This is a genomic window from Nostoc sp. DSM 114159, assembly GCF_053470285.1.
In genome coordinates this window covers 6,450,172-6,507,842 of record NZ_JBPFEH010000001.1, presented here as the reverse complement: position 1 = coordinate 6,507,842, position 57,671 = coordinate 6,450,172, and the positions used below count along the sequence as shown (strand labels likewise).

The 57,671-nt window shown below is 40.9% G+C and carries 50 protein-coding genes, 1 tRNA gene and 2 pseudogenes (1 of these 53 running past the window's edge); 23 read left to right on the top strand and 30 right to left on the bottom strand.

All coding sequences use genetic code 11. The annotated features are described in order from the left end of the window. The 3 genes in view from ACR5KR_RS27505 to ACR5KR_RS27495 are tightly spaced (each overlapping or abutting the next) and all read right to left on the bottom strand, a layout consistent with a single transcriptional unit that may run on beyond the window. On the bottom strand, positions 1 to 8 hold the 5' end (the start) of the coding sequence (locus ACR5KR_RS27505; protein WP_448268680.1) for a DUF5615 family PIN-like protein. It extends 352 nt beyond the left edge of the window; the window shows 8 of its 360 coding nt (coding positions 1-8); it begins with the start codon at positions 6 to 8; its stop codon lies beyond the left edge, outside the window. After that, positions 5 to 256 carry a DUF433 domain-containing protein gene (locus ACR5KR_RS27500; protein WP_448268679.1) on the bottom strand — a complete coding sequence of 84 codons (252 nt, stop codon included), beginning with the start codon at positions 254 to 256 and terminating at the stop codon, positions 5 to 7. Before ACR5KR_RS27500 ends, ACR5KR_RS27505 begins: the two co-directional genes overlap by 4 nt. After that, positions 219 to 344: a DUF433 domain-containing protein gene (locus tag ACR5KR_RS27495; RefSeq protein WP_448268678.1), complete on the bottom strand. Its 126-nt coding sequence runs from the start codon at positions 342 to 344 to the stop codon at positions 219 to 221. The genes ACR5KR_RS27500 and ACR5KR_RS27495 overlap by 38 nt, the downstream gene beginning before the upstream one ends. A gap of 209 nt (positions 345 to 553) precedes the next feature. Between ACR5KR_RS27495 and ACR5KR_RS27490 the strand changes: the two genes are divergently transcribed. Both ACR5KR_RS27490 and ACR5KR_RS27485 read left to right on the top strand, forming a co-directional pair. Further along, a complete protein-coding gene (locus ACR5KR_RS27490; protein WP_448268677.1) occupies positions 554 to 1,417 on the top strand; it encodes a helix-turn-helix transcriptional regulator in 864 nt (287 codons plus the stop codon). A gap of 214 nt (positions 1,418 to 1,631) precedes the next feature. Then, a complete protein-coding gene (locus ACR5KR_RS27485) occupies positions 1,632 to 2,924 on the top strand; it encodes a glycosyltransferase (protein ID WP_448268676.1) in 1,293 nt (430 codons plus the stop codon). Positions 2,925 to 3,211: 287 nt separating this feature from the next. Here ACR5KR_RS27485 and glmM read toward each other — a convergent pair whose 3' ends face one another. Continuing rightward, entirely contained in the window at positions 3,212 to 4,684 is a 1,473-nt protein-coding gene (glmM, locus tag ACR5KR_RS27480; RefSeq protein ID WP_448268675.1) for a phosphoglucosamine mutase, read from the bottom strand. 572 nt (positions 4,685 to 5,256) lie between these two features. Between glmM and ACR5KR_RS27475 the strand changes: the two genes are divergently transcribed. The 5 genes from ACR5KR_RS27475 (at position 5,257) to ACR5KR_RS27455 (ending at position 11,640) form a co-directional block, all read left to right on the top strand. Next, complete coding sequence (locus ACR5KR_RS27475) at positions 5,257 to 5,973, top strand: biliverdin-producing heme oxygenase (protein ID WP_445628403.1); 717 nt, start codon at positions 5,257 to 5,259, stop codon at positions 5,971 to 5,973. Positions 5,974 to 6,817: 844 nt separating this feature from the next. Continuing rightward, positions 6,818 to 7,915 (top strand): dimethylsulfone monooxygenase SfnG, encoded by a 1,098-nt coding sequence (gene sfnG / locus ACR5KR_RS27470; protein WP_448268674.1) that lies wholly within the window; start codon positions 6,818 to 6,820, stop codon positions 7,913 to 7,915. A gap of 151 nt (positions 7,916 to 8,066) precedes the next feature. Beyond that, positions 8,067 to 9,275 (top strand): SfnB family sulfur acquisition oxidoreductase, encoded by a 1,209-nt coding sequence (locus ACR5KR_RS27465; RefSeq protein ID WP_448268673.1) that lies wholly within the window; start codon positions 8,067 to 8,069, stop codon positions 9,273 to 9,275. 361 nt (positions 9,276 to 9,636) lie between these two features. After that, positions 9,637 to 10,677: a cobalamin biosynthesis protein CobW gene (gene cobW / locus ACR5KR_RS27460; RefSeq protein ID WP_445628400.1), complete on the top strand. Its 1,041-nt coding sequence runs from the start codon at positions 9,637 to 9,639 to the stop codon at positions 10,675 to 10,677. A gap of 480 nt (positions 10,678 to 11,157) precedes the next feature. Further along, complete coding sequence (locus ACR5KR_RS27455; protein WP_448268672.1) at positions 11,158 to 11,640, top strand: ABA4-like family protein; 483 nt, start codon at positions 11,158 to 11,160, stop codon at positions 11,638 to 11,640. An 85-nt stretch (positions 11,641 to 11,725) separates the two neighbouring features. Here the strand turns inward: ACR5KR_RS27455 and ACR5KR_RS27450 are convergent, their stop codons facing one another. The 4 genes from ACR5KR_RS27450 to moaC all read right to left on the bottom strand — a co-directional run bounded on the left by ACR5KR_RS27450 (position 11,726) and on the right by moaC (position 13,722). After that, positions 11,726 to 11,941 (bottom strand): acetyltransferase, encoded by a 216-nt coding sequence (locus ACR5KR_RS27450; RefSeq protein ID WP_448268671.1) that lies wholly within the window; start codon positions 11,939 to 11,941, stop codon positions 11,726 to 11,728. 279 nt (positions 11,942 to 12,220) lie between these two features. Then, on the bottom strand, positions 12,221 to 12,529 hold the full coding sequence (locus tag ACR5KR_RS27445) for a DUF3181 family protein (protein ID WP_445628397.1): 309 nt from the start codon (positions 12,527 to 12,529) through the stop codon (positions 12,221 to 12,223). Between the two features lie 118 nt (positions 12,530 to 12,647). After that, positions 12,648 to 12,905, bottom strand: a complete 258-nt coding sequence (locus ACR5KR_RS27440; protein ID WP_445628396.1) for a hypothetical protein — start codon at positions 12,903 to 12,905, stop codon at positions 12,648 to 12,650. 310 nt (positions 12,906 to 13,215) lie between these two features. Beyond that, positions 13,216 to 13,722, bottom strand: coding sequence for a cyclic pyranopterin monophosphate synthase MoaC (gene moaC / locus ACR5KR_RS27435; RefSeq protein ID WP_448268670.1), 507 nt, complete (start codon positions 13,720 to 13,722; stop codon positions 13,216 to 13,218). A gap of 34 nt (positions 13,723 to 13,756) precedes the next feature. Here moaC and ACR5KR_RS27430 point away from each other — a divergent pair. Then, positions 13,757 to 13,830, top strand: a tRNA-Arg gene (locus ACR5KR_RS27430). 63 nt (positions 13,831 to 13,893) lie between these two features. Here the strand turns inward: ACR5KR_RS27430 and ACR5KR_RS27425 are convergent. The 3 genes from ACR5KR_RS27425 to ACR5KR_RS27415 all read right to left on the bottom strand — a co-directional run bounded on the left by ACR5KR_RS27425 (position 13,894) and on the right by ACR5KR_RS27415 (position 17,195). Then, complete coding sequence (locus ACR5KR_RS27425; protein ID WP_448268669.1) at positions 13,894 to 15,147, bottom strand: MFS transporter; 1,254 nt, start codon at positions 15,145 to 15,147, stop codon at positions 13,894 to 13,896. Between the two features lie 291 nt (positions 15,148 to 15,438). Continuing rightward, positions 15,439 to 16,452, bottom strand: coding sequence for a glycosyltransferase family 2 protein (locus tag ACR5KR_RS27420; RefSeq protein ID WP_448268668.1), 1,014 nt, complete (start codon positions 16,450 to 16,452; stop codon positions 15,439 to 15,441). 14 nt (positions 16,453 to 16,466) lie between these two features. After that, positions 16,467 to 17,195, bottom strand: a complete 729-nt coding sequence (locus ACR5KR_RS27415) for a C40 family peptidase (protein WP_445628392.1) — start codon at positions 17,193 to 17,195, stop codon at positions 16,467 to 16,469. 9 nt (positions 17,196 to 17,204) lie between these two features. Here ACR5KR_RS27415 and ACR5KR_RS27410 point away from each other — a divergent pair, with 9 nt between their 5' ends. After that, on the top strand, positions 17,205 to 18,137 hold the full coding sequence (locus ACR5KR_RS27410) for a serine hydrolase (RefSeq protein WP_448268666.1): 933 nt from the start codon (positions 17,205 to 17,207) through the stop codon (positions 18,135 to 18,137). 61 nt (positions 18,138 to 18,198) lie between these two features. On the opposite strand, the gene ACR5KR_RS27405 is transcribed toward ACR5KR_RS27410, so the two are convergent. From ACR5KR_RS27405 to ACR5KR_RS27385, 5 genes and pseudogenes are all read right to left on the bottom strand, one after another. Continuing rightward, the gene (locus ACR5KR_RS27405) at positions 18,199 to 18,810 is read right to left on the bottom strand and encodes a hypothetical protein (protein WP_448270442.1); all 612 of its coding nucleotides are present in this window, start codon (positions 18,808 to 18,810) and stop codon (positions 18,199 to 18,201) included. A 177-nt stretch (positions 18,811 to 18,987) separates the two neighbouring features. Further along, positions 18,988 to 19,164 (bottom strand): annotated as a pseudogene (locus tag ACR5KR_RS27400) (HNH endonuclease); the annotation flags it as partial. 195 nt (positions 19,165 to 19,359) lie between these two features. Next, on the bottom strand, positions 19,360 to 19,917 hold the full coding sequence (locus tag ACR5KR_RS27395; protein WP_448268665.1) for an IS630 family transposase: 558 nt from the start codon (positions 19,915 to 19,917) through the stop codon (positions 19,360 to 19,362). 28 nt (positions 19,918 to 19,945) lie between these two features. Continuing rightward, on the bottom strand, positions 19,946 to 20,311 hold the full coding sequence (locus ACR5KR_RS27390) for a helix-turn-helix domain-containing protein (protein ID WP_448265194.1): 366 nt from the start codon (positions 20,309 to 20,311) through the stop codon (positions 19,946 to 19,948). A gap of 137 nt (positions 20,312 to 20,448) precedes the next feature. Continuing rightward, positions 20,449 to 22,095, bottom strand: a complete 1,647-nt coding sequence (locus ACR5KR_RS27385; protein WP_448270351.1) for a metallophosphoesterase — start codon at positions 22,093 to 22,095, stop codon at positions 20,449 to 20,451. Between the two features lie 482 nt (positions 22,096 to 22,577). Between ACR5KR_RS27385 and ACR5KR_RS27380 the strand changes: the two genes are divergently transcribed. The 3 genes from ACR5KR_RS27380 to ACR5KR_RS27370 are packed head-to-tail and all read left to right on the top strand — an operon-like array spanning position 22,578 to position 25,449. Further along, positions 22,578 to 23,330 carry a sterol desaturase family protein gene (locus tag ACR5KR_RS27380; RefSeq protein WP_448268664.1) on the top strand — a complete coding sequence of 251 codons (753 nt, stop codon included), beginning with the start codon at positions 22,578 to 22,580 and terminating at the stop codon, positions 23,328 to 23,330. Next, positions 23,327 to 23,935: an acyl transferase gene (locus tag ACR5KR_RS27375; protein ID WP_448268663.1), complete on the top strand. Its 609-nt coding sequence runs from the start codon at positions 23,327 to 23,329 to the stop codon at positions 23,933 to 23,935. Before ACR5KR_RS27380 ends, ACR5KR_RS27375 begins: the two co-directional genes overlap by 4 nt. Continuing rightward, on the top strand, positions 23,935 to 25,449 hold the full coding sequence (locus ACR5KR_RS27370; RefSeq protein ID WP_448268662.1) for a GH3 family domain-containing protein: 1,515 nt from the start codon (positions 23,935 to 23,937) through the stop codon (positions 25,447 to 25,449). The genes ACR5KR_RS27375 and ACR5KR_RS27370 overlap by 1 nt, the downstream gene beginning before the upstream one ends. Positions 25,450 to 25,658: 209 nt before the next feature. On the opposite strand, the gene ACR5KR_RS27365 is transcribed toward ACR5KR_RS27370, so the two are convergent. The 3 genes from ACR5KR_RS27365 to ACR5KR_RS27355 form a co-directional block, all read right to left on the bottom strand. After that, a complete protein-coding gene (locus tag ACR5KR_RS27365) occupies positions 25,659 to 26,006 on the bottom strand; it encodes a hypothetical protein (protein WP_448268661.1) in 348 nt (115 codons plus the stop codon). Positions 26,007 to 26,086: 80 nt separating this feature from the next. Continuing rightward, positions 26,087 to 27,571, bottom strand: coding sequence for a CIA30 family protein (locus ACR5KR_RS27360; RefSeq protein ID WP_448268660.1), 1,485 nt, complete (start codon positions 27,569 to 27,571; stop codon positions 26,087 to 26,089). Positions 27,572 to 27,897: 326 nt separating this feature from the next. Then, positions 27,898 to 28,365: a GNAT family N-acetyltransferase gene (locus ACR5KR_RS27355; RefSeq protein ID WP_445628382.1), complete on the bottom strand. Its 468-nt coding sequence runs from the start codon at positions 28,363 to 28,365 to the stop codon at positions 27,898 to 27,900. A gap of 186 nt (positions 28,366 to 28,551) precedes the next feature. On the opposite strand from ACR5KR_RS27355, the gene ACR5KR_RS27350 reads away from it, so the two are divergent. Beyond that, entirely contained in the window at positions 28,552 to 29,352 is an 801-nt protein-coding gene (locus tag ACR5KR_RS27350) for an RMD1 family protein (RefSeq protein WP_445628381.1), read from the top strand. A 223-nt stretch (positions 29,353 to 29,575) separates the two neighbouring features. On the opposite strand, the gene ACR5KR_RS27345 is transcribed toward ACR5KR_RS27350, so the two are convergent. Then, positions 29,576 to 35,044: a trifunctional serine/threonine-protein kinase/ATP-binding protein/sensor histidine kinase gene (locus ACR5KR_RS27345; RefSeq protein WP_448268659.1), complete on the bottom strand. Its 5,469-nt coding sequence runs from the start codon at positions 35,042 to 35,044 to the stop codon at positions 29,576 to 29,578. Between the two features lie 644 nt (positions 35,045 to 35,688). Beyond that, positions 35,689 to 37,302, bottom strand: a complete 1,614-nt coding sequence (locus tag ACR5KR_RS27340; protein WP_448268658.1) for a tetratricopeptide repeat protein — start codon at positions 37,300 to 37,302, stop codon at positions 35,689 to 35,691. 295 nt (positions 37,303 to 37,597) lie between these two features. On the opposite strand from ACR5KR_RS27340, the gene ACR5KR_RS27335 reads away from it, so the two are divergent. Together ACR5KR_RS27335 and ACR5KR_RS27330 are read left to right on the top strand one after the other, a co-directional pair. Then, positions 37,598 to 38,056, top strand: a complete 459-nt coding sequence (locus ACR5KR_RS27335; protein ID WP_445628378.1) for an endonuclease domain-containing protein — start codon at positions 37,598 to 37,600, stop codon at positions 38,054 to 38,056. Positions 38,057 to 38,390: 334 nt separating this feature from the next. Next, positions 38,391 to 39,470, top strand: a complete 1,080-nt coding sequence (locus tag ACR5KR_RS27330) for a hypothetical protein (protein ID WP_448268657.1) — start codon at positions 38,391 to 38,393, stop codon at positions 39,468 to 39,470. Between the two features lie 11 nt (positions 39,471 to 39,481). On the opposite strand, the pseudogene ACR5KR_RS27325 reads toward ACR5KR_RS27330, so the two are convergent. Both ACR5KR_RS27325 and ACR5KR_RS27320 read right to left on the bottom strand, forming a co-directional pair. Further along, positions 39,482 to 39,640: pseudogene (locus ACR5KR_RS27325) on the bottom strand (DUF4058 family protein); the annotation flags it as partial. A 79-nt stretch (positions 39,641 to 39,719) separates the two neighbouring features. Continuing rightward, positions 39,720 to 40,262 (bottom strand): SH3 domain-containing protein, encoded by a 543-nt coding sequence (locus ACR5KR_RS27320; RefSeq protein ID WP_448268656.1) that lies wholly within the window; start codon positions 40,260 to 40,262, stop codon positions 39,720 to 39,722. A gap of 331 nt (positions 40,263 to 40,593) precedes the next feature. Here ACR5KR_RS27320 and ACR5KR_RS27315 point away from each other — a divergent pair, with 331 nt between their 5' ends. Further along, positions 40,594 to 41,475 (top strand): TauD/TfdA family dioxygenase, encoded by an 882-nt coding sequence (locus tag ACR5KR_RS27315; RefSeq protein ID WP_448268655.1) that lies wholly within the window; start codon positions 40,594 to 40,596, stop codon positions 41,473 to 41,475. A 233-nt stretch (positions 41,476 to 41,708) separates the two neighbouring features. Here ACR5KR_RS27315 and ACR5KR_RS27310 read toward each other — a convergent pair whose 3' ends face one another. Further along, a complete protein-coding gene (locus ACR5KR_RS27310) occupies positions 41,709 to 43,217 on the bottom strand; it encodes a UbiD family decarboxylase (RefSeq protein WP_448268654.1) in 1,509 nt (502 codons plus the stop codon). A gap of 265 nt (positions 43,218 to 43,482) precedes the next feature. On the opposite strand from ACR5KR_RS27310, the gene ACR5KR_RS27305 reads away from it, so the two are divergent. The 3 genes from ACR5KR_RS27305 (at position 43,483) to ACR5KR_RS27295 (ending at position 48,893) form a co-directional block, all read left to right on the top strand. Beyond that, entirely contained in the window at positions 43,483 to 43,953 is a 471-nt protein-coding gene (locus ACR5KR_RS27305) for an N-glycosidase (protein WP_445628373.1), read from the top strand. Positions 43,954 to 44,617: 664 nt separating this feature from the next. Continuing rightward, positions 44,618 to 47,359 carry a GAF domain-containing sensor histidine kinase gene (locus ACR5KR_RS27300; RefSeq protein ID WP_448268652.1) on the top strand — a complete coding sequence of 914 codons (2,742 nt, stop codon included), beginning with the start codon at positions 44,618 to 44,620 and terminating at the stop codon, positions 47,357 to 47,359. 763 nt (positions 47,360 to 48,122) lie between these two features. Further along, positions 48,123 to 48,893 carry a hypothetical protein gene (locus ACR5KR_RS27295; RefSeq protein ID WP_448268651.1) on the top strand — a complete coding sequence of 257 codons (771 nt, stop codon included), beginning with the start codon at positions 48,123 to 48,125 and terminating at the stop codon, positions 48,891 to 48,893. Positions 48,894 to 48,941: 48 nt separating this feature from the next. On the opposite strand, the gene ACR5KR_RS27290 is transcribed toward ACR5KR_RS27295, so the two are convergent. Then, positions 48,942 to 49,130 carry a hypothetical protein gene (locus tag ACR5KR_RS27290; RefSeq protein ID WP_448268650.1) on the bottom strand — a complete coding sequence of 63 codons (189 nt, stop codon included), beginning with the start codon at positions 49,128 to 49,130 and terminating at the stop codon, positions 48,942 to 48,944. 127 nt (positions 49,131 to 49,257) lie between these two features. Here ACR5KR_RS27290 and ACR5KR_RS27285 point away from each other — a divergent pair, with 127 nt between their 5' ends. Continuing rightward, positions 49,258 to 49,635, top strand: a complete 378-nt coding sequence (locus ACR5KR_RS27285) for a hypothetical protein (RefSeq protein WP_448268649.1) — start codon at positions 49,258 to 49,260, stop codon at positions 49,633 to 49,635. Positions 49,636 to 49,792: 157 nt separating this feature from the next. Here ACR5KR_RS27285 and ACR5KR_RS27280 read toward each other — a convergent pair whose 3' ends face one another. Next, entirely contained in the window at positions 49,793 to 50,653 is an 861-nt protein-coding gene (locus ACR5KR_RS27280; RefSeq protein WP_448268648.1) for a phosphate/phosphite/phosphonate ABC transporter substrate-binding protein, read from the bottom strand. Positions 50,654 to 50,834: 181 nt separating this feature from the next. Between ACR5KR_RS27280 and ACR5KR_RS27275 the strand changes: the two genes are divergently transcribed. Then, on the top strand, positions 50,835 to 51,743 hold the full coding sequence (locus tag ACR5KR_RS27275) for a c-type heme family protein (protein WP_448268647.1): 909 nt from the start codon (positions 50,835 to 50,837) through the stop codon (positions 51,741 to 51,743). A gap of 48 nt (positions 51,744 to 51,791) precedes the next feature. Here ACR5KR_RS27275 and ACR5KR_RS27270 read toward each other — a convergent pair whose 3' ends face one another. Next, a complete protein-coding gene (locus ACR5KR_RS27270; RefSeq protein ID WP_448268646.1) occupies positions 51,792 to 53,252 on the bottom strand; it encodes a protein kinase domain-containing protein in 1,461 nt (486 codons plus the stop codon). 165 nt (positions 53,253 to 53,417) lie between these two features. Next, complete coding sequence (locus tag ACR5KR_RS27265; RefSeq protein ID WP_448268645.1) at positions 53,418 to 53,744, bottom strand: DUF4278 domain-containing protein; 327 nt, start codon at positions 53,742 to 53,744, stop codon at positions 53,418 to 53,420. 428 nt (positions 53,745 to 54,172) lie between these two features. Between ACR5KR_RS27265 and ACR5KR_RS27260 the strand changes: the two genes are divergently transcribed. Together ACR5KR_RS27260 and mltA are read left to right on the top strand one after the other, a co-directional pair. Beyond that, positions 54,173 to 54,427, top strand: coding sequence for a hypothetical protein (locus tag ACR5KR_RS27260; RefSeq protein WP_190728057.1), 255 nt, complete (start codon positions 54,173 to 54,175; stop codon positions 54,425 to 54,427). A 3-nt stretch (positions 54,428 to 54,430) separates the two neighbouring features. Then, the gene (mltA, locus tag ACR5KR_RS27255) at positions 54,431 to 55,690 is read left to right on the top strand and encodes a murein transglycosylase A (protein ID WP_448270350.1); all 1,260 of its coding nucleotides are present in this window, start codon (positions 54,431 to 54,433) and stop codon (positions 55,688 to 55,690) included. A 156-nt stretch (positions 55,691 to 55,846) separates the two neighbouring features. Here the strand turns inward: mltA and ACR5KR_RS27250 are convergent, their stop codons facing one another. Together ACR5KR_RS27250 and ACR5KR_RS27245 are read right to left on the bottom strand one after the other, a co-directional pair. Then, on the bottom strand, positions 55,847 to 56,716 hold the full coding sequence (locus ACR5KR_RS27250; protein ID WP_448268644.1) for a DUF5895 domain-containing protein: 870 nt from the start codon (positions 56,714 to 56,716) through the stop codon (positions 55,847 to 55,849). A gap of 255 nt (positions 56,717 to 56,971) precedes the next feature. Beyond that, positions 56,972 to 57,664 carry a haloacid dehalogenase type II gene (locus ACR5KR_RS27245; protein ID WP_448268643.1) on the bottom strand — a complete coding sequence of 231 codons (693 nt, stop codon included), beginning with the start codon at positions 57,662 to 57,664 and terminating at the stop codon, positions 56,972 to 56,974. Positions 57,665 to 57,671: the final 7 nt, after the last annotated feature.

Sequence of the window (57,671 nt, the reverse complement as noted above, 5' to 3'; positions counted from 1 at the left end):
ATTTTCACCTTGGGGATTCTATGAATAAAGGTTCAACTCGTTCATGACCAACTAACCTTCGTGCATAGATTAAACAGGCTTGTACATCTTCGCGTTCTAACCAGGGGTAAGCTTCTAGCAAAGTTTCAATAGTATCTCCTACTGCTAACATTCCTAAAATATGTTCAACAGCTAGACGACGACCTCGAATAATCGGTTTACCACCAAAGATTTGGGGGTTAAATGTGATTCTTTCTAGTAATGTTTGTTCGTTCATGGTTTATACGATGACCTCTAATACAAGGTTTACCGAAACAAATATTGGAGTCAAGGGAAATTCTGGACAGCAAACGATCATCGGTCATGGTCGTTGACCTCACTAGCTGTTATTTGTGGGAAATAGGAGTAGACGAAACTACCCCCAATAGGTCGAAAATACGATACTCTGGCTTTTTCCGTATTTGCCTAGCGAGTAACATTGTGTTTTTTTTGGTTTTGAAATTATTGATTAACTTGGTATACATATAAAATAACTATTAATACCATCTATGTCAATAGTGTAATTACAAATTTGATGCCAAGAAAAAAAGAAACGATTACACTGTCAATTCCGCCAGGAAGCAAGGAACAACTAGAAGCGATCGCTCGCCGTCTCAATATCAATTGGGGCAAAGAACCCAGTATTTCGGGCTTAATAGTAGCGATCGCACAACAATCTGTAGAGGTTGGAAAGCCCTTTACACTTGACTCTAACCAAGTTAATGCCTTACAGCAGGCAATAAAAGCTTTGAATGATGCAGGTCACATAGGAGAAGCGCAAACTGTACTTGCACTTTTACTAGAACGTGGCAATCTCGAAGCACCTCTTCGTCAATTACTGATGAAACAACTTAGTCAACCTATCCAAGAATGGCGAAATACGATAGAAGAACTAAGTAAAGCTAAACAGCCTTTCTACATTCTCTATTCCAACTCTCAAGGTCAGGAATTAGATTATAAAGTTCGTCATGCTGAAGTACGCTTTTTTGAGAAACGCTTTTATCTCATGATTTGGTGCGAAGAGACAGCAGACGTAGAAAACGATATCCCCGAATTACCCGAACTTTGGCACAATCGTTGTTTAAGTTTTGAACGAATTAAGTCTGTTGTCCCGACAAGTGGAGATTGGCGAGGTGAACTTGATTATGTGAAGGTGCAATTACACTTTCGAGGTTGGCTAGCTAAAGCCTATCAACCCAAAGAAGATGATATTGAGGATGACATGATTAATGATGTGCGTCAGGTGGTGCGGCGAGTAGCTAATCCTTTCTGGCTGATTCGAGAAGTATCGCGGTATTGGGAAGATTGCGTGATTGTATCACCTGAGAGTCTCCGCGATCGCCTTAAACAAAAACTCCTCACCCTCTGCCAGTTATACGATATCGAAACCAAAAGTTAAGTCTTGTGGGATAGGCATCTTGCTTGGCTGGTTGTCGAAGTGTCGAAACACTGCCTCCAGCCTATTCTTTGTAAAAATTCTTTCTGTTGAATAACCCATTGGGGCGGATTCTAGCAGTTGTAGCAGGAGTGAGCGGTTTCCTTTTGGGAGCAGTGACGATGCTATTATTACGTCGCAGGACTAAGCCGCGAACCGAAAGGACATAGTAAATCAAGTGGGAATAAGTACCTATCAACCCAGTAAAAATATTAGCTTTCATCGCCGTTTCAAAGCAACCCTAGTAGTTTTATTAGTCTGGGGTGGCGTGAGTTTGCTGCACTGGCTACCAAAAACACAATGGTTGATGCTGGGATTAACGGCAATCCTGACTGTGCAAACGTTACGGATGCTGTTAGCTAAACCAGCGGCGGCGGTGATGGATAGTGAAATTTATTTACCGCCAGTCTCGATTTTAGTTCCGGCTAAAAATGAAAGTCCAGTCTTGGCTAATCTAGTTTACTGCTTATGCCAACTTAATTATCCCAGCGATTCCCTAGATATCTGGGTTGTTGATGACGGTAGTACCGATGAAACGCCCCAGGTTTTGAAAGAATTACAAACTCAATTTCCAGCTTTACAAGTTCATCGACGGGAATCAAAAGGTGGTAAATCAGGCGCATTGAATGCGGTGTTTCCCTTTACTCAAGGGGAGATTATCCTAATCTGTGATGCGGATGCTCAGTTAAGAGCCAATTTTCTCCAGCAAACAGTACCTCTGTTTCATCAGCAAGCGATCGGTGCAGTGCAAGTACGAAAAGCAATTTCTAATGCTAATACCAATTTCTTAACTTGTTGTCAGCAGATGGAAATGAATTGTGATAGCTTTCTACAAACCCATCGCATTGCTATTGATGGAATGTCTGAACTGCGCGGTAATGGGATGTTAGTTCGTCGGGAATTGTTAGAAAAGTGTCAAGGTTGGAATGAGAACACTGTCACCGATGATTTGGATCTTTGTTTCAAACTCTATTTAGCAGGTACGGAAATTGAGTTTGTTACAGTTGCATCAATTCAGGAAGAAGGTGTAACTACTTGGGAAAAACTTTGGAATCAACGCTGTCGTTGGGCTGAAGGTGGCTATCAGCGTTATCTAGATTATTTTCCGCAAATTCTTACTTTAGGTTGGGCAAAAGAAATTGATTTAATATTATTTTTTATATTGCAATTTCTTCTACCAATTGGATTAATACCCGACTTACTTTGGACAATTTTTTATAGCCATCATCCAGTTCTGTTTCCCTTGCAAACACTACTCAGCATCATTCTGACAAATGCCTTTACTGCTGGACTTTACCAATTTCAAAATTTACGAGGATGGTCTTTGGTTTGGGCAACAATTCAAGGGTCATTATACATGGTGCATTGGATTCCTGTGATGATTGTAGCCACTTCAAAGATGTGTGTGCAGCATGAGCGATCGCGCTGGGTAAAAACTGAACATAGGGGAGGAGTTAATGGAGAGGCTTGAACCCAAGTTGTGAGCGCTCAGTCGAAGGATTTTCATTTTAATCCAAAATCGTTCGACTGAGCGACTTGCCTTGAGTTTCGACTGCGCGGTAATCGAGCGACTTGTACTGAGCGTAGTCGAAGTAAGTCGAGATTCAACTACCGCGAAGTCGAAAGGAGCCGAAGTCTAAAATCTAAAATCTAAAATTGTTCGGTCACAGCTTCTAGACATAACCAAGGGTGGTTAATTCGTAGAAGCTGTGATTAAACTTGGCGTTTTTTTGCAGATGAGATGAGATATTAGCTAATTTAATCCATCAGATGCTGCTGTACTTTGGAAACTAGTTCATTTGTCCAGTAGTTGGCGAGTTCGGCATTGGCTGCTTCCACCATTACTCTGATGACTGGTTCTGTGCCAGAAGCGCGAACCAAAATTCTGCCGGAATCGCCCATTGCCGCTTCAGCAAGAGCGATCGCTTGTTGCACAGGTTGGCAATCTTGCCATCCCAAACGGCGATCGCGATCGACAACGCGCACGTTCCGCAATAATTGGGGATAGGTTTGGAAGCTTCGATCTACTAATTCGCTCAAGGGAACACCCGCCTCTTTCAGCAAAGATGCTATGTGTAATGCGGTTAACAAGCCATCTCCTGTGACAGCATAGTGACGGCAAAGAATATGCCCTGATTGTTCGCCACCTAGCATTCCCCCAGTGCGCTGCATTTCGGCTTGCACGTATTGGTCGCCAACTGCGGTACGAATTAAGTTACCACCAATTTGCTGCCAAGCTTTTTCAAAGCCTAAGTTGGCCATGACTGTAGATACAATCAGGTTGTCTGGCAATTGTTGGTTTTGTTGTAAGTGTCGTCCCCACAGGTAGAGAATGTAATCGCCGTTAACTTGCCTGCCTGTATTGTCTACTGCTAAGACGCGATCGGCATCGCCATCGAAGCCAAAGCCGATATCGGCGTTGTGTTCTTGTACCGTTGCTGCCAAAATGTCTAGGTGGGTGGAACCACAGTTAACATTAATGCGATCGCCATCTGCTTCGTTATGCAAGCAGATTACCTCCGCTCCCATTTGTGTAAATACTGATGGTGCTAACCCAACTGCGGCTCCCCACGCCAAGTCTAAAACAATCTTCATTCCCTGAAGATTTAGGGCACCGTTTAAGGGTTTTTTCAACGCCGAGCTATAATCTTCCACTAACTCGAAACGTGAGTAATGCCGTCCGCAATTACTGACTCTCGCGATCGGTGATATCTTGCCACGCAGTCCTGCTTCTATTTCTGTCTGCAATATTTGCGGCAACTTCCCACCATTGCTACCAAAAACCTTAATCCCATTGTCTTCTGGAGGATTATGGCTGGCAGAAATCATCACTCCACCAATGGCATCAGTGACGCTGGTGAGATAGGCAACGCCAGGAGTGGGACATAATCCCAAATACCAAACCTCTAACCCCGCTGCTGTTAACCCTGCACTCAAAGCCATTGCCAGCATATCGCTGGAGTTTCTAGAGTCCTGTCCGAGAATGACTGGCCCTACTTGAGTTGCATGATTACGTAAAACAATCCCCGTCCAAAAACCAACTTGCAATGCTAAAGGCGCATTCAGTAATTCTCCGACTCGTCCGCGAATCCCATCTGTGCCAAATAAGGGATTTGCTGGTAATGGGATTAAATTCAGTCCAAAACTGCTCTCAATCCCTTTGCCCAATCCCTCAACTTCAGAAGTAGAACCCCCAGAAATGCCCGATGTCCGAGTTATAGATGAAACCATATTTTTAAACACTCCACACAATCACACTGAAAAATAAATAGCACTTAAGACTTTATTCAGCAATTTTGACATGCTTTTTCTCTTTAATAAATTCATTTTAGATCGAACTATCTTTACGTAATAATACTGAATTTTTTCTTCTGAGATTGTAAATCTTTGATAAAGTCAGTATTGGTTTTTACTTTATTAGTAAAGTCTCCACATCTTAGCTAATTATTCCTTTTCTGCCGACAACTTTCGTTTTGATTTTTATCTGTATTAGTTCACACTTTATAATGCTATTACCAGGCAAGTATGTAATAAATATTACTTTTAGTGGCTCGCAAAATTTTTCATCCAAGCTGAGAATGAAAGCAAGATTCACCTAATACAACAAAAAATCAAAATCCTCAAATCTAAAATTCTGTTCTCTTAGCCCGATCGCTGTGTAAAAAGCTACAAAATCATCGTAGCTTAAAAAATTTTAATATAAATTCTCATCAAATAGTTTTAAGGTAACGTTTTAATGGCCTTTTTAGCCGTTAGTGAATTAAAACTCCGGCAGTTAACTTTTTAAAGTTGAGAAATTTAGCATGAGCAGCAATTTAGCAACCAAATTACGTGTAGGCACTAAGAAAGCCCACACAATGGCAGAAAATGTTGGTTTTGTCAAGTGCTTTTTAAAAGGAGTAGTAGAAAAAAACTCTTACCGGAAACTTGTTGCTAACTTCTACTTCGTCTACTCAGCGATGGAAGAGGAGATGGAAAAGCACCGCCAGCACCCAATAGTTTCTAAAATTAACTTTCCTCAGCTAAACCGCAAGCATAGCTTAGAGCAAGACCTAAGTTATTACTTTGGTGCAAACTGGAGAGAGCAAATCAAACTATCTCCCGCAGGTGAAGCTTATGTACAGCGCATCCGAGAAATATCTGCTACAGAACCGGAATTGTTAATCGCTCATTCATACACTCGTTACTTGGGTGACTTATCCGGGGGACAAATTCTAAAAAATATTGCTGTTACAGCAATGAATTTGTCTGATGGACAAGGTACAGCCTTTTATGAGTTTCCAGAAATTCCTGATGAGAAGGCATTTAAAGCCAAATATCGGCAAATTTTGGATGAATTACCCCTTGACGAAGCGGCAACCGATCGCATCGTTGATGAAGCTAACGCCGCCTTTGGCACGAACATGAAGCTGTTCCAGGAATTGGAAGGTAATTTGATCAAGGCGATCGGTGTGATGCTGTATAATAGTCTTACACGGCGTCGTACACGTGGTAGTACTGAACTCGTCACAGCTGAGTAATCGTGTTGAGATTGCGGAGTCTGGTGTGTGGAGTCATAAATTCAGATAGCCTGATGAAGGATAATTCATAGGTGTTTCTGGTAAAAGAGCGATCGACGCTCAAAATATTTAGGGGCAATAGCCTTGTGACTGCTTTTGAGATGTGAAAGCAAGCATGGGGAGATTGCCCCTCAATTTTGATTTCATTGGGAATTGGGAAGATAAGTATCTGAATTCAGATCCCAACCAAATTGTGAAATATTTTTTAGTTTAGTAGTTTACACTAGCACATTTATTAAGAAGTGGAAGGGACAAGGAGGAAGGGGAAAAGGTAAAAACCTCGCCCGCAAGTGGCGCGACCTAATTCATCCCTTTTCCCTTTAACCTTTAACCTTTTCCCCTCTTTTTATTTCTGTTGTGTATAGTTGCAGATGATACACGAGAAGCATTTATCGATCGCGAGATCGAATAGTATTGATGCTTTGTCAAGTTCTGACTGAATCGGGCTGATAAGCTGCAAATATAAAATAATTAAATACTCAGCAAAAGTCGGCAGTATTCCATTTTGGAATACGGAAATGGAATTTAAGTATATCGAGTCACGACATCGAAAAAATTGTCGCGCTCAAATCTGATTCATTAAAACTACGGTAATACGATAGATTTATGATATATTACCACCATCAGAAAATTGTCTACTTGTAAATTCAGAGTAGTTTCCAGCCGCTCTCAAGCTTTCGATTTTGACTAAAATTTTGCGCGATCGAGTTTTGGCTGATTTGTTAGCGATAACAAATTAGGCTTTGTTACATCACTTGCAAAGTGAGAGAAATAACCAAGCAGTTTCAATTACAAACGCACAATTATGGTAGATATTAAGTTTGCATACTGGATTCCCAACGTTAGCGGGGGGTTAGTTGTTAGTAAAATTCCCCAACGGACAGATTGGACTTACGAATACAATGCTCAACTGGCTCAAACAGCTGAAGAAGTCGGGTTTGAATACGCTCTAGCACAAGCCAGATTTATCGCCAGCTACGGCGCTGAGTACCAGCTAGAGGCATTAACAACCGTATCAGCGTTGGCTCCAGTCACCAAGAAATTAAAGCTAATTGCGGCAGTTCACCCCGGATTGTGGCATCCGGGAGTAGTTGCCAAAATGGGTGCTAGTATTGATTTTCTCTCTAACGGTCGGTTTGCTCTGAATGTAGTTAGCGGCTGGTTCAAAGATGAATTCACTATATATGGCGAACATTGGTTAGACCATGACGAACGCTATCGTCGTTCAGAAGAATTTATCCGCGTTCTCAAAGGTTTGTGGACTGAGGATGAGTTTCACTTTAAAGGCGACTTTTACCGCATTAACGGCGGTTGGGTGAAGCCTAGACCAATTAATCAGAATCCTCACCCGGAGATATTCCAAGGTGGTAACTCCAAAGCAGCGCGGTGCATGGCTGGCCGCGTCTCTGATTGGTATTTCATGAATGGCAATACCATAGAAGGCGTGAAAGAGCAGATTGCAGAGGTGTCTGAATTAGCGAGTCTTGAAGGACGCACAATTAAGTTTGGTTTGAATTCCTTTATCATCGTGCGAGATACGGAAGCAGAAGCGCATGAAGTATTGCGCGATATTATTGCCCAAGCTGATGTGGAAGCGGTGAAAGGATTTGGCGAAGCGGTGAAACAGGCGGGAGCTTCAACTCGCGAACGTCAGGGAATGTGGGCGAATTCCAATTTTGAAGACTTGGTGCAGTATAACGATGGCTTCCGATCGGGGTTGATTGGCACGGCTGAACAAGTAGCTGAGAAGATTCGCCAGTTCCATGAAGCGGGAGTCGATCTAATTCTTGGTGGCTTCTTACACTACACAGATGATCTTCCAGCATTTGGTAAGACAGTAATACCAATTGTGCGCCAATTTAAAGCTAATCCTCGGACAGCTGATGAGTTGGTTGGAGTGTAGATTAACAGCAACATACTCTGTAGGAGCGGGTTTTGTGGATTGAAGCTGTTGTAGATAACAGCTATATCTGAACGGCACTAAGAAAAATCCAAAGGCTGTCTCATAGTAGTGGCGATTATGAGTTACTCAATCACAATCAAGGAGTTTTACTATGACATCAGTAATTGATGCTGACCAGAAGGCGCATATTATTCAAGATGACAAAGAAGCGATCGCGATCGCTCACGAATTAGCAGCTGAGTTTGCCAAGGGAGACTCAGAACGCGACCAAAATCGGCGTTTACCTGCCCAGGAAGTAGAAAAGTTCTCCCAGAGCGGATTGTGGGGAATTACAGTCCCGAAAGAGTATGGCGGTGCTTTTGTATCCAATGCCACCCTCGCAGAAGTAGTTAAAATCATCTCCGAAGCCGACTCTAGCCTCGGTCAAATTCCTCAAAACCATCTCTATATGGTGGAAGCAGTCCGCTTGGATGGTACAGATGAGCAGAAGAAATTCTTCTTTGATTTGGTTCTCCAAGGTAAGCGCTTTGGTAACGCCTTCTCGGAAATTGGCACTAAGTCTGTGACTGATGTCCAAACAAAATTAACACCAGATGGCTCTGACTTTGTACTCAACGGACGCAAATACTACTCTGCTGGGGCATTACTTGCACATTGGGTTCCTGTAATTGCCAGTAATCCAGAGGGTAAGACAGTGGTGGCATTTGTGGAAAGAGATGCCGAAGGATTAACCCTACTCGATGATTGGACAAGCTTCGGACAGCGTACCACTGCTAGCGGCACTACTATTATTGAAAATGTGAAAGTTAAGGCAGAACACGTGATTCCGCACTACTTAGCCTTTGAGAGAGCAACACCAATGGGTGCGATCGCTCAAATCATCCAAGCTGCCGTAGACGTGGGAATTGCTAAAGCCGCAGTCCGTGACACCATCTACTTTGTCCGCAACCATACTCGCCCTTGGGTTGACAGCAATTTAGAAAAAGGCTACGAAGACCCCCTGACGCTCTATAACTTAGGCAATGTCCAAATTCAGGTTCACGCTTCTGAAGCATTGCTGCGTCGTGCAGGCGAATTTATTGACATCGCCAACGAGTCAGGCTTAGAAGAACCCAAGGTAGTTGAAGCATCGATCGCAGTTGCAGAAGCCAAAGCCTTAGCCACCGAAGCAGCATTACTAGCTACCAACAAATTATTTGAACTAGCAGGTACTAAGTCCACATTGGAGCAATTCAACTACAATCGCCACTGGCGAAATGCCCGCGCTCACACACTCCACGATCCCGTGCGTTGGAAATACTACGCTGTTGGCAACTACTTCCTCAACGGTGTCTATCCCCCGCGCCATCCTTGGTTGTAATTGCAGGATTTTCTACTGGGGTGAAGCTTTCAGAATTAACATTTACCAGAATGCTTTACCCCTGATAAATTTATTGATTTGGCATCCCGCTCAATCAAACTCCGCCAAATATTAGCGGCTTCTTCATAATTTTTCACTTATTCGGCAGATGTTGCTTTTTGTTCCAACTCCTCTACCGTTTGTGCCACAATGATTTGCAAAATTAAAGCCAAACCTAAACTCAACAAAAACGGGAATATTTTCAGGTTTACCATAGACTTTCAGCTTAAAATAACTAAGTAAATCTTCAAACCAAGCTTAATCTCAGTATTTAAGTTTGTAACCCGTAAAACTTACCATACTGAGTAAATCAGGCAAAAATATGGCTACGAAAATTCCTGTCACAGTAATCACAGGCTTCTTAGGTAGTGGAAAAACCAGCCTAATTCGCCACTTGCTACAAAACAACGAAGGACGGCGTATTGCCGTTTTAGTCAATGAATTTGGCGAACTCGGTATTGATGGTGAATTGTTAAAATCTTGTCAAATTTGCCCTGAAGATGGTAATGGTGACACTAATATCTTTGAATTAACCAACGGCTGCTTATGCTGCACCGTGCAGGAAGAGTTTTACCCGACGATGCAAGAGTTAATCAAGCGGCGAGATAGCATCGATTGCATTTTGATTGAAACCTCTGGTTTAGCTTTACCAAAACCGCTGGTGAAAGCTTTTCGTTGGCAGGAAATTCGTAACGCCGCCACTGTAGATGCGGTGATTACCGTGGTAGATTGTGCGGCGGTTGCAGCCGGGACATTTGCTAGCGATCCAGAGGCGATCGCTGCCCAGCGACAAGCAGATGATAATCTAGAACACGAAACACCCTTGCAAGAATTGTTTGAAGACCAACTTGCTTGTGCAGACTTGGTGGTGTTAAATAAAATTGACTTGGTAGATGCAGAGACAAAAGCCAGAGTTGAAGAATTGATTAAGCAAGAGTTGCCCAGAGTGGTGAAAATTGTCGAGAGCGACCGTTCTCAACTAGACACATCTATATTATTAGGATTTCAAGCGGCAGTTGAAGACAATTTAGATTCTCGTCCTAGTCATCACGATACCGAAGAAGACCACAATCACGATGAAGAAATTACTTCAGCTAATTTAATTTTGGATCGTACCTTTGACCCCGAAAAGTTGCAACAGCAGTTGCAAACATTGGTACAACAACAAGAAATTTATCGGATTAAAGGCTTTGTCGCAGTGCCTAATAAATCCATGCGCTTAGTGATGCAAGGCGTGGGAACCCGATTTGATAAATTTTACGATCGCCCCTGGAAAGCAGAAGAAGCTAGGCAGACGCGCTTAGTTTTCATCGGACGTGATTTGAATTCTTCAGAAATTGAATCGCAGCTTGTAGCTTTATAAGTTAGGAGTTAAGAGTTAGGAGTTAGGAGTTAAGTGGAACTAATACACTGTGGCGAAAGTTTGCCTGCCTTTAACGAATGGCACTAAGAAAAGCCCAAAGGCTTGTCTAGTCTCGTTAGTCTCGTTCCCAGTCTTAAGACTGGGAATGTATTCAGAGAGGCTCTGCCTCTGGTCAAGAAACAGGAGGCAGAGCCTCCCAGAATGGGTTCCCAGCCTGGAGGCTGGGAACCAGTCAGGGCAAGGGGTGTATTTTAACTTAGTGCCATTCCTACCTTTAACAAGGAAACTTTACCATTGTCTATCGATTATTATGCGGCTTATAACAACTTATAATGGTAAATTTATTTCGCTATTGTGTATTAGCTAACTCCAAATCAAAAATAATACCAATAACTCAAAGCTCGGAATTTTTTACTCTCAACTCCTAACTCCTAACTCCTAACTCCTAACTTAAACCCTCAACCTTCACTTTACAAATATATGACGATTTCTCAAATATTTAACGTTGCCAATCTTTTCGTATTGCCATTTTGGGCGTTGATGATTTTATTGCCGAACTGGAAAGTTACACGGTGGATAATGTCATCATATCTACCCTTTGTGCTGTTAGCAGGAACATATTTATATTTGTTTATTAACAGCATTACTCCAGAAAATGCTCAAGCTTTATCGAATCCTCAATTAGCTGATATTGCACGGTTTTTTGCAGATGAAACAGCTGCGGCAACAGGTTGGATTCATTTTTTAGTGATGGATTTATTCGTCGGTCGCTGGATTTATTGGGAAGGACAGAAAACAGGTGTTTGGACAATTCATTCTCTGGCTTTATCTTTGTTCGCTGGGCCGTTAGGATTACTATCTCACATTTTAACTGACTGGATTACTAAGAGATTTTTCCCAAAGTTTCAGCAGAATGAAAAGGCGACATTAGCAGAACAAGAAGTACCATCAACTACCACATAGCAATAGAGGCACACATCTGTGCGCCCCTACTAATGATAATTGCTAATAGTTTACTTCCATTACCAATTATCTCATTTTTAAATCATTAACCGTTACCGTGTCTATAGTCAGCATCTATCCAGCAGCGTGGTAGAACTTCACCTGAAGGAAAAACAAGATTTTGTTTTTTAAAAGTTTCAGGTTGCTGTTCTTCTTGACCTTCTTGGTCTTTTGCCCGAACAACATCAGTATTCGGGTCAATTAATTCTTGAATTTCAACAATTTTTACTAATTCACCGCTATCTTTGACTTGTAAAAGCATAGAAATCGCCTCAATAAGTTTGCATGAAAGTTAAGAGCAAGTTTAAGATAAACTCATTCTCATCTCAACCAATTTAGAAGGTCGAGATTCCTTAATTGTTAAAGGAAATTTTTACCAGATATGAACACATAAATTACACCAAATTTATCTATGTGTCTCTGTGGTTTTTATCTTTATAAAATTGGCGCAACAAAATAATCCTCAATTCAGCATTTCAAATCCAATCAGGAAATACTGACCGAGAAAATTGTCTAATTCAAATAATCTTGGTTGTAGATATTAGATTTCGCGTTGATATTTTTCTAAAATATCAACTAATGTTACTTGGCATTGCAGTGGCAGTAAATCACTTAAAGGTAGTTCGCTTCTACCGCCGCCAATTTTGACTGTAATTGATTTCAAGACGTTTAAAACTCGATCTTCACTTACATTGTTGGAAGTAATTAAGGGATACAACTGTTCAGCAACAAGGGTGTGCAGTTTGGCATTAGATAAATAAAGATGCCATTTGGCAATGTCTATGTAGACATTTTCGCCAATTTCAGCTGCTAGGGCTTCCAGTAGTTCTGTGGTGTTAGTCTTTGCCATAAAAATAACCCTACGTTAAGAAAAAGTGCGAAATCTCAAGCTTTTTACATTATCGCTCAATTAATAGGCTGATTCTACTACCACAGGTTACAATCGCCCCAGCATCAGTAATCCGTCTTCAGGTGGATTTAGGTGGAGTTTCGCTGTAATTAGCGATCGCACTAATATAAATCAGATGCACTAATACTATTCCTGTCCAACTTGCAGTAAACAATGGCAGCCAGTCCCAGGTAGTGCTTTTCAAAATATGAAAAAACCATAAGCCAGAATTAATCGTAGCAGCGATCGCTACATGCAAAGCAAAATTCATTCGGTCATCAATCTTGCGGTAATCAGGGTCTTTGCGATCGGGTTTGCGAGGCCAACGAGGAGGCATAAATATTTGTTACAGATTTAAATACACCCTACTCATTCTAAGGTTTTTAGTGCAGTCGTTGCTATTAGACTTCTAGAACCAGTCATAATTGAATTGCAAGTGGAGATGAAGAAGGAAATAGGGTACAGGGTACAGATTAGAATTCTTGGCATTTGTGGGGAAAAGGGTAAGGGTTAAAGGGGAAAGGGCTAATAAAAACCCTTTTCCCTTTGACCTTTTCCCTTTAACCCCTCTTGCAAAAGTTACTTTTGCAAGAGGTCTATTATTCCCTGTCACCTGTCACCTGTCACCTAATATGCCCAATAGCTTATTACTCTGCCGACAAATAATCTCCTGATTTCCCGCCACTCTTACTTATTAAACGAATTGATTCAATTTGAATCGACTTTTCTAAAGCTTTGGCCATATCGTATAAAGTCAAGGCAGCGACAGAAACGGCAGTTAAGGCTTCCATCTCTACACCGGTTTCAGCTTTGGTTTTGACTGCGGCTTGAATTTGATAACCCGGTAGTTGGGGAACGGGTATGATTTCAACTGCGATTTTTTGCAAAGGCAACGGATGACACAGAGGAATTAAATTGGCTGTTTGCTTGGCTGCCATAATCCCAGCCAATCTTGCAGTTGCCAACACATCCCCTTTTGGCACATTTCCGGCTTGAATGGCAGCGAAGGTGGCTGGCAGCATTCGCACATTGGCAGCGGCTACTGCTTGGCGAATTGTGGGTGCTTTATCAGACACATCAACCATCTGTGCCTGTCCTTGGGGATCTAGATGGGTTAAGGAAGCAAAATTAGCTGGAAAATTATCTTGCGCCATTTGGTTAAAACGTGTTAATATATATTGTCGGTGAGGGCGTGTAGCTCAGTGGACTAGAGCACGTGGCTACGGACCACGGTGTCGGGGGTTCGAATCCCTCCTCGCCCGTTTTTAAAAGTAGAGACGCGATTAATCGCGTCTGTACAAGAGTTGAAAGTTAGGAGTGAGGAATTAAATTTCATCACTCCTAACTTTTAAGTTTTTCAAGGCGTAGGCATCTGGAGCTAGACCTAGTGCAAAGCGCAGTGAGTTGGATAAGTTTTTGCTCGAACGGGTGAGGAAGAGGATAAGTGCTAGAGAAGTCATCGCAGCACCATAGCCAAACATATCGCGATAGCCTACAAGTTCTGCGATGATACCCAAAAGAGGAGCAGCGATCGCAACTCCTAAATCGAGTCCAGCTATGCAGATAGCAAAAATTTTCCCCCGTTCTTGCGGCAGCGAACGGTCTGCCATCATGGTAATCATCATCGAGAACAGTGTACCACCACCAGCACCTTCAGCGATCGCAGCCAGTAAGAAAACGATCGCGCTGTCAGCTTGCCACAGCAGTATTAACGCCAAAATGTAGCAAAAAATCCCAAAGGTAATAAACAAACCACGCCCGAAGCGATCGCTTGCTTTGCCAGCAAATATCCTGATACTAAAACTAGAAATTGCCGCAGCTGTAAAAAATAGTCCGCCATTGAAGTCCACCTCAGTGGATTTGAGGAACAACGACACAAAGGTATGTACAGCACCAAGAGACAAACCAACCAGCAACATAACTATAGTTGGAACTCTCACCCGTGGGCTGAACAAAATTTGCCAAAATTTGCGATCTTCTCCCTCTGTCTGCTCCGGCGTTTGCACTGGCGGATTCGTAACTTGTAAAATCCCCAAGAGGGCGACAAAAGCCAATTCGGCGGATAACAGAAATAATATTCCGTAACCACTTGTAGCTTCTAAATACCCACCCAAGGCAGGGCCAATTGCTAAACCAATAGGAGTTGCTAGGGTCATGTAACCAATGATTTCACCACGAGTCTCGGCGGGTGCTAAATCTGCAACTAAGGCACTGTAGCCAGTGGTAAAAGCAGCAATACTAATGCCGTGAAAAATCCGCACCAGGATCAACAGCCCAATTGATTTAGTTGACAAGTAACCAAAAGGTGCGATCGCAGCTACAATCGTACCAATCAACAAGACAATTTTGCGATCGCGTTCATCGGCTAATCGTCCCAGCATCGGGCGAGATAGCAATAACCCAATGGCGAAACTGCCCATAACAAGACCAATTTCTTGCTTGCTTGCGCCCACATCATCGATGTAAAGCGGTAGAGTTGGTAAGAGCGAAGACAGGCTCGACCAGAATAATAAACCTGCTGTAAATAAAATAAGCAGGTTACGCCGCAGTTCGGCATTAAATGTATTAAATGCTTTCAAGGTAGATGCAATTTAACTAGTTTTTTGTCATTTGTCATTTGTCATTTGTTCTTTGTCATTTGTCATTTGTCATTTGTTCTTTGTCATTTGTCATTTGTCATTTGTTCTTTGTCATTTGTCCTTTGTCATTTGTCTAGAGTCAACCAATATTTATTGTTAATTATTTGCTAATGACCAATGACCAATACTTCTCTACGAGAGGCTGCGCCAACGACTTCACTAAGTAGCAAGTGCCCAATGACCAATGAACTAATGACCAATGACTAATGACCAATGACTACTATTGTTACGTTACTTAACATTTTTTGCTACCACCTCTCGCACGCGATAGATAGGCCGTCCTTGGGATTCGTGGTATGTACGCATGAGTAATTCTGCTAAAAGTCCGAAGCAAAACAACTGCACTCCTGTTAGTAGCAGCAAAACTGCCAAAATCAGCAGAGGGCGATTGCCAATCATCTCACCTAAAGCCAATTTGACGAAAGTCAAGTAAATTCCGATCGCAGTTCCCGAAAACATGGAAATCAAGCCCAACAACCCAAAAACATGCATCGGACGGGTGAGGAATTTTTTCATAAACAGAATGGTTAACAAATCCATCAATACCCGGAAAGTCCGCCAAATTCCATATTTACTACGACCAAAGCGGCGGGCGTGATGACGTACAGGTATTTCGGTAATTCTAGCTCCTTCGATGTACGCCAAAGCGGGTAAAAATCGGTGTAATTCTCCGTAGAGGTTCATATCTGCCAAAAGTTCTGCCCGATAAGCTTTCAGCGAACAACCATAGTCATGAATATTCACGCTAGTGGTGCGGCGAATTAGCCAATTGGCAATTTTGGAAGGAAGTAACCGATTTACAGCCCCATCTTGGCGTTTTTGTCGCCAACCACTCACCAAATCGTAACCTTCGTCCAGCTTTGCTAATAACATCGGGATATCAGCCGGATCGTTCTGGAGATCGGCATCTAAAGTCACGATCGCTTTACCGACTGCATAATAAAATCCAGCAGCCATCGCCGCAGTTTGTCCGTAGTTGCGGCGCAAAATCACCGCCTTTAAATCAGTGCGGATTTGCGCCTGTTCTTTGAGAAAATTCCCAGAACCATCTGTAGAACCATCATCCACACAAATGATTTCATAATTTACCTGACTAGAAGATAAAGTAGAGGCGATCGCTTCTAGTAAAAGCGGCAAACTCTCCACCTCGTCATGTATTGGTACTACCACCGAAACATCTGGGACAATTGCTGAAATCGTCCCATTTTCCCCCATTACCCCTTGATCGATCAACCCACTCCTCATAAGCCTCAGCATCCTCAGCGTCTCTGTGGTTCGTAACTCTTAAAAACTCTACCAGCACCTCGCAGCTGCTGATAGTACGACTGACTAACCGCATCTCCCTGTTCCGAGAGAATATCAATTCCGATCCCATTCCGTCCCTGTTCTTTCCCAGAACTATGGATATAATAACCATCCGCCAAATAAAGCCCGACATGGGTGGCTTTTTGCCTAGTTCCAAAAAATACCAGATCCCCGGCTGCTAATTCTGCAATCGTAATTGGTTGAGTGAATCCTTCCTGTTGATAGGCATCTCTAGGTAGCCAAATACCCACCGAAGCAAACGCCGCCTGCATTAACCCAGAACAGTCATAATTTGGCCCAACCGTACCACCCCAAAGGTAATAATTTGATTGTTGCATCGCTTTTTGGGTAAAGGCGATAATCTCTGCTAGGAGTTTTTTAATCTCCGATTCAGAAAATGTTGCAGCCTGATAAGGTACAGTAGCAGATTGTAATGAATCAAAATCTGAAACAGATAGCCATCCCGGATAGTCATCTTCACATAAATACACCTCAACCGCCGAATTTTGATGATTTGATGTTAGCCACAAATGTCTCCCAGATGCAGCTTGAGTTGCTAAACGCGTACATTCAGGAGAATCATATAAATTCAGGTCAGCTAAACACTGATACTCCCCTGATTTTGGATTTTGAACTTCGGCTTCGCTCGGTCGAACCATTTTGGATTTTAGATTAAAGGACATTATCAGAGAATGATTTTTTTTAATAAAGACGAACAACTCGAAAATCTTGGGTTAGGCATTTTAGATGCAACTTGGGCAGCATTTCCAACCTTAGCGCGAAACCAAATTGCCTTGACTTGGGTTGTTTACGATCCACCAGTGCGAGTAAATACTGGTGGGGCGCTGACTCCCAACGCTTTTTGGGATCACCCAGTTCGTGGTTTCACTTATCGCGGTGTTGAGCGGATTTATCCTGCCAGTGTAGTCAAGCTATTTTACCTGGTAGCGGTAAACGAATGGCTAGAAAAAGGTATGAGTCAAACCTCCAAGGAGTTGGAGCGAGCTTTGCAGGATATGATTGTCGATTCTAGTAACGATGCTACCAGCTTGGTTGTGGATATTTTGAGTGGCACTACATCAGGGCCAGAATTACCAATTGGCCCCTTTGAAACCTGGAAATATCAGCGTAATATTGTTAACCGCTATTACCAATCTTTAGCTTGGGAAGAATTGGAGACAATTAACGTCTGTCAAAAAACTTGGGGTGATGGCCCTTATGGGCGGGAACGGGCGTTTGTGGGGGAGTTACTAGAAAATCGCAATATGTTGACTACAAATGCGATCGCTAGGTTACTGCATAGTATTGTCGGTGGAGTGGCAGTTTCAAGCGCGCGATCGCAAGCCATGATGGCTTTACTGAAACGTCCTCTCAAAGATTTGCCCACTGACACCGAGGAAAATCAGGTGACAGGTTTCTTAGGCGGTGGACTGCCTGAAAATGCTCAAATTTGGTCAAAAGCAGGTTGGACAAGTCAAGTTCGCCATGATGCAGCGTATATTGAATTACCAGAACAGCGCCCTTATCTTTTAGTGGTATTTACTGAAGGGAAAGCCCAGGCTAAAAGTCGGGATATTTTGCCTTTTGTTTCTAGGCGAGTTGCCGAAGCGATCGCTAGTTTATGAGCCAAAATTTTTAAACAAACAAACCCTCCTATAGGAGGGTTGTGCTTCAACGTTGTCTGCCTCAACCTGCTAGGCGAAACTCGATGTCGTGACTGGCTAACGGGAGCAACCCTGAAGACACCGTGATACGCCATATACCAATGCAGTTTACTTTTAAAGGCAGGAATAACGGAACACACCATCGACGTACTAGAGCAGTCGTCTGTGATATCGATAAATCAGAATGAGAGATCAAAGCAGTATGACCTTCGGCATCTTGAACAGAGTAGTCAATCCGAAGCATTGTGTTTATTGGGATAGTACCAGTTTCGACAATGCAGAGCAGGTTTAGTTGCAGATTGTATGGCAGCGACGGAACCTCATAGTACGCCCACCCACCGCCAAGTACAGAAAATAGACCTTGTACTTGAATCGCATTGGCAAGAAAAATGGTGGATATCTGGAGTCCATTTTCAAGATCATCCACGTCTGCCGGACGACCACTATAAGTAGCCACGCCACCACCACCGCCTCCTCCACCGGGAACCTGCCCTTCTCCTCCGTGGAGGTCTATTGGTTCGTGAAATCCCGCTGGAGTAACACCGACTATGTTGATTATTCCGCCCTCGCCACCAGCACCGCCAAAATACCCACCTTCTCCACCTGCTTTCAGTTGTGCACCGTGAAAGTCCATATAAACACTTGTCTGCAAGTGACTTTCCATCGTTTTTTGAAGTTCGGCGACCAGGGAATCAGACAATGCAGACACTTCGATTTCTGCTTTCCTTGCGTTTTCTTCGCGATCTGCCTTTATGCGTGTCAAGTATTCGACGGTGTATTTATGAAGGTTCTCCTTAGCGTCAATCACTTTGTGGTGGTTTTTACAAAGAAGAATTAGATTCTCAAAAGAATGTCTTTCTTCTGAGGTTTGTTGTGCGTTGTATCGAAGACCACCAGGATTCTGGGCACATATATGACACACATCGCCCAGTATTGTACTGGAATCTATGATGGCATTAGTGCAGCTTGGAAATGCACATTGGTTCATCGATAGTGCAAATAGTCTCCGAATCGTCGAATCTCTCGGTGTCTTTATTTCTGTCACCTTGCTCCCCCGGCTTTGTTTTCCGCCTGCCCACGAATGATTAGCCTGTTGCTTTATATTGCAAAAAATTGCAAAGCAGATACCGAGAAAGTACCTAAAAAGTTTTTATTGTTTGACTTTGACGGCTTACAGCGGTTTTCATATGAATAGACCACAATGAGCGAACCAGCCCCAAGCATCATCAGATGAGATTTGCTTAGTAACAATCTCGGTTAAAATTTGGTTAAGAGCTTGGTGGGTTCGAGCTTTTGCGGTACGCAAACACTGCTTCAGTTTTGACCAGCATAATTCGATGGGGGACAAATCAGGTGAATAAGGAGGCAAAAATACAACTTTTGCACCCACAGATTCAATTACTTCTTGAATCACCTGTGCATGATGCACTGACAAATTATCCATCACTACAACGGCTCCCGCCCACAATTGAGGTGCTAAAATCTCCTGAACATAGGTCAGAAATACATCGGTGTTGACACTACCTGAAATGCTCATCGTAGCAATCAGTCCATCCAAACTCAGTGCCTCGATTAAGGATATGTTTTGTCCTCGATCCCGAGGACAAGAATCATACAACCGTCGACCACTAGAAGCACGTCCATAAAGTCGCGTCATCCCCAAGTTAAGACCAGACTCATCTACATACACCAAATTGTGTGGATCAACGCCCAGTACCCAATCTCGATATTCAAAACGCATCCGTTCGACTCGTGGGCTATCTTGCTCACTAGCATATAGCGTTTTTTTTAGTGGTCAATCCTAAGCGATGAACTGCGCGGTGCATGGTTGGTACGCTGACTGTTAATCCACTTCGTTCCACGAAGCGCTCGCATAATTCTGCCAATAAAGCATCTGGCTGTTCATTTACTAACTGCTGCACTATTGGTAAACTCTCAACTGTTATTTTGGCGATCGCTCCACCTCGATGAGGCTTGGGAGCTACTTGCCCAGTGGTTCTATGGCGACGTATCAACCGTTGAACAAACGACAAGCTTACTTTGAAACGGTCGGCGAGTTGTCGTTGCGAACCTTCATTCGCTTTATAAGCCTCTATCACACGTTGGCGTAGATCAGTTGAATAGGCAGCAGGCATAAGTTACATGAGTATTTTTACTGCCTCTCTAGTTTATTATCTTTGTAGTCTACTCAACTGAAAACCGCTGTAATTCATCTTATTCAACAACAAGTTTATTTAAATTGTCCTTACGCTTTCATATTCTCGTCAGTAACTCATTGGGGATTCAACTTAAATTCGTCAAACTTTAATACTTCCGAATCAGGCTTACGAGTATCAAAACGATAACTACTAATCGTACCCGTCCCCGTATCAAAGATACTAAAAACCGTAATATCATTACTCGCAATATAAGGCATCGGCTTCCCATCTTCACCCAGCAAGGGGGCAATTGTTGGCACTATCGGTTCTAATTCATTGGGATCGCCAAGCTTAACATAATCCTCTTGATATCCAATTGGGACTTCTCGTTTTCTGTCACCCCAAGCAGCACCATAAGTATTGCCTACATTAGATGTTTCCAAAAAATGCATTCCACTGGGACTAACAAAGCGGTTCCATAAATGAGAATGTCCATAGAATACTAATTGCACATTAGCCGCTTCAAGTATTGGGACAACATCGCGGATAATATAATCTGCGTCTTTAGGATACTCATAACGCACTGCTTTGATATTGTCGCTATCCCGTTCAATTATCTGTACTGGCTCTGTATAAGCAGGAACTATATTATCACCCAAAGTATGGGGTGGATGATGGAACATCACAACTTTGTATTTTGCTTGTTGAAACTCACGGCTGTTAAGTTCCGACTCTAGCCAATTATATTGCTTACTGCCTTTAGCAATTGGCTCATAAATCACCTGTCCATAACCCCAATCTTCAGGATTATTTAAATTATTTTCGGCTTCTCGATATCTACCCTTGCGCTTTCCATCTAATTTGGGAGTCCGCCACATATTCGTAATGTAAAGTACCACCAAACGCACATCACCAAAACTAACTGCATAATACCTTTTTTCACCCTCTTTACTTTTTGGTAAAGAAAAAATCTCTTCGTAGGTATTAGTATTAAAAGAATTATCGATTAAAGATTTATCTGGATAGATTCTTTGAGCAACAACACGGGGAATTGTATCATCAAATTCATCATTTAAACTCCCTGTCCTAGCAAACCGCCCCATCACCTCATGATTGCCAATGCAAGTAAACATGGGTGCGTGTTGAATTATTTGTCCGCCAGTGTAGGTTGTCTTTACACCGTCGTGTGACATTTCATATTTAGCACGACCTTGTAAACCGGGAAACAACGCACCACCACCATTATCATCAAACCATTCTGAGGCGCGATCGCTAACATTGACCAAATCACCGGCAAACCACACGCCATCGACTCGTCCCACTGTTTCTACCACCTTTTGCAGATTTGCCGCTGTCATCGGCTTTAATTGATGATCTGAGGTCAGTAGAATTTTAAGTGGTGTATCTGATTTAGGAGTAGCTGCAAGGCTGAAAACATCACTGTCAACACTTTTGCCGTCTTCTTGCACACTTGTGACACGATAGTTAACCCGCACACCAGGAGTTAACCCAGTTACCTCAGCCTCATGTCGCCAAATGTCCCTTTGGACAGGTTTTTGATAAACTTGTCCGTCTTGGGTTTGGTTTGCAACTCTTGATTGTTGGTCTTCACGCGTGCGACTGAGTTTGGTAGTACTTGCTCTAGCAGTTTGTTTGAGATTTTCCCCGTAGGTTACTGTGTGATTAACACCAGCAAATTCAGTAAACCAAACTACTTGCACTGAAGTTGCAGTTGGTAGTTGCAAAAATGGGTCGGTGAGCAGTTGGGGTGCTGATGTCATAATTGTTTGCCCAAATGAACGCACACCTACCAGAGTAAAGCATATAACAAGCACAAGCATCGCTACTGAGGAAATTTTTCGGCGGCTTTTGCGTCTGAGCATGAGTAACATACCAAATTTTAGGGTATTCACCGACTGAACGCATTTTATTATAGGAAATGTGTGTAAAATCCCGAACAATTACTCCAGCAGCTACCGGATTTATTCAACCGTCAGCAGCAAGTAAACCAGACAGGACAATTAGTTGCTAAATTTAATAGACCCGCCTTGAAAATAGGGAATAGGGAATAGGGAACAGGAAGAAGTATTTTCATTGTTCCTTGTGAGTTCCACTCATGAAGTCTCTTGCAAAAATATATTTTTCCAAGAGAGGGAAAAGGGACTCATGTTAAAGGGGAGGATTTTGAGTTTCTTTACCCTTTTCCCTTTCACCTTTACCCCGGCTTTTGTAAGAAGTCTAATATCAGTGTGAGTAATCAAAAGTGGAAATACAAACTTTTTCACAACTACTAATTTTTGGCTCTTTTATCGGATTAATTGGTTGGACTATTAGCAATCAAATTGGCAGAACTCAACTTCAAGTTAAAAGCCATGAAGATTGGTTACTAGATGGTACAGGGCTAATGATTCAAGGAATTTTGATTCCCTTACTACAAGCTACTTTAGTTTATTGGCTTTATCAACATTTATTACCAACTCAGCAAGGGGATTTAAAATTATCATTAATTCCAAGTTTTCTGATCGGGTTTGTTGTAATTGATTATTTATATTATTGGAATCATCGTTTATTACATACAAACTTTTTGTGGAAGGTTCATCAAGTTCATCATACTGTTACTCAAATGGATGTATTAGGAACATCTCGCAACACACTTTGGACAAGTTTGTTAATTATTTATTTATGGATACACACTTTATTTTTATATCTTTTAGCCGATCCTACAGGTTATGTACTTGGAGTAAGTCTAACTTCTGCCTTAGATTTATGGCGACATAGCCGTTTGATAATTCCTGAAAATAGCTGGTTTTATCAATTTTTATCTTCTTGGTTAATCTTGCCACAGGATCATGCTTGGCATCATTGCTGTGAAATCCATAATTATAACTATGGGGCTAATCTAAAAATTTGGGATAAGTTACATGGGACATATTATGAAAGCAAAAAAATGCCATCTACAATCGGAATTTCTAGCTCATTAAACTTGTTCCAAAAACTTTTATTTCCATTTTCATGACTGTTCTAAGTAAAATTCTGTTGTTTTTTCCCGCCTTTGTATTATTGCTAACTGGAGCAGCAATAGTCTATCTCGCTTATTCACCCAACATCTTCAGTATTTTCGGGGTGTTCCTGTCTATTTATGGGCTACCAGTGCTAGTTTACCGCTTGCACGAATGGGTTTATCCTGTGCGGGAAGGTATTAGTTATCTACAAAATAAAGAATATAATTCCTGGTGGGGTAGTCATCAAATCCAAGTAATTTTTATTGCAATTCCAGTGTTGGAAGCAGTGTTGCGGTTGATTCCAGGGGTGTTTTCCTGTTGGTTGCGATTGTGGGGTGCTAAAGTGGGGCGAGATGTATACTGGACACCAAGTTTAGAAATTGCCGATCGCAGTTTATTAGAAATTGGCGATCGCGTCGTTATCGGGCATTGTGTCGGTATCTATTCTCACGTCATTAAACCCCGTAAGCAAAATTTAATGTTGTATGTCAAAAAAGTCAAGATTGGCAGCAATGTTTTTGTGGGAGCCGGATCTAATCTTGCTGCTGGTGTAGTCATTTGTGATGGTTCTTATGTACCAGCAGTCAGTAACCTTTATCCTAATCAAAAGGTGCAATAATGCGTCCGATTATTCAGCTTTTTGGGCAAATCCTTGCGCCAACTGCGAGGCGATTTCATCAAGCTTTGGATAACCCAGAGTTAACGCAGATATCTGTACAGAAGGAAATTTGCGATCGCCTAATCAAAAGTGAGTATGGTAAAACTTTGGGAATTCATTCTATAGACGATTGGCAGCGCGTACCAATTGTAGATTATGATACACTCGAACCTTACTTAAATCAAAAACAGCAGCAAATTTTCCTGACACCAGAACCCATTTTGTTCTACGAAAAAACCTCTGGTAGTAGTGGAGCAGTAAAATGGATTCCTTATACTCAATCTTTGCGGCGATCGTTTAATCAGATGTTTTGTGTATGGGCACACGATCTGATTGTACATGGCCCGAAGTTTTCTACAGGCAAACTTTATGCTTGTATATCGCCGCAATTAAATGTAGCTGATAGTCAAACTTTACAAGATGATTTAGATTACTTAGATGGCTGGTTGCGTTGGTTTTTGCTTCCTTGGTTGGTGATGCCAAATAAACTTAATCGGCTACATGATGCGAACTTGTTTAAACATCAACTGGCTTTGGCATTATTAGAGGCTGAAAAACTAGAAATTATCTCTATTTGGAGTCCTAGTTTTCTACAAGTACATTTAAAATATATTCAAGAAAATCAAGATTTGTTACGAGGAGAATTACACAACCGGATTTCACATCATCGGTTGCAAAACCTGTGCGAAAGTAATATTCCCTGGATGCAACTCTGGCCAAATTTGAAGCTGATTTCTTGCTGGGATAGCGCCAATGCAGCAGACCAAGCGCAAGGATTAAGATTAAAATTTCCAGACGTATTAGTTCAAGGTAAAGGACTACTTGCAACGGAAGCACCAATGACGATTCCGTTGATTGTTGCTGGGGGATGTGTGCCGGTTCTGGATGAAGTATTTTTCGAGTTCGAGGACGATGCTGGTTCGTTGTATGGTTTACATGAACTCAACATTGGCAAGGAATACACGATTATTTTATCTCAAAAAGGGGGTTTGTATCGTTATCGAATTGGCGATCGCATTCGGGTAACTCATTACTATCGCCACACTCCCTGTTTAGAGTTTCTCGGACGATATCAAGCCATTAGCGATTTGGTAGGCGAAAAGTTGCAAGAAACCTTTGTAAATAATGTTCTAACTCTACTGAACTTGCAAGAAACTAATTTTAAAAGCTTGATGCCAATTACCGATCCTCCGCACTATATTCTATTATTAGATTCGGCAACACAAACCCCAGAAATAATCGCTCAAAAACTGGATCTGGCTCTATCAGAATCGTATCATTACAAGAGGGCGAGAGCCATCGGTCAACTTACACCACCACAAGTTTTAATCTCTAGTCAAATTCCTGAAATATTAGTTTCCCATCGTATCCGCACTGGAAGTATTTGGGGAGGTATTAAGCATCCAATTCTGGCAACATCACCCATTAGCACTGAACTTTTACAAGAATTGCAGGTGAAAATTGTCCAAAAATAGCTCAATACGGTTCGGTTAAAATTTTTTGATGAAAATTATAAATCGCCGTCAACACGAAAAACTGATTATTGTAGAGACGGCGATTCATCGCGTCTCTCACCTTCGGCGATTCATCGCGTCTCTCACCTTAATGTGTTCATTTTTAATTTTTAATTTTTAATTTTTAATTCCGCCTTGCGGTACTAGCCTTTTAAAATTTGATTAAATATTTAACGCGATTCTAATTTAGCAACTCGCTCCTCTAATTTATTAACTTGTTGCTTCAATTCAATCACCAAAGTTGCAAGCCGATCGAACATCGGATCTTGTTGTGATAAGTTCCTTCTAGAACCAGTTGACTGTCGTGGGGTAAGTGTTGTTCTTGAAGATGGAGACTGGCGAGTTCTACCTAACTGAGACTCTAGCTGATTTAACCGCGACTCAACACGATTCAAATCCGCTTCCAGATTGTAGATGCGGGACTCTACTTGCTGCGATGAGGCAGTTTTAGAAAAAAAACTGCCCCAGATAATTGTTGCTAAAATCCCGGTGATTACTAACACCTTGATTTTTTTCATACCAATAGCTGACTTGTTAGAACAGTCTATCTAACCAGAGTTGGTTGAGATAATTTACAGACTAAAAATCTGTAGATATTTCATCTCTTATCTGGTTGTAAATTAGAAAATAAACTCTGCCAATCGATATTGACAGTATTTTCTCCCTGCTTAACCTCAAATGTGACGTTAGACGCTTTTCCTATTTTTAACGCTTGTACGCAAAGTTCTGCCACATCCTCACGACTGATTTTGCCTCTAATATTATCACCTTGCTCAAATATTAATTCCTTACCTCCTGGGTCTTCAGTTAAGGCACAAGGTCTAATAATTGTATAAGGAATTCCGCTTTCTCTTAAACTATCTTCTCCCTTCAACTTCCAAGTTAAAATTCCTCCCAATTGGTCATTTAATTTCACTGCTGGGGGTTCTTCATCTAAATTAATGCCAGGACGACCAGGACGAGTGACACCTGCTGAACTGACGAGGATAAATTGTGGTAAAGTTGCCCCCCCATAAGCTTTAATTGATTCCAACTGGAAAGTAAAACTACCTGGGGAAAATTTCGGATTTAAAGCGCCATCATGTTCAAATTTGCTCAACATCAGTTGAAATGAGCAAATTCTACTTTGCTCAATTGGCGGCGCATCTTTGACAAGTTTTGCCCGAAATACGGGAATCAAATCTGCAAAGGGAACTTGAATATCTATCCAAGTATTAGCTACGGTATCAAAAGAATAGCTGTAGCCAACACCATCCCATGTTGTATCTGTCCGCAGAAAGATTTTATAGCGTTGACCATCACCTTTGACACGCAATTTCACACCTTCATAACTAGATAAGTTGAAAGGTGGATCAAAATTTTTCGTTCTGACAGAAGCAAATCCGCCAGAGTTAGCAGTGGAAACATTACCTGCAAATAAAGCTGTATTTTCTAATAATTGGATATTACTAGCACTCACGCCACCCATGACAACATCATCCAACGCTCCCCAGCTATCCTTTAATTCTGCTGATGGCTTGGTGAAATCAAATATTAGTTTTTCCTTTGCTTGAGGTAGATATTTTGCTGCCGCTTGGACTAAGTTTTTTACTCCTTGATATTCTACATTTTCGGGAGTGTCACCAACAATTTCTGGCTGGTAAAATTTAACACCTTGATAGTATTTAGCTCTATCTGCTGTGTCTCCCTCAACTGGTTGTACGCGTACTGCTGTACAACAAATTACAGCTTGGATATCAGAAAGAACTAAAGGAGTTAAAGTTTCTGGTTGCGTGATATCCGCAACTACTAAATCGATATCATTACCAAGAATTGACCGCGCTTTGTCAATGTCTCGAACTAAAGCGCGAACTTTATAACCTTGTTGGAGCGATCGCTCCACAACTCGTTTACCGACACCACCTGTTGCACCTGCTACTAATATTACACCCACATTTCTTCCTCCATTGGGTTTATATTGATTATCCTTAGGACGACCTTGGATTAATTGCTGTACCCAGTTCAGGAAAGGAATCACCTCAAAGTAAGTCAGGGTTTCGATAAACCTGCCTAAGTCCCATTGAGAACGATTTTTGTCAGTCATATTTGCGTCCTCATAACTTTATTTACTCTAACAATTTTAGAGGGAGTAGCGAGTCAATACTTTTTGGGTTTTGGGGGAAAGGGAAAAGGGAAAGGGTTTGATATTTACCTTTTCCCGCAAACCCATTAACCTTTACCCAGACCAAAAGAGAGATTGTTGGATTTATCCGAAAAGTATTGAGTGACGAGTAGTGTAGTTCAATTACTTGAAAAACGCTGTCATTTCTTCAGAGTGCAAGAGTATCATCAGCAATATCTAGAGAAGCATGGACGCGCCTCTTACAGGATAGGCTAATCTTTCACTGGATTGAGGGAATATATAAGCGCTCAGTTAGAATATTTATACTTCATAAATAGTACAAAAGATTTTGTTAACCTCTTTCGTAATTGAGATAGTCCAAACTTAGACTTGAGGGATGGTGGTAAGTCTTGAAAGTTAACGGATACAAAACCTCTTTGAATGTAAAAATTCACCAATTGATGTTTTAAGCATTTTAAATAAAGCGGTTGACTAGCTTGAGTAATTAAATGCTGCACTAGAACAGTCCCCAAACCACGGTTTCGCCAAGCTGGTGCAACAAATAAACTACCTAGTTCTTGTGCTAAGTGAAAGTTTCGGATCTGCCCGAAGGCTACTAAATGCCCATCACATTCAATGACCCAAAATTGCTGCCATCTGAGTTGACTGGGATCTAGCTTTGCTTTAAACACAAAAAATACTATTAACCACATATCAAAAGGCTTGGCCTTACGAAGAACATACTCAGGTGGCAACGAGACATTAGACTGTATCATCTATCCAGCAATAATTAGACAGTCCCAATTTACCTTGACTGGTTGAAATTTTTTGACCAAAACAGGGTGTAGGCTGTAGGGGAAAGACGAAATGGTAAGCTGAAATTGTAGTTATCCCGACAACAGGCATCAATTACTATCGTTACCAGAGCAGTAAAGCAGGCAGAATATAGCTTTTGGGCAATAATGCAAAAACTCCTTTTTAATGACAAAGATAGATTTAGAGCGCAGGCCCTGTTCCTTGGTAAAGGTATTAACTTACAGACACTAGATAATTACGTTTCCTTGGCGACTATGCCACTAATAATTAGAGTTGGTGAAGAAGGCTACGCAGTATTGCTAGCCTATGGTGCAGTTGTCCTGTTTAACCTTGAGCCGAGAGAAAAGGTAGCCTTTTTGACCAAACTATCTTCTCAAATTAGCGGCCCTTTTGCCGACCCAGAAACAGAAGAGGTAGAAGTTCATCTCAGTATTAGTGAGAGTGAACGAGCCAAGGAAGGAAAAATTTTACTGCATGAATTGAGTATAGAACGCTTGCAGATAGTGGCTGATATTCTCGCCAAGAGTGTTGTGTTGTCTCACTATGAAACCAGCCTAGCGACTGTATTCGATCAAATTGAACCGTTCGCAGCTAGTCTCCAGCGTGAAAACAGAAGTAGACAACAAAGCCGGGAATTACTGCGTCAACTAGGAACTACCCTATTAGTTCAACATAAGATTGTAGGTCAAGTAGAGATTATCGATAAGCCGGAGTTGCTCTGGGAATCTCCACAGCTAGAAAACTTATATCTGCGCTTGGAGGATGAATACGAAATTCGCGAACGTCACCATGCTCTAGAACGTAAACTAGAGCTAATTGCCCAAACCGCTCAAACGGTGCTGGAGTTCATGCAGCATAGCAGTAGTCAGCGAGTAGAGTGGTATGTGGTGATTCTGATTGTGGTAGAGATTCTGCTGTCACTTTATGACATCCTTTTCAAAAGCTAATCTGAAATTTGGGGTTGTGAGATGGCGAGGGAGCGATCGCAACTACTCAAAATTCAGTGCGAGAAATCGCTCCTCAGAGCAATGTTATTACTAATACCATTTTGAAAAATGATTGCGACACATGGATTCACACCAAGCCAGACGCACCAAGGCAATTTCCAATCCAAAATCGTTCGACTGAGCGCAGCCGAAGTCTAAAATCCAAAATCTAAAATGGTATAACTTACTGGCAAACTGGAATACGGATTTGAAACTCCGCTCCCTCGCCCGGTTCTGAAGTGCAAGAGAGCGAACCACCATGTTTTTCGGTAACGATTTGGTAGCTAATCGACAAGCCCATACCTGTTCCTTTACCCACAGGTTTTGTGGTGAAGAAAGGATCGAACAGGCGACGGCGAATCGGCTCTGGTATACTCATCCCATTGTCTGCAATCCGAATTTCGACTCGATCGGCATTAATTTGCTCAGTGTGAATAGTAATGGTTGGAGTTGTAATTTGTCTTTGATTGTCCGTTAATGACTCTTCCAAAGCATCGATCGCATTACTCAACACATTCATAAATACTTGATTTAGCTGCCCTGCATAGCATTCCACTTGAGGCAAATTACCGTAGTGTTTAATAAGCTCAATAGCGGGACGATCTGACTTGGCTTTGAGGCGATGTTGGAGAATCATTATCGTACTGTCAATGCCCTCATGAATATTAACAGCTTTAATTTCGGCTTCGTCCATGCGTGAGAAGGTTCGCAGAGAAGCGACAATTTGCCGAATCCGATCTGCTCCAACCCACATAGAAGATAGTAGCTTCGGCAGGTCTTCTAGCACGAATTCTAGATCGATCGCCTCTGCTTCTGACTGAATCTCTGGATGGGGAGATGGATAATGCTTCTGATAAAGTTCCAGCAGTCTTAGCACCTCTTGGGTGTAACTGTTGGCATGGGTCAGATTGCCAAAGATAAAATTGACTGGATTGTTGATTTCGTGAGCAACCCCAGCTACCAATTGCCCCAAGCTCGACATTTTCTCGGTCTGCACAAGATGAGCCTGGGTTTGTTGCAATTTATACAGAGATTTTTCGATTTGTTCGGCTTTTTCTCGCTCTCGCGTTTCGGATGCTTGCAAAGCTTCATTTTTAGTTTCGAGTTCTTGTGATTTAGCTTCCAGTTGTTCTGAATAAGCTTGCAGGTTGGTGTAAAGACGGGCGTTGTCGATCGCAATCGAAATTTGTGCTATCAACAGACTCAACACATTCACCCGTTCTGGGGTAAAAGCACCAGAAATGAGATTATTTTCCACGTAAATAATCCCAGTAAACTTGCCAGAGTGAATCAGCGGCAAACACAAAATTGACTTGGATTGGTAGGTGGTGATATAAGCATCAGCCACAAAACGTGAGTCTTTAACAGCATTGTCTAAAACCAGATTGTTTCTAGTTCTTTCGACATAATTCAATAAGGCAACTGGGAGTAGGGGTGAATTAGTTTTATCCTCTGTGTTAACAACAACGCTAACCTCCTTATCTATAACTATTCCCGTCGCTTCTAATATCCATTGATTCTCATGCTTGGCAATAAAATAACCTTGTTGAGCGCCAGCATTTTCGATGACAATCTTCATCAATTTTTCGAGCAGCTGAGTTAGCACCATTTCTTCTGATAGCACTTGTGCAGCTTTCATCACTGTCATGAAGTCGAAAATGTGAGCGCCTCCAGTAGTCGTAGAGCTTGTTTGAATAGTGTGTAGGTAATTCGTTTCTATTTTTTCTGTGTTTGACCGCAAAATTAATTGCGGATAGCGTGTTTCTAAATCTTTGACTTTAGCAACAGCACCCCAATGACTATAGGCGTAGTAAGCATTTGTCATGTATATTTGAGCAATCGTTTCTTTACCCCATGACAAATAGAATTTGGCGGCGAGTTCGTGGGCGATCGCTTCCTCGTTGATGTACTCGTTTTCTTTAGCAAGTGCGATCGCTTTTTCATACATCTCGATCGCTTCGATTTTTTCGCCTAAAACTCGATGCCGTTCTGCCTCTACTAGATAGAATTTGTGTAAATGATTCATTGGGGCATAATCTGCCCATTTTAGGATTTTTTCTTGATTAGCTTGGATGCGATCGAGAATTGCCTTTTGCTCTGATTCTTGGCTATTAGGATACACCGCTAGCCGCAGTAAAGAATCGTAAAAATTTAATAGAGGAACAAGGGGCATTCCTACCACTGCATCTAAATACTTCTCTGCTATAGCGAGATTCTCAATCGCTTCCGAGTAATTTTCAAACCAATAACAAAGCAAAAATTTGTTCAAATAGATGTAGCCAACTCCCGCATTGTCGTTTGCTTGTTGGTGCAGTGGCAACCCGATCTGTTCATCGCAGGCTTCACCCTTTAGAAGGCAGGGATTTTCATTTTTTCCCAGTAGATTTAAGGTAGCCTGCCAATAGATTTCTATATAATTAAGCGCTGTTTCTTGCTTAATTTTATGAATAGCATCTCTGTTTCTTGCCATCTCTCTTTCAAGGACAGCCAGTTCTTTACCGCTAAAGTAAGCTAAACAGGAGTACTGTAGTAGACAATAGCCTGCATATTCTAAATCTCCTGTCTCCATTCCGCTAGAGTAACCTGACAGCAAAGGCTCTAAGGTTTCTCTCAGATGCTCTTTCCAATGTCGGATAAATAGATTTACGATGAAAACTGTCTTGGCTTTGATTTCTTGAGCATTTAACTTTGACACTAGATTTAAAGCCAACTGACCAAATTTATAACCTGAATCAATATCTCCCACAATCGCACAAAGAAGAAAACCATAATTGGCATAAGCAAACCCAGAAACGGCAGCATTACCATATTCGACAGATAATTGTACTTGTTTGCACACCGTCAAGGGCAACAGTGCAGGAGCAGCAATATATGCAGGAGCAAAGATACTTGACAAAAGTCTAATAGCTGCTAATTTATAGCGATCGCTCATTTGAGGTAGCTCAATTAAATCCTCAATTCGCGTTCCACTCAAAATTGCCGCAGTGTCCGCCAATCCTTGCCCAATATCTGACGCGTTCGGTTCTTGGGGAAACTCTACCCCTAACTGCTTTAAAACTTGTAGCGCTGTGTTAACCGCTTCTAATAACCTGTTCTGCGCCATATAAGCTTGCATCTGGACTTCATACACTTTAATTTTGTCCAGTAGCGTCACACCACAGTTTTGGACGATCTCAAACAATCTCTGCATTTCTTCAAAATCACCGCTCAAAAAAGCTGCTTCTGCTGCTTCTGAGTGCAGTGCTAATGTCAGTTCATATTCACACTTCCAGCTTTCTTCTACTAACAATCCCAAACCAACTTGCAAATATTTGATGGCGGAATCGTGCGCTGTGGCTGCTTTCGCTCTCTGACCTGCGACGAGGTTTAATTCTGCAAGTTGATATTTTTCTGTTTCAGATATCAGTAAATCAGTACCGTAATTGAGTTGATTAACTAAAGCAAATATATTTTCTTTGCGTTCTTCTGGTGTCGTCTTTTGCAGCAGTAATTGACCAATTTTCAGATGCGTTGCTTTCTTCTGCTCGTCGGGAATCAAAGAATACGCAGCTTGCTGTACGCGATCGTGTAAAAACTTGTAATCAACCTTGACATCAGTTAAAGTAATTCCACCAGATTCTTCTTGACTAAACACTAAGGGAATTTTGTAGTCCTGACTTAAGGGCAAAATTAGCCCAGCTTGCAGGGCTGACCACAATTGCGCCGCAGTGGTTAAAGAAGATACTTCGTTAACGATCGCCAATACATCCAAGTTAAAAGTATTACCAATACAAGCAGCCAGTTTTAGAACTTGTTGCGTTTCTAATGACAGTTTGCGAATATTTCTCGCTGTCAGTTCAACAACATTCAGGTCAGTAATGCCGATCCCTTGAATATGTTGGATATTCCATTGCCATACTCCTGAATGGAAGTCGTATGTTAGTAAGTCTTCTTGGTGTAGGGTTTTCAGCAGTTGTGTTAAGAAGAAAGGGTTCCCCCCGGTTTTGTGGAATAGTAATTCTGCTAGTGGCTGACTGTGTTCTATGTGATTCAATGTATCGCCAATTAACGCTTCCACATCCGTTAACTGCAATGATGACAAGACGATGTTATTCACCACCGCACCAGAGGATTGAATTTTGGACAAACCCATCATCAGTGGATGGGTGGGCGAAACTTCATTATCACGGTATGCCCCGATTAGTAATAAATATTTGCGCTCGGTATCCGTCATCAATAGCTCAATTAAGTTCAGTGATGCTGAATCTGCCCACTGCAAGTCATCCAGAAAGACAACTAAGGGATGGTCTTGGTTTGTAAATACCCCAATGAATTGCCCAAAGACGCGATTGAAACGGTTTTGAGATTCTGTCGCTCCCAATTGTGTTACAGGTGGCACAGTTCCAATAATGAGTTCGACTTCGGGTATCACATCAATAATGACTTGCCCATTTTCTCCCAATGCAGTTAACAGTTTCTCTTTCCAACCTTGGATTTGGGCAACGCTTTCGGTGAGTAATTGCTGAATTAAAGATTGGAACGCCTGAATCAACGACGTGTATGGAATATTGCGTTTGAATTGATCGAACTTGCCTGCAATGAAATAACCTCTGGCCCCGACAATCGGTTTATGAACTTCATTGACGACACTCGTCTTGCCAATGCCCGAATAACCAGAGACGAGCATGAGTTCGCTGCCACCTCCTGCCACACGCTCAAATGCAGTCATTAATGTTGCTACTTCTGCTTCGCGTCCGTAGAGTTGTTGTCCAATCAAAAAATGCCCAGATTTGTCCCGTCTCCCTGGTACGAAGTTTTCAATCTTGCCAATCACTTGAAGTTGAAACAAGCATTCCTCTAAATCCGCTTTCAGTCCCCAAGCGCTTTGATACCGCTCCTCTGCTGTTTTTGCTAACAGCTTCAAAATAATTGCACTAATTGCCTCTGGCACATCTTCCAGAATACGACACACGGTTTCGCTACAAGGTGCGACTGGCATTTTGGCGATGTGACAGTGGATCAACTCCATCGGGTCAGCAGCATAAAATGGCAGCGTACCTGTTAGCATTTCATACAAAGTGACACCCAACGAATAAAAGTCGGTGCGATAGTCGCACACTCGGTTCATTCTGCCTGTTTGCTCAGGCGACATATAGGCAAGTGTACCTTCAAGCAAATTAGGATTGCTCAAGGTAGGATTTTCTCGATCGAGGCGCGAGGAGATACTGAAGTCAATCAGTTTGACTTCCCCAGATTCGGGATTAATTAAAATATTGTGCGGCTTAATATCTTTATGTATAATTTTTTGGGCGTGTAGCTCTCCTAAAGTCTGTGCCAAATTAATCGCCACCTTGAGAAAAGTAATCAAGGTAGTTTTTTCAGTCGCAATTATTTCTTTGAGCAAGCAACCTGGGATATCTTCTAATACCAAAGCCAAACCATGCTGATAATTCTTTAATTCGTAGGCTTTAACAATGCCAGGAATTCGCAGGGACTCAATGATTTGATATTCGTGGCGCAGTCGAGCAATATCTTCTAGGGGTGGATGTTCGCACAGAAGAGTTTTGATCGCCACAGAGACATTATCGGTTTCTCGCCGTCCACGATAAATGACGGTTTTACTACCGGAGTGTAGGGTTTCGAGGAGTTGATAACCAGATAAAGTAGCTGTCATTGTTTTCTCTTGCAATATAAGCATTCTTAATATGCCCATGCAAGTTTAGCTTTGTAACATCTGAGACAAAAATAAGCATATTTTTACGAGATGTTACATGAATAATTTGGAATAAAAGTATTTATTCTTACTTGATTTTCACGGTATTTTGCGTGTTTTTGACCTGTAACGAACTAACGCTTATCTTATCGCAGCCGCAAGTAAAGACATGACACAACGAATCAAAGCCAACACCTATTTTCTCTGCAACAAACAGAAGAATCGTTGGATTTTCGCGGGAGTCAACTTCTCGATAAAAGATATTTGTAGGATAAAAACTGGGTGATATGGTCGTTATGCTCCAGTTTCTCAAAGATTGAGGTCGGACAATCCAGGTTAATTATCAAGACGACAGCCTAGTATCCAGTGGTATTTGCGAATAAACAAGCAAATATTCCTTAATTATACAGTTTTTTGAAATGAGGCGATCGCATTCGTGTATTCTCCAAGTATGAATACTGCATCAAAACCAGCAGAAAAGGTGGATGTGTGGCATGAATATGTCGGATATTGTAAATTCAAACCATAATTTTATATCTAGTAAAATTAACTAAAATCAGTCAGAGGGTAAACACATTTTGGAGATTACTTTGTATAGTATTTATCTAGAAGTTTAAAATATCTAATGATTCTTCTATTTCTAAATCTAATATTATTTCTCGTGTATCTTTGAGTGCTTCTAGCTTACCTTCTTTACGATAGATATCTGCCGCTTTTTGAAAATCTTCAATTGCTCTCTGTTTGTCTGCAATTTCTAAACGAATATTGCCACGGTTATAATAAGCATCAGCATAACTAGGATTAATCTGGATTGCCTGAGTATAATCTTCGATTGCACCCTCAAAGTCTCCTAAATCTGAACGAGCATTCCCGCGGTTGTAATAAGCATCAGCATAACTAGGATTAATTTGGATTGCCTGAGTATAATCTTCAATTGCGCCCTCAAAATCTCCTAAATCTGAACGAGCATTCCCACGTTTTTTATAAGCTATAGCATCTTGAGGATTAATCTTGATTGCTTGAGGAAATCCTGACTGAGAACCTAATAAATAACGAGTAATTCCACGGTTTTTATAAGCATCAGCATAATGAGGATTAATTTTAATAGCTTGAGTATAATCTTCAATTGCTCCTTGATTATCTCCAATATGAGAACGAGCTTCAGCCCGATTTTTATAGGTTACGGCAACATTAGGATTAATTCTAATAGCTTGAGTATAATCATTAATCGCTTCCTCTAATCGCCCCAGTTGATAGAGAGCTAAACCTCGTTTGTTGTAAGATTTAGCATCATGAATATTCATCTGGATTGCCTGAGAATAATCTGCGATCGCCGCTTCGTAATCTCCTATTTGATAGTGAGCTAAACCTCGTTTATAATATAAATTAATATCATTATTAACTTCTAAAGCTTGAGTGTAATTAATAATAGCATTTGGATATTCTCCTTTCTCGACATATTCATCACCCCTTTTTATATGTAGATTTAAATCTTCATCACTATATTCAGGTTTAAAAGGAAATTTTAACACCTGATTAATAGTTGGTTTAGATGAAATTTCCTGTTTCGGAAGATATTTATAAATAGCTGGTTGTTGGCGAGAAGAATTATTTATAGAAGATTGTAACTGTTCTAGATAACACCATAAACCACCCCCATATAGTAATTGTTCTATTCCAAAAGAAATTTTCCCAGTCTTCAACTTAATCATTCGGGTTGGGAGAAAGCCAGCCAAAAAAAGGTGATACTCAGATTGTGCTTCACTGACATCTTCTTGAATTAAAATGCAAACTACTACTGCATTCTTTTCAACTTCTTCAGAACTAATTGACCATCTAACTCTGTCAATGCGACCATGACGAGATTTAACCTCAATACCAATAGATGGGTCAGAAGTCAAAGTAAAATCTATATTACCATCACCGCCAAATCGCTTTTCATAATCGACTTCGGTAATAAAATCGGCTAAACGTTCTTTGACAACTTCTTCACCCAACTTTCCTTTGAGATAGCTAAGAAAAACATCACGTACTGGTAAAACACGCTTATATTTCTCAGCCATCTGCCAGCAAAATTCCCGTAATGCTTTTAATCTCTCTCCAGAAATTATAGTTAATTCACTATATTGACCTTCTGTTTCACAATGAAGCAGACAACCAGATGCTAACCTTTTAATAAAATCAGACTGTAGCGATCGCAGTAGTGTAATCCAGTCCATTGATATTTCTGCGAATCTTTTGATGAGATTATTCTATTAAAATATCCATTCGGCGTAAACCTTTTAATTAGCTTGGGTGATATTCCCAAAAATTGTTTACTATTTTGCAATAATTATTCATTAAAATTAATATATGACAATGAGCTATGATACTTACCGTTAGACATTGGCGTAATTTACATTAGTTTTGAAACTGCGGCCATGTTTGATTATGCCAGAGTTTTGAAGAGTTGGGAGAGTGCGATCGCTAGGAATAATACATGAAATATTAATTAGCTAACCACCAATCGCGCAAATGGCCCAAAATCAAAACCCCAAGCCAAACTCTCTCACCAACTCCAGTCCCCCCTCCTCGCTTGCGGGGAGGGGGTTAGGGGGTGGGGTTCCGGGATACCCTTGGCAAACCCCACACGAACTTTGGAAAAAACTTAAACCATTGGTGCGACAAATGCGGTGTGAACCAACTCCAGCAGAAAAGCTACTTTGGGAAAAGTTGAGACACAAGCAACTTTTGGGTTTCAAGTTCCGCCGTCAGCAAACAATTGACCGTTTTATCGTCGATTTTTACTGTAATGAAGCGCGGTTAGTGGTGGAAGTGGATGGCGAAATTCATCACTACACACAAGAGGAAGATGCGATACGTCAAGAATTTTTGGAGAGTTTGGGGTTGCAGGTTGTGCGATTTAGAAATGAGGATGTTCTGGAGAGGGTGGAGGGGGTATTGCAGGATATTGGGGCTTGGTTGCAGAGATAGAACCCCACCCCCAACCCCCTCCCCGCAAGCGAGGAGGGGGCTAATTATGTGGTTTTTGGGGTGTGTGCGCTCGTACAATTTTACATAAGTTTGACAAATTTCTAAATTTTAGCCTTGCTACCCCACTACTGACTTCATTAACTGTGTTGCGATCGCAGTAGTGTAATCTAGTCCATTTATATTTCTGCGAATCTTTTGATCAGACTGATGAATCAGAGTCATCTTTTAGTAAAAAAGGAAATTGCTTTTCCTCAAGCTAATACAGAGCAAATGCGATTATGTTAATCGCTTAAGTAATACGGGAATACTATGTATAAGTTTTAAGGATAAAAATATGACTTTACCAATGGAAGAGTTTGGGCTAAATTTTGAGCAAACAAAAATTTTGTATAGTTTTCAGTATTTTTTAGTACAACAAGATATTGACAGAGAGACAGAATTTGTAAATAGGCAGCTTAAACGTAGATATTTAAACAAGTGGACTAAATCAGTTGAAAAATTTTTAGAAACTCTTGCGAGTAATGATTTACAAAAAAATAATAGTTTTTTATATACTGATTATTCTTTATTCGAGGAAGTATTCAAAAGAATGAAGTGGTCACTCAATAAAAAACGACCTTTATATTCAATTGTATTAGAATTGTCATTGTTTAGTCTCTATGCTCCTTTTGGTACTGAAGAAGATGAACAATTTAAAAAATTAAAACTTAGCGAAACATTTCGTCCACTAATTATAGAAAAAATTGTCTTTTTTGCCAATGAGCTTGGAGTTGAAAGAGAATACGTTACAAGATTTAAATCTAATTATCAAAAATGGAACAATGAAATTACAGGCTCAAACCCTTTGAATTTTTTGTTAGGAGGCTTGATAGGGGGAGCCGTTGTGGCAGCGGTAGCTGCTGCTATTGCAATACCTATTCTTGTTCCTTTACTAGCTCCTATACTTGCGCCGGGGCTTTCAGGCGCAGCGGCAATCTCAGCTGTGCTAGCGGCTTTGGGCGGAGGTGCTATTGCAGCAGGTGGTTTTGGTATGGCAGGTGGAATGGCTGTGATTGTTGGTGGCGGTGCAATTCTTGGCACTGGCGCTGGTAGTGGTATTAGTTCATTATTTGCTCAGTCACCGAATTTAGCAGTCCGCGAAGCAGCAAAATTTTTAGTGACTTTTAACGATATTATATTAGTTCAAGAAGATGTTATAAAGCAGGAAATTGCTTTAAACGCCAGAAACATAATTAAAGGACAGAGAAATGCAATTAATGAACTAGAAGAACAAATTTTAGAAATGCAAATGGCAAGAATTAATAATCAAGAGCAAATAAGTAATTTACAACAAGTTGTTAAATATTTGAGAAAAGCTTTAGAAATAAGCCAAAATTTATTAAAAAGTTTTTTGTATAAAAATGATTTACAATGAAATAGTAAATCGGCGACAAAATATTTGGGACGTAGTTGAGGATAAAAATAATCTGCGTAGATGCAAAGCAGCTTGTCGTCAGACATCGCTACTATTAGTCTCCCATGTACTCCTGGCCATAATTCAGGATCTTCTAAATACGGGTTCATTCCTGGAAATGGATAAGCCATAACAAATATCTCAAAACCAAAAAAATTTTAAAAGTAATTCTCATAGCCCCATCCTCGCTTGCCTGTTGGGGGTGAGATTTTAAGAACAACTAGTGAGGGCTGCACCACATTGCTCTTCCTTTGTCAACCAACCTTTAACACCTTGATATTCCACCTGCGCCCAATCTCCCTGACAGCCTAACAATTTGACAGCCGTATTAGCAGGAATTCTTCTCAGTTTTTGGCTTTTTTGACTGCTACTAGCATAGAAATCCACACCATTAGTACCGTAGCCTCGCGTTGTTAAGCCTAACTTTGGCACGAATACCCATCCAGTTGCTTGAAAACCATTGCTAGCATTAGTAATCTGCATCCAATTTCCAGCAGCACCAATAACGTGAACTGTTTCGTTAATGGGTATTTGTCCTATAATTATGTTATTTGTACTTGCACCACTCCGCACATTTAACCCTTGCGAATCTGTATCGATGACGTAGGCAAAAAGATCGCACTTTTGAGAATTACTTGATTTCGCTAAACTTATTTCACTAGCTATACCAGTATTGAGTATCATATTAATACAACTGAATGCTAATCCGAACGCTAACTTTGGTGCTGGATTTTTCACTTTTTTTGCGATCATTTCTTCAAGCTTCTGGCATCAGTACTCAAGGCTGGAATCTTAGTTTATATCTTTGAATCTACCTAAATAAATTCTGGTTAACTTTGTAACGTAGTTCGATCAAATAAATTTTAGTACCACAATAACACTTTTAATTTTACAAAATTTAGTCCTGCAATGTCTACGATGGTCACTGAGCCAAGTCGTTCGCGGAGCGTCTCGCAGAGAAGTGCGGGCTACGCCTACGCTGATGGATGCAACACAACGATATCATTGAGTATTAAGATGTCAGTATATGGTGTAGTTAACGCCAACAGGAAGTTTATATTTCGACAAAGATTCATTAAGTTATATGAATAAGAAAATACATTCCATATCAGATAGCATAGTTCAAGAAATTAATAATCTCGACAATGTGAGTATTTTAGAATTAGACAAAGAAGAAATTATTAGCTTATTTAAGGCTAATGGAATCTTGCTTTTTAGAGGATTTGATGTTGATGTTGATATTTTTAAAAAATTTACCAATCTCTTGAGTACCGATTTTATAAATTATGCTGGTGGTGCATTCAGTAGAAGGGTAATTAATGGAGATGAGACTCTTTTAAGCGTCAATGATTTTAAATCTGAGATTAAGTTGCACGGAGAAATGTATTATCAGCAGAATATCCCACTTATGCTGTGGTTTTTCTGTGCTAATCCACCATTAAAAGATGGTGAAACTACGGTATGTGATGGCAGACAGTTTTTTAATGAAATTAGTAGTTCAACCAAAGAGTTATTTAGCAAAAAGAAGTTAAAATTTACTGTTCGGATATCTCAAGAGGACTGGCAGAAAAAATATCAAACAGATGATTTGAATCAGCTAGAAAAGATGTGTCAGAATAACAATACGCATCTGACAGTAAATAACGATAAATCGATTCTGCTTGAATATATTTCTCCAGCCATCGTCCCTAGCAGATGTGGAAAATATCAGGTATTTATTAATAGTCTATTGCCTACAAAGCATTTAAACCCAAAGGTTCTTAATTTTGAAGATGATTCAGAAATTCCTGAAGAGGTTGTATCTGAACTTAATGAGATTGCTGAAAAAATAACCACGGAAATTTTGTGGCAAAAAGGCGATATTTTAATGATTGATAATACAAGAGTACTTCATGGTAGAAGGTCTTTTGCTGACGATCAAAGAGATATTTATATCAGGCTGTGTTCTCCAGCTTTTTCATTTTGATATTTGATTACAACAGTTATCATTGATTTAAGTGATATCTGTCGTCAGGGTACAGCATTGCTATGCTATTACTGCATTATCCATAACACAATACTTTTCAGTTAACGGTTATTGGTGTAGATAATTTGTCTTTCAAGACGCGATCAATCGCGTCTCTACATTAGACGCGATCAATCGCGTCTCTACATTAGGGTTTTGTTGCTCTATCTAAACTGTATTGATTTTATAACAGGTTATTTCATATCATAGCCAAACAAATTTGGGTCTACTTCTCCTAACTGCAACTCTGCTAAACCATACTCCGCCCATCGTCTCTCTACCATCGCCGCCACATCTGGGTCGGATTCTAAAGGCGAACCCCATTCATGATTTGTTTCCGGCGGAATCTTGGTAGTTGCATCAATTCCCATCCGTCCGCCTAAGCCAATCTTCTCACTGGCAAAATCCAAGGTATCAAAAGGTGTATTCGGCAAAATAAAGACATCCCGCACTGGGTCAACTTTAGAACTAATCGCCCAGACAACTTGACGCGGATCGCGAATATTTATGTCTTTATCCACCACAATTACAAATTTGGTGTATGTAAATTGAGGTAAAGCACTCCAAAACGCTAAAGCCGCCCGTCGCGCTTGTCCCGGATATGCTTTATCAATGGAAATAATCGCTGCTTTGTAACTCAAAGCTTCCATTGGCAGGAAGAAATCGACAATTTCTGATACTTGTTGCCGCAGTATAGGCGTATAAATGCGATTGAGTGCGATCGCCATCATCGCTTCTTCTTTGGGTGGACGACCGCTAAATGTTGTTAAGTAAATCGGATTTTTCCGGTGCGTCATACACTCGAAGCGAATTAACGGCGAATCTTCCACGCCGCCGTAATAACCCATGTGATCGCCAAAAGGCCCATCTGGTAAAACTTCCCCTGGTGTAATCGTTCCTTCCAAGACAAATTCGGAATCCGCGGGAACTTCCAAATCTACAGTTTTACATTTTGCCAACTGGACGCCAGAACCGCCATAAAGTCCTGCAAACAGCCATTCTGATAAATCTACAGGTATAGGTGTAGCTGCTGCCATGATAATTAGAGGATCTACACCAAGTGCGATCGCAACTTCTAATTTTTTCCCACGTTCGGCCGCTTTTCGCAAATGCCTCGCCCCACCCCGCACCGATAACCAGTGAACCGTCATCGTATTTTGAGATTGTAGTTGTAAGCGATACACACCTACATTTGGAGTACCAGTCTCACAATCCTTGGTAATTACTAATCCCAGCGTGATAATCCTGCCAGCATCACCAATATAAGGGCGTATCAAAGGCAACTTATTTAAATCTAAATCATTACCTTGAATCACAACTTGCTGACAAGCGGGGAAAAAGTCTCGTCCTGGTTTTGCCTTCACCACATCAAACAGCACTTTTCCAAAATCTATCGCCTGGGAAATCTTTTTCGGTGGTTTTGGCTGTTGCAGCATACTCAATTTTTTACCCAGAGTTTCCAACTCCTCTGGATGCTGCATATTCATCGCCCAGCAAATCCTTTCCACAGTTCCCATCAAATTCACCGCCACCGGGAAGGAAGCGCCTTTGACGTTTTCAAACAACAACCCTGGGCCACCTTTTTGTAGCATTCGGTTGGAAATCTCAGCAATTTCCAAGTCTGGGTCAACTAAAGCTGAAATTCGCCGTAATTGTCCTCTTTCTTCCAAAATTTTGATGAATCCCCGCAAGTCTCTCGCCATTGTTCTAATAAAGCTGATTATTTAAGAAGTGTGAAGCGCTTTCTTATATTATGGGGCATTGGGAGAGTGGACTAGAAGACAAGGAGAATTGGAGACAACACATCTCAGGAAAGCTGATGAGTAAACTAGTAAACCTACTGTTCCAAAAATTGTGTAAAATTACTCCCCCAGAGTGATGTTACTAATCCTTCATATAAATGAAGAGTTTTGAAACCTAAACTTTCAGTTACCCTGAAATTGATATATATAAAAGAGCAATTTTCAAATGACCATTTACTTTTATAAGGTTTGGCAGCCTTATGGCTGTTTTTCTAACTTTTCTCTCCACGGAATCCACATCGAGGGTGTTTACTGGCCAACGGTTGAGCATTATTATCAAGCGCAAAAGTTTGTAGGCAGCACAGATGCGGCAATTATACCTCTTATCCATGCCGCCGCCACCCCAGAAGAAGCTGCGACTTTGGGAAGATGTAGCACTCGCCAACTCCGTCGAGACTGGGATTTGGTTAAAACTCAAATTATGCGAGAAGCTGTACTCAAAAAGTTTCTCACTCATGCTGATATCAGAGAAGTTCTCCTGAAGACAGGTAATGAGATGTTGGTTGAAAACTCCCCAACCGATTCTTTTTGGGGCTGTGGTGCTAATAAAAGCGGTCAAAACCATCTCGGTAAAACTCTTATGAGTGTGCGTGAAGAAATTCGGAATTTACTATCTTTAACGGTAATTTACGAATAATTTAATCAAAATAGTTACATCCAACATCAAGTCAAGCAATTAAACGGGGAATAGTCAAATTCCCCAGCCAAAAACATTTTCAAAAATTACTAATAATTTAGTTATGGCTCTGAATAAATTTTAATTAATTGAATTAATGGGCAAAAAGATTAAAAAAATCTTTTTAATTTCAAGAAATTATTCCAGTTATAAATTAAGTAAAATTACTGGAATAGTTTAATGATTGAGAATATAAAATTAATAAATGTCAATGATTAAAATTTTCTGAACTTTAGACTTGAGATGAGCGCTAAAAAGTATTTAATGATACAGCATTTTTATATATCACTTAAATCCGCTTTCCAAGAGACCTCTTGGCAAAAGTGCTTTTTACACTCTCGTAGGAAAAGGTTTTGGTTAAAGGGGAAGGGAAAATACAAAACCTTTACCTTTTCGCGACAAATGCCAAGAAGTCTAAGGGCTACAGGGAACAAGCAAAATATCTGTTACTTTTCAAACATCTTCTAATCCATTTCCCAAAATATTTGTAATACATGTATGCCCTTAGCAATACATTATTAGCAAGAATTTTTGGAAATAGGATGAAAATCAAAGTATTGTAAGTTGAAAATTACGATCGCGAACAATTATAAAAAATTATACTTAAATAAATTAAATACAAGTAATGACACGTAGGGATAAACCAAACGAGTTGCAGCAAAACTTCGGTCGAGAAAGCTTACTGCACCGGATGACAAAACAGATTAGGCGATCGCTCGACCTTCAAGAGATATTAACAACTACTGTTAGCGAAGTGCGTTTATTTTTGGGTGCAGATCGGGTGAAAATTTATCGCTTTGATGCTGATGGTAGTGGTGAAGTGATTGCAGAATCTATTCATAAACAACGTCTGCCATCTTTATTGGGTCAACGCTTCCCAGCTGATGATATTCCAGAAGCCGCCAGAGAGATGTTTTTGTTGGCGGGGCAACGTTCGATTGTCGATGTGGCAAATGAGAAGATTGGGCTATCGCCTCTACAGTCAAAAGAAACTGGCAAACGTCTAGAAACTAATATCTACTATCGGCAAGTAGACCAGTGTCATATTCAATACCTAAAAGCAATGGGCGTACAGTCTTCGTTGGTAGTACCAATTTTAGATTGCGAGCCACAAGAACTATCGGCAAAGCCTAAATTGTGGGGATTGTTGGTAGCTCACCACAGTGAACCGCAAAAGATTTTGAAGCGGGAACTAAAAGTATTGCAGCAAGTTGCCGACCAGGTAGCGATCGCGATCGCTCAAAGTAATCTACTCGCTGAAGCCCACGCCAAGCAAAAGCGAGAAGCTACTATTAATCGAGTCACCACATTATTGCATAAACTGCCGACAATCCAATTACAAGGAGCACTAGAAGAAGTTATTACTGCCTTCTGTGGAGTCGGTGGCAGGCTTTACATTGCAGAGAACCGAGAACTATACACCTGGGGCGACCAACCGACACTCCCCTACGAGTTAGATAACAGTATTATCGAACAGCATCCCATCTGGCAAAACTGGATGGCTGAGTTTCAACAAGGTAATATTTGGGCAACTACCGACCTCTATAAAGAACCACGTTTGCGAGTTTTGGCTTTAGCATTCCGTTCTACTGAAATTCGCGGACTCATGGTGATTCCGCTACATTACCGCGAAAAATTTATCGGTGTATTAACTATTTTTCGCTCGGAATTGGAAACGGAAATCTTGTGGGCGGGAAGATGCGAACATAATCGGCGACAACTTTTACCCCAGCTTTCCTTTGAGATTTGGCGAGAGCAAAAAAAAGGGCAATCACCTGAGTGGAAATTGGAAGACATCTTTTTGGCACAAGCTTTATACGATCATTTCTCAATGGCAATTCAGCAGCAGCAGATGTATAAACAGGTACAATCCCTGAATGCCAACTTAGAACTGCGGGTGCAAGAGCAAACCTCTGAACTCGAAAAATCATTACTGTTTACCAAAGTCATCAAGCAAGTCACAGAGCATATTCGCCGCACATTGGACTTGCAAGCAACTCTGCAATCCATAGTTCAAGAAGTCCGTCCCCTGCTAAATTCAGACCGAATGCTGATTTTCTACCTGAAGACTCAATCAGTGATTGTGGAAGAGATTAATGGTGATTGGCAGTCAGTTTTGGGAGTGAATGCACCACCAGAATGCTTTCCTGATGAGTATACCCGTCTATACTGTCAGGGTAGGGTACGGGCAATTAACAACCTTTCAACGGCTTCTTTAAGTGATTGTCATCGAGAGTTTTTGCAGAGTTTGCAAGTGCAAGCAAACTTAATAGTTCCAATTAATATGGGTATGGAACTATGGGGCTTATTAATTGCCCATGAGTGTGAGGCTCCCAGAAATTGGCAAGATACAGAAATTGATTTATTGCAGCAGGTGGCAGATCAGGCTGCGATCGCAATTCAACAAGCACAACTCTACCAACAAACCTCACTAGCCGAAACTGAAGCCAGAAATCAAGCTGCTCAGTTAGAGCAGACCCTACACGAACTCCAAGAAACACAGACAAGATTGATTCAGACCGAAAAAATGTCTAGTTTAGGACAGTTGGTGGCGGGTGTCGCCCACGAAATCAACAACCCCGTTAACTTTATTTACGGTAATCTGTGCCACGCCAGTGATTACACCGAACGGCTGCTAGAAATTTTACGTCTCTACCAGCTATACTATCCCCATCCCCATAGTGAAATTCAAGCCGCGATCGAAGCGATCGATTTTGAATTTTTGGTAGAAGACCTGCCAAAAATCATGACCTCAATGCAACTAGGAACCGAACGCATTCGCTCAATAGTGTTGTCGTTACGCAATTTTTCTCGCTTGGATGAGTCTGAAAACAAGCGCGTTGACCTGCATGAAGGTATTGACAACACCTTATTAATTTTGCAACATCGGCTGAAAGGAAATGCCGAATTTCCACGAATTGAGATAATAAAAGATTATGGCAGCATTCCACGGGTGGAATGCTATGCCGGTCAAATGAATCAAGTATTCATGAATATTTTCAGCAATGCCATAGATGCTCTGGAAGTAGGGCGTCGAGAGTGGCGGGATCGGGGTGACAAGGAGAATAACTCATGCCCAATTCCAACTATCCAGATTTCCACTAAAGTCTCAGCAGACAACTCTCGTCTGTTAATTCGGATTACTGACAACGGCCCCGGAATGAATGAAGACGTAAAAAAGCGAATTTTTGACCCGTTTTACACTACCAAGCCTGTGGGCAAAGGTACAGGATTAGGACTAGCAATCAGCTATCAGATTATTGTCGAAAAACATGGGGGAATAATGGAGTGTATTTCAGAACCTGGCAAAGGTACAGAGTTCTGGATTGAGATTCCCATCAAGCCTCCAGCCAAAATAGTTAACTAGCAATAGGAAATGGGAGATGAGGATGCAGGGGAAAAATCACTATTGGTTATTGACCAATGCTCAATTGTTAGTTTCAAAACTTAAAAATCGATTGATAAATTTTTAAATTCATCCACAAGATAGATGATAATTTTCTTAACATATAGGCTAAATAAATAGCTATCAGCGATCCAGGATACAATACTGCTCGCTTTGTGCATTTTTAAATCGAAATTGGATTTGGGGAAAAGGTTAAAGGGTAAAGGGTAAAGGTTTTTTCTTTCCTCTTTACCCTTTCCTTTTCCTCAAAACCCGACAAGTATCGATCCAGGATATGCAATATATTTAATTCGATTAAAATCATTTAAAAGTAAAGTTTAGTTGCAAAATAAATTCCTCCCAGCTACAAATGATAATCTAATAGTAGAAGCTAATAAACAAGCTTCCTTGGCAGATAATAACAGCTGCATTTGAAATGTTAGTAAGAGGTATAAGACGCTGTTGAACTTACATCTGTCTCGTCAAAATACAGCAACACCCAAGGCGAAAACTGCTGTTTCCTCAAATCTATAAGATTAGGGGGCACTGTAACTGATTTTCATTTCTTGTTTACAAAAGCAATGGAAGTTAGTACATCCCTAACTACGATCGACAAAGAGAGGAGATAGTTCAGGGAGTAGAGGCTTGGGTGTTGTTGTATTTAAAGAGAAGTCTGAAATAGGGACTCCTCTGGGTGTAAGATTATACGAAGTTGAATAGTGAGAAACAGTTAAAATAGCGCCTTATGTCAATAATTGCGCTCAGAGCGTGGTATCTACAGGATTATGAGCCGATTCCAGAATTGGAAAAACGTCCGCCAGACATTCGCTTAAGCAAAAAAAGCCTGCTGAAATCAGCATTGCGAGCAGACTTTTTGGAAGACAGCGACGAAGTGAAAAAATCAACTTGGTTTGGGCGCTATTTGGAAGGGGAAAATATTGAATTTTATATTGAAGGTAGCGGTGGCTATTGCGTCTCTAACATTGACTTAATTAGTCATGAAATTTATTTTACTAAACAGGCGGTGTTGGCTCAGTTAGAACCAACAATTTTTTTATCCTATCAAACTGAGTATGGCGCAGCGACGAATATTCTCAAAGAAGAACTGCGAAAAAGTTTAGACAATTTAAACTTGCGATCGCGTCTTCCTCTAACATTAATAGAATCCTCTCGTCCTAGCGGTGCTACTTTCCGAATTAACCGCACAATCATGCGGAAAATCCGTAAGAGTTTATTATTTATAGCTGACACCACGCCCATTGCTAGTATTGATGGTAAGGAAACGCCGCAATTAATTCCTAGTCCGAATGTCTGTATTGAGATTGGCTATGCTATTCAAAGTAAGCGATCTGAACAGATTCTACTAGCGCAAATGCAACGCCCAGATTTTGAAGGTGAATTTCCCTTCGACTTACCAACACAGCAAATTTTACAATTTCAAGACACTATAGAACTGGACAAAATCCTCACAGAGACGATTAAAAACCAGCTAGCACGATTCAAATTATTTTTTTGAACTCTTTCATTTCCTCTACTGTTTTTATTTTTGACGAAAAACTTTAGACTACTTCTCCTTATTCCTATCTAGCTTCTCTTGGATAGCTTGACGGCAAAATTCTGGCGGATCTTCTTGTGCCTTCACCTCTTCCTTCATCTTTTCAGTAGCACGAAAACTAATAGTAGCTGTCATGGGTTCCTCACCTTTTGGTTGTGCTGGCTCAAAATTCTGTGGGTTCCCTTTAGGATTAGGCATTGTTGAGAGATGTAAATAAGGCTTGATACTAATGTTTGCGAGGGAATAGAGTTTTAAATCGGTGAGCATATTGTCTGGAAAACTTGTAGCTCACCGATACCACTTTTACAAGAGGTAACTCTATTTTATGTTTACGCGTTCCGAGTTAGAAATCAAAACCATCAAAGAACTCAGTGAGCTATACTTACGCTACGGCATCAAAGCAACTGGGAATAAAGGGTACAAGACCTCATGGATTACATCCTTGATGGTATTCCCTCGAATGGCGTTATCTCAATTTGAGGCAGGTAAAGGGTTAAAATCTCCTACCTTTGCTTTCATGCAAGCACTGAGCAACGCTATAGATGAGATGAATGCTCCTACAGATGAGCAAGCTGCACTCATCAAAATCACGATGGAAGGGAGAATCATGAATTACCTAGATAAGTATACTCAAGAAAAACTGCTAGCTTTGCATAAAGCAAAAATGTATCTAGAGTTAGCACTTGGATTATTGAGTAAATAAGTTAATTCTTTTATCAGTACCGCAAGACCCTTTAAAGGGTCTTTTTTTAATGATTTAGAAAGTATAAAAGTATACTTAAAACATAAAGCTAGGGTACTTGAGCATTAGAAGAGCATTTTAGAGAAAACAAAGGCTGAAAGTATTGTTATTGCTTTAATTAAAATAAACGAACAGGTTTACTTTGCAGCTTAGAACTAATTGAACTTACCCGATCGACCACAGAAATCATGTATTTGTAATCTGGTACTTGTCCATTGGGTACATACCCCACTTCTTGAGCTAAATCTGAAGGCGAATCACTCATGACTTTGCGGATAAATTCTTGACGGTTACGTTCTACATTCGGTCCAATCAAAACTACACCTAATGGTACATAGTGAGGGTCTTTAAATAGTATGCGGAATTCGGTTGGCGCCAACTGCGAACTGTAGAGACTTAATTCCGCTTCTGAGACGGCACAGGCGATCGCTTTTCCTTGAGCGACCAATTCCAGTGCTGCTTTGGGTGTGGGCGCAAACAAGATGTCAGCTAGTGTTGTACCATAAAGATTGTAAAGAGGAAAATAATATCCTGTTGCTGAACCTAACTGTCCTAAAGCTATTGTTTTGCCTTGTAATTGTTTCAAGTCAGCGATCGGATTATCTTTGCGAACAACGAAGATTGAACGTAAATTACTAATACCTATTAAAGGAAATAGGGGAACATATTGGTGACGTGCGATCGCAATAGCTGCTAAACCCGGTGGAGCAAATACCAATGACCAAGCACGAGCATCAAGGCGCTCAACTGCTCTATTTTCATTAAAAACAGGCTCTAACTGAATATATGAGTTTGTTTTTTCACCTAAGTAACTATTAAATCTCGCATATTGATTAATTATCTGTTCGCCTCCACCATAGTTAATTACACCAATAGTTAACGTGCCCTCAACCCCATCTCCATTTTGTGGTTTGCAGGCAGCAAATGTAAAACCTAGTAGATGAAACAGAAATAAACGACGGGGAAATCGCACAAACATCACTAATTATGGTTAAGAAAATAATTTGGCTTTCAGAACTAATTTAGAGAAATTTTACTGCCGCCTAAAAAGGTTATATTGCAGTAAAAAATTAATATTTATTTAGATATTGTTGAGATGCTTTCTAAGAGGTATAAATAAATATTAGACAAACTCACAGGACACCTTTCTTGCTTAGGTTATGTTAAACAACATTACGTTAAAAAACTTAAAAATAGGTGCTAAATTTAACTTGCTTTTAATATTAGTTTTCATCATCAGTATTTTAGGAAGTGGCGTTGCCTTATCCAGTGTACTTCAAAGGAGAGCGCAAAATGAAGTAAGTTCTCAAGCGGAGATTCTCATCCAAATGGTGAATGCAGTTAGAGATTATACACAAAATCGTATTGCTCCCCTATTAGAACCTAGATTAGATACTAACCCAACATTCCTGCCTGAAGTAGTACCAACTTTTTCCTCTAAAGAGGTTTTTGAAAATTTTCGTAAAAAGCCTAAATTTAAAAACTTTTTTCATAAGGATGCAACACTTAATCCAACCAATTTAGCGGATAAAGCTGATAATTTTGAAACTCAACTTGTCGAGCGTTTTCGCAACGAACCTAATACTTTAGAAATCACAGGCTTTCGTAAATTGTCAGAAGGTGAAGTATTTTACATTGCACAACCACTAAAAATTACCCAAGCGAAATGTTTGCGATGCCATTCTACACCAGATCAAGCTCCTAAAAGTCAGTTGCTAAATTATGGCTCGGAAAATGGTTTTGGCTGGCAACTTAATCAGATTGTTTCTGCCCAAATAATCTCTGTTCCTTCTCAAGATATTTTTGCTAATGCCACACGGACTTGGATATTGATAATGGGACTTTTAATTGCGATCTTTGCGTTCGTAGTTTTCTTAATTAACTTCTTAATTACAAAATATGTGATTCAGCGCATCAGAAGAATAGAGAAAATAGCTCAAAAAGTTAGTATTGGTGATATGAGTGCTGATTTTGAAGAAAGCTCTCATGATGAAATTGGCGGGTTAGCAGAAGCATTTAATCGGATGAAAGCTAGCTTGAAAATAGCTTTGGAAATGCTGAATAATTAAGGCTAATAATCCGTAATTCACAGAGAGAGAAACGCAATTTTGAGAAAATCAAGAAAGTAAGCGTTGCTCAAATTGCAAAGCTTTTTGACGTTCGGGAATTTGCGATGCTAAAATTTTCACAAATTCTGCACGAGAGATTTGTCCAGCAGATTTCATAGCTTTTTGCACTAGAAACTTAGCTATCGGGCCAATTAAATTAGCCAACTCACGTTCGCACTCTTCCAGAAATTTTTCACTGATGACTTGAGATTCTTGGTTTGCTAAATTATTTGAGTTAATACCAGATGGATCGGATTTTACAGTAAGTTCTTGTAAGAGAGTAGGTTTTTCTAGTAGAAATGTTGTTTTCTTCTTAAAATCAGTTTGTTGATTTTCTCGAAGACGAAGGGCTAATTGACTAATTAATTCTTCCAAATTGGACGCTGATGCCGCAACTTGTCGTAGTAATCTTGAGGCGATGGGGCCGACAAATTCTAAAAGAATTGTTTCTAAGCGGTTGTAACTTTCCCCAGACAGAATAGAAGCAGTTGGATACCCAATTGAGTTTTGTTGAGTAAGCGAAGCTTGAGGCGGTTGTGTTAAATCTGGTAGTTGAAGCGATCGCGCTTCTACCTGATAATCTTGACGATAATATTCTTGCTGTTTGGGTGTCGAAGATGGTAGTTGAAGCGATCGCGCTTCTTTTCTAGGATCGAGATCCTTAAGCACGTGTAAAACTTCAGCCGCAGACTGATAGCGCTGTTTAAAGTGATGTAGCACCATTTTAGATAGCACAGATGCCAATTCAGAACTGACGTTAGCTTGATGCTGCCAAGAAATTTCTCCTGTCTCTGGGTCTTCTTCAAAGTTGATCGGATGTAACCCTGTCAGCGATTGTATACCAATAATGCCCAAGGAATAAATATCACTGTTGAGGCGGGGCTTACCTTGTCCCTGTTCTGTAGACATATATCCGGGAGTACCAATAATAATAGTAGCTCCCGTGTGCCCTGCAATTGTCAGCAGTTGAGTTTGGACTTGTTTAACAGCGCCAAAGTCAATCAGCACTAACTTACCGTCTTGTTGCCGCCTAATTATATTGTCCGGTTTGATATCTCGATGAATAACATTGTGGCTGTGAATAAATTGTAGAATATCCAAAACCTGTTGGAGTAGTTGAATGACTCGATCTTCTGGCCAACGTTGATTGGGGAATAGTTCCGCTTTCAGGGTATGTCCTTCAATGAACTCTTGCACCAAGAAGAACTCTTGGTTTTCTTCAAAATAGGCTAAAAGCCGAGGAATCTGGTCATGGTAGCCCAGTTTTTCTAGTGTTTCTGCCTCACTAGTAAATAGCCGTCTGGCAGTTTTGAGAAATTCAGGACTACGAGTGACGGGCTTAAGGTGTTTGACAACACATTTTGGGAAACCTGGTCGATGGGTATCTTGGGCTATGTAGGTTTGACCGAATCCCCCTCCACCTAATATCTGGAGGACTTGGTAACGTCCGTCTAATAATTGTCCTAACATTGTGTTACAAACCTTAATTCCTCAAATTAATCTTGACACAACTACCAGCTTTGGTAAGGTTTGTTCAGACAGAAAGTAGGTAGTGGCAAAATTTCAAGCAAGGTCTTTTGAGGATTGCATTACAAGTTTATGACTGACTAAACTCCAGATCGGCTTGCAGGCATATTATTGTTGAAGCTTTAATAATTCCTCAGAAATCGCCAGTGTCTCAGCTTTTGAAGTAGTTGTTGGTTGAGAGACTAGGCTAACCTCTCCTAATTGAGTTTTATTGACAAAATAGGTTATTCCCCGAAAGCTCAATTTATAGGCTACTGGTGCTAGAGGAACTTCTGCCGATTTGGAATTTGGATCGACACAATAGTTAACACCACGGTACATCAAATTATAAGCTGGCCCAATTTGAGGAACTGGTTGAAACGGCTGTTCTGTTTTTTTGCTGCCAACTTTGCTTAAGTCGTATTCGTAGCTCAGACCACGATAGTAAAGTTTCATAATTTTCGCTTCCTGAATAACTGTTTTTCAATAATGCCAATGACTTATCAGAAGTTGATTGGAATGTTATGCAAGAGCTAATGTAAACTTACACTTTTTAAGGAACTGCTTAAAGGATTAAGCGTCTAGAGTGAAGAGTTATTGGGCATTGGGCATTAGGAGTGCTGTTAGCGATAGCGGGGGCGTTTAGCCCGTGCTGAGTTAAGAGTTAGGAGTTAACAGTAGAGACGCGATTAATCGCGTCTGTACAAGAGTTAGGAGTTTTGTTTATCTCCTTGTCCCCTTGTCCCCTTGTCCCCTTGTCCCCTTGTCTCCTTTGTCTCCCCTGCTCCTTCTCCCTGACTCCCAACCTCCCGTATGCTTACCCTTTTCATTCGGGGGTTACGTGGTTAACAATGGGTTGAATGTTTTTTAAATGATTCAACTTTATGGCTAGAACCGCAAATGAATATGCCGTATACCTCCTACTGGAAAGCGGCCACCGAGAAGAAGTACGTTTTCCTACTATTCAAGAGTTTCAGAAATGGTATAGCGGCGAACTTGTGCCAAAATCTGCTTCTAATGACTTTATTAGCGTACCGATCAAAAATATTCAAGGGGAATATATGGTAGTACGCCCTTCTCGGATTGTGGCAATCCGGGTAGAACCGATTTTTAGTTCTAGTGTTGAAAGATTCAACTAAATGATGAGAAAAACCCTTGCTTTGGTTTCCTTGAGTCTAGGAATTGCCCTCGTAAACCCTCTCTGGTCGGCTGTTGCTCAGGTTCCTAACTTACTGCCGTTGCCACTACCGACTGCTCCGGATCTTCCACCTATACCAATACCGATCGCTCCTGAGTTAACGCCGCCGCTAAAACCAATCACTATCGAAAGCGATTGTACACTCCGGCCGACTTGCTTGGGTTGGGATGAGCAAATTTGGAGTCAAAGAGGTAAAACAGGCGATCGCAAAGCGCTGTTGGCTTCCATTGATAACAGTTTGCTTTATCTAACAAAGGGTGATGCGATCGCAGCATATCAAAATTATCCAGTTCGGGAAATTACTCTCGATCGCGTCCGGAGGAGTTTGCTACGTTTCCGCCAACTGGTTGTCAGTTCTAAGTCACCAGCCCAACTACAAGCTGCTGTCAGTCGTGAGTTTGTCTTCTACCAATCTGTGGGCAACGATGGCAAGGGTACTGTTAAGTTCACTGCTTACTACGAACCTGTTTACACCGCTAGTCGTGTGAAAACTGCAATCTATAAGTATCCCATTTATCGGCTACCACCAGATTTTAGCCAATGGCCTAAACCTCACCCAAAACGAATTGATTTGGAAGGGAAAGATGGTTTAAAAGGAAATAAGAGCAAATTACGCGGTTTAGAATTGCTTTGGTTTCGCGATCGCCTAGACGCATACATGGTACATATCCAAGGTTCTGCCCAAATTAAATTAACCAATGGCAAAACAACATCAATTGGCTATGCAGGTGGAACTGATTACCCCTGGACTAGTATCGGCAAAGAACTGGCGAAAGATGGCAAACTTCCCCTGGAAGGATTGACAATGCCACGGATGATTGCTTATTTCCGGCAAAAACCCCAGGAGTTGAGCAATTATCTACCGCGCTGGGAACGATTTATTTTCTTCCAAGAAACTGGTGGTACCGGAGCTACAGGCAGTATTCATGTGCCAGTGACAGCAGAACGTTCTATTGCTACAGATAAGTCTCTCATGCCTCCAGGAGCGCTAGCGCTGATTTATAACTCATTTCCCTATCCTGCTGGTGGTGGCAAACTAGAGAACCGTACTGTTAGCCGCTTTGTACTTGACCAGGATACAGGAAGCGCCATCAAAGGCCCAGGCCGGGTAGATTATTTCATGGGGTCTGGTAAACTAGCGGGCGATCGCGCTGGTATCACAGGCGGTAATGGTTCATTATATTATTTGCTGCTCAAAGAATAGATATTGGGCATTGGGCATTGGGCATTGGGCATTGGGCATTAGTTATTCTCCTCTGCTCCTCTGCTCCTCTGCTCCTCTGCTCCCCTGCTCCCCTGCTTCCCCTGCCCCCTCATCCCCTCATCCCCTCATCCCCATTGTCCACTCCCCACTCCTCAGCTAATACGGCGGATAAGCAAAATCATCTTCATCAGCATAAACGTAAGAGTTGGAAACTCCTGCCATTGCCAATTTAGGGGTTTCTGATTTTACAGGTTCCTTGCCAAAATCTTTGTATTCTTCAAAAGTCTTACAAATCATTGCAGACTCCAGAGCATCGGAAGCAATTAAATATTGCGTTAAAGTCCTTACGGTGGGATGTTTATAGTCCACAGTTGAAGCTACCAAAACTGTATTTGGTTCAATTCCTCTTTCTTCACACTCAACGATCGGACAAAAAATCCCGTGAGCGTGGAACAAAGGCCCTTTTGGTGTCAAAGGTTGCTTGCGGTAGATAGCATAAGCTTTTTCTAGTTCAGCAACGAATCCACCTACTACTCTGCCTTGTTGATATTCGCAGTAGGTTTTGCTGAAACTCGCTCCGGCTGCACCATTGAGAGTTAGTTGTAGCGGTGATTCATGTAAAAACTTTTTATTTTCACCCACTATAAAAATTAGATAGCGAGTAAAGGTTTTAAATTTAAGTTTGTCGGCTAAAAAAGCATCATAATTATCTTTGAGCGTACCCAGTTTTAGGCCACTTTCCCGGTCTTTAACAGACAATGGCCCCCGGCGCACTATGACCAAGCGTGGAGTAGCGCTAATAAAGACTGTTTCTACTCCAGAGCTAAATTCATGCTCAACTTGCTGCCAGTTATCATCTGGTACAAAGCCGACAGCATTGGCATTATCCAGCTTAATCGCCAAACCGTGAGATTGTATACCATCTGTGCCATACCGAGGATTAATCATCTGACACCAGGGAAGGACTTGCGAAGGCGGTGCATTGAATTTCTCGTCTTCAAAGTCAAAATTAGCAGATGCTTTCATCGTTTTAGGCTATCAAAGTGTTTTATTGAACAAGGCGATCGGCAGGGCGCACAGGAAAGTCAAGCCAGTTATATGCTGTGGTTCCCAAAGTTTAAGAACATTAAACTGACGTAGTATTTTTTCTAGAGTAAGACAGAATCAATCTATGTTGCAATCTCTGTTTAGTTTTTTAACAACAAATTCTTTCTTTGGCATCTCTCTATCTAAATACGCTCTACTTTTTGTTCCTCTCGTGGTTAAATTCAAATCAGCAAATTACTGTAAACTTAAAGCCGCGAGAGTCTTCAAATCAGGCACTTCTAAATCAGGTTGAGTGACTGCTGGTAAACTCGCACTAACCCCTTGCTCTGCTCGACGATTTACCCAGACTGTTGATAATCCTAGAGATTTGGCTGTCACTATATCATGATATACACTAGCAGCAACGTGTAATATCTGCTCTAGCGGCAAATCAATTCTCTCAATAGCCAGTCTGAAGTTGTTGAAGGCAGGTTTGTAGCTTTTTGCCTGTTCTGCTGTGATTACCTCGTCAAACTCCACCTCCAAGTGCTTTGCCGAGAAAGCAAAGAGATCGTCATCTACATTTGAGATAATTATCAGCCTAAACTTTTGCTTTAAAGTTCTAAGTGCCTCAACTGTATCGGGGAAAGGCAGCCAATGCTGAATCGAATCGGCAAGTGAATTTAGTTCGTCAGCAGTTGGCTCAAAGCCAAATCGTTCACCAAATTTCTGGACTACTCTTTGCAAAACTTCTCGATATTTGATATATTCTCCAATTTCGATTTCTGCTTCAAATTCAGCAAAAATATCAAGAATTTGCTCGTTATCCAAATTAGTGTTGTGTGTCAGCAGAAGTGGCCTTAGCACCCCTAAGATGCCATTTTCCCAATCAATTAGGGTTCCGTAACAATCGAAAGTTAAAGCCTTATACTGATTTAATTCAATCACTTTTTTA

Bases quoted from the DNA above. Each gene is read 5' to 3' on its own strand.
- ACR5KR_RS27500 (WP_448268679.1), bottom strand. From the start codon at position 256: ATGAACGAACAAACATTACTAGAAAGAATCACATTTAACCCCCAAATC.
- ACR5KR_RS27495 (WP_448268678.1), bottom strand. From the start codon at position 344: ATGACCGATGATCGTTTGCTGTCCAGAATTTCCCTTGACTCCAATATT.
- ACR5KR_RS27490 (WP_448268677.1), top strand. From the start codon at position 554: ATGCCAAGAAAAAAAGAAACGATTACACTGTCAATTCCGCCAGGAAGC.
- glmM (WP_448268675.1), bottom strand. From the start codon at position 4,684: ATGGTTTCATCTATAACTCGGACATCGGGCATTTCTGGGGGTTCTACT.
- ACR5KR_RS27475 (WP_445628403.1), top strand. From the start codon at position 5,257: ATGAGCAGCAATTTAGCAACCAAATTACGTGTAGGCACTAAGAAAGCC.
- sfnG (WP_448268674.1), top strand. From the start codon at position 6,818: ATGGTAGATATTAAGTTTGCATACTGGATTCCCAACGTTAGCGGGGGG.
- ACR5KR_RS27465 (WP_448268673.1), top strand. From the start codon at position 8,067: ATGACATCAGTAATTGATGCTGACCAGAAGGCGCATATTATTCAAGAT.
- cobW (WP_445628400.1), top strand. From the start codon at position 9,637: ATGGCTACGAAAATTCCTGTCACAGTAATCACAGGCTTCTTAGGTAGT.
- ACR5KR_RS27455 (WP_448268672.1), top strand. From the start codon at position 11,158: ATGACGATTTCTCAAATATTTAACGTTGCCAATCTTTTCGTATTGCCA.
- ACR5KR_RS27450 (WP_448268671.1), bottom strand. From the start codon at position 11,941: ATGCTTTTACAAGTCAAAGATAGCGGTGAATTAGTAAAAATTGTTGAA.
- ACR5KR_RS27445 (WP_445628397.1), bottom strand. From the start codon at position 12,529: ATGGCAAAGACTAACACCACAGAACTACTGGAAGCCCTAGCAGCTGAA.
- ACR5KR_RS27440 (WP_445628396.1), bottom strand. From the start codon at position 12,905: ATGCCTCCTCGTTGGCCTCGCAAACCCGATCGCAAAGACCCTGATTAC.
- moaC (WP_448268670.1), bottom strand. From the start codon at position 13,722: ATGGCGCAAGATAATTTTCCAGCTAATTTTGCTTCCTTAACCCATCTA.
- ACR5KR_RS27420 (WP_448268668.1), bottom strand. From the start codon at position 16,452: ATGAGGAGTGGGTTGATCGATCAAGGGGTAATGGGGGAAAATGGGACG.
- ACR5KR_RS27415 (WP_445628392.1), bottom strand. From the start codon at position 17,195: ATGTCCTTTAATCTAAAATCCAAAATGGTTCGACCGAGCGAAGCCGAA.
- ACR5KR_RS27410 (WP_448268666.1), top strand. From the start codon at position 17,205: ATGATTTTTTTTAATAAAGACGAACAACTCGAAAATCTTGGGTTAGGC.
- ACR5KR_RS27405 (WP_448270442.1), bottom strand. From the start codon at position 18,810: ATGGACTTTCACGGTGCACAACTGAAAGCAGGTGGAGAAGGTGGGTAT.
- ACR5KR_RS27395 (WP_448268665.1), bottom strand. From the start codon at position 19,917: ATGCGTTTTGAATATCGAGATTGGGTACTGGGCGTTGATCCACACAAT.
- ACR5KR_RS27390 (WP_448265194.1), bottom strand. From the start codon at position 20,311: ATGCCTGCTGCCTATTCAACTGATCTACGCCAACGTGTGATAGAGGCT.
- ACR5KR_RS27385 (WP_448270351.1), bottom strand. From the start codon at position 22,095: ATGACATCAGCACCCCAACTGCTCACCGACCCATTTTTGCAACTACCA.
- ACR5KR_RS27375 (WP_448268663.1), top strand. From the start codon at position 23,327: ATGACTGTTCTAAGTAAAATTCTGTTGTTTTTTCCCGCCTTTGTATTA.
- ACR5KR_RS27370 (WP_448268662.1), top strand. From the start codon at position 23,935: ATGCGTCCGATTATTCAGCTTTTTGGGCAAATCCTTGCGCCAACTGCG.
- ACR5KR_RS27365 (WP_448268661.1), bottom strand. From the start codon at position 26,006: ATGAAAAAAATCAAGGTGTTAGTAATCACCGGGATTTTAGCAACAATT.
- ACR5KR_RS27360 (WP_448268660.1), bottom strand. From the start codon at position 27,571: ATGACTGACAAAAATCGTTCTCAATGGGACTTAGGCAGGTTTATCGAA.
- ACR5KR_RS27355 (WP_445628382.1), bottom strand. From the start codon at position 28,365: ATGATACAGTCTAATGTCTCGTTGCCACCTGAGTATGTTCTTCGTAAG.
- ACR5KR_RS27350 (WP_445628381.1), top strand. From the start codon at position 28,552: ATGCAAAAACTCCTTTTTAATGACAAAGATAGATTTAGAGCGCAGGCC.
- ACR5KR_RS27345 (WP_448268659.1), bottom strand. From the start codon at position 35,044: ATGACAGCTACTTTATCTGGTTATCAACTCCTCGAAACCCTACACTCC.
- ACR5KR_RS27340 (WP_448268658.1), bottom strand. From the start codon at position 37,302: ATGGACTGGATTACACTACTGCGATCGCTACAGTCTGATTTTATTAAA.
- ACR5KR_RS27335 (WP_445628378.1), top strand. From the start codon at position 37,598: ATGGCCCAAAATCAAAACCCCAAGCCAAACTCTCTCACCAACTCCAGT.
- ACR5KR_RS27330 (WP_448268657.1), top strand. From the start codon at position 38,391: ATGACTTTACCAATGGAAGAGTTTGGGCTAAATTTTGAGCAAACAAAA.
- ACR5KR_RS27320 (WP_448268656.1), bottom strand. From the start codon at position 40,262: ATGATCGCAAAAAAAGTGAAAAATCCAGCACCAAAGTTAGCGTTCGGA.
- ACR5KR_RS27315 (WP_448268655.1), top strand. From the start codon at position 40,594: ATGAATAAGAAAATACATTCCATATCAGATAGCATAGTTCAAGAAATT.
- ACR5KR_RS27310 (WP_448268654.1), bottom strand. From the start codon at position 43,217: ATGGCGAGAGACTTGCGGGGATTCATCAAAATTTTGGAAGAAAGAGGA.
- ACR5KR_RS27305 (WP_445628373.1), top strand. From the start codon at position 43,483: ATGACCATTTACTTTTATAAGGTTTGGCAGCCTTATGGCTGTTTTTCT.
- ACR5KR_RS27300 (WP_448268652.1), top strand. From the start codon at position 44,618: ATGACACGTAGGGATAAACCAAACGAGTTGCAGCAAAACTTCGGTCGA.
- ACR5KR_RS27295 (WP_448268651.1), top strand. From the start codon at position 48,123: ATGTCAATAATTGCGCTCAGAGCGTGGTATCTACAGGATTATGAGCCG.
- ACR5KR_RS27290 (WP_448268650.1), bottom strand. From the start codon at position 49,130: ATGCCTAATCCTAAAGGGAACCCACAGAATTTTGAGCCAGCACAACCA.
- ACR5KR_RS27285 (WP_448268649.1), top strand. From the start codon at position 49,258: ATGTTTACGCGTTCCGAGTTAGAAATCAAAACCATCAAAGAACTCAGT.
- ACR5KR_RS27280 (WP_448268648.1), bottom strand. From the start codon at position 50,653: ATGTTTGTGCGATTTCCCCGTCGTTTATTTCTGTTTCATCTACTAGGT.
- ACR5KR_RS27275 (WP_448268647.1), top strand. From the start codon at position 50,835: ATGTTAAACAACATTACGTTAAAAAACTTAAAAATAGGTGCTAAATTT.
- ACR5KR_RS27270 (WP_448268646.1), bottom strand. From the start codon at position 53,252: ATGTTAGGACAATTATTAGACGGACGTTACCAAGTCCTCCAGATATTA.
- ACR5KR_RS27265 (WP_448268645.1), bottom strand. From the start codon at position 53,744: ATGAAACTTTACTATCGTGGTCTGAGCTACGAATACGACTTAAGCAAA.
- ACR5KR_RS27260 (WP_190728057.1), top strand. From the start codon at position 54,173: ATGGCTAGAACCGCAAATGAATATGCCGTATACCTCCTACTGGAAAGC.
- mltA (WP_448270350.1), top strand. From the start codon at position 54,431: ATGAGAAAAACCCTTGCTTTGGTTTCCTTGAGTCTAGGAATTGCCCTC.
- ACR5KR_RS27250 (WP_448268644.1), bottom strand. From the start codon at position 56,716: ATGAAAGCATCTGCTAATTTTGACTTTGAAGACGAGAAATTCAATGCA.